The following is a 52,671-nucleotide window of genomic DNA, read 5'->3' on the forward strand; positions in this document are numbered from 1 at the left end:
CGCTGCGGCTCTTCGCCGGCCAGGATCCCTCCGACCGCGCCCTCATGGCCCTCGTCGGCGAACTCGCCACCCATAGCCCCGAGTTCCGCACCTGGTGGGCAGGGCACACCGTGAGAGTCCACGCCGCCGGAACGAAGGCGATCCGCCACCCCGTCGTCGGCGAACTCACAGTCGCCTACGAGACCCTGACTCTGGGCTCGGCCCCCGACGTTCGGATCGTCACCTACCTGGCCGACCCAGACACCCCATCGGCTGACGCCCTCGACCTGCTGCGCAGTTGGTCCGCTACCACAATCGCATCCGCTGAACCCGAGCACTCCGCACCGAGCTCGCCCGCACGAGGACAGACCGCACCAGGCGCCGCCCCACCCCGCGATCCCTAGCCAGCGAAATCGAAGGATGGAGGGCAGTGGCGCGCCGCCGATTCAGGGCTGGGCCCGGTGGTAGTCGGCGTCGGTCACGTGTTCACCCCAGGTCGTCTCCGGTACGTCGGGGTCGCCGGTGCCGTCCCAGATGGCCAGGTGGGTCATGAAGCACTCCGCGGTCGCGCCGTGCCAGTGCCACTCCCCGGGCGGGGTGTGCACGGTGTCGCCGGGTCGCATCACGATCACCTGCCCTTCGCGGGTCCCGACCAGGCCGACGCCCTCAGTGACGTGCAGGGTCTGGCCCATCGTGTGCGTGTGCCAGGCGGTGTGGGCGCCAGGGGCGAAGTGGACCGCGTTCACCCGGGCGCGCGAGGGCTCCTCGCCGCGGTAGATCTGGTCGAACCAAACCTCGCCGGCGAAGTTCTCGGCCGGCCCCTTGCCGGTGGCGGATTTCGTCAGTTTCTGCATGAGATCTCTTTCTCGAGGTGTGACAGGTCAGGTGCATGGCCGTCCGTGGCGGCAGTGGCCGACACCGTCACCCCGACCGAGGAGGCAGCTGCTGGGGACGGTCGGTGCCGCGCGGAAGGCACGACGAGGGACAGCACGGCGATCAGGCACAGGACGAGCAGGAGACTGCCGGTGAGCAGTGCGGTGTCCACCCGCGCCGTGAGCACGGCTGCGGCCGACGGCAAGCCTGCGCCGGAGTGCGCGGAAGCCGCGACAAGGACGCCGAGCCCGAGTGCCATTCCCAGTTGGTGGAAGGTGTTCACCAGGCCGGAGGCTGCTCCGGCGTCTTCGGCCGGGACGTCGACGATACCTGCCGACGTCATCGGCGCGAACGCCAGCCCCTGGCCGGCGCCGATCAACACCATCGGCAGCGCGACCGCCTCCCAGTAGGAGCTGGCCACCTGAACGCGACTCAGCCACACCATGCCGAGCAGCGTCAGGAGTACCCCGGTCGCGAGCGGCAGCGCCTGGCTGAAGCGGGCGGCCAGCCGCGGGATGGTCAAGGCGACGGCGAAATTGACCACCGTCATCGGGAAGAACGCGATCCCGGCCTGAAACGCGCTGAAGCCGAGCACACCCTGCATGAACTGGGTGGAGAAGTAGAAGAACCCGATCATCGCGCCGAGGTACAGAGGCGTGCCACGTAGGCGCCGCCCCTCCGCCGGCTGTCGAACAATCGCAGCGGCATGATCGGCTGCGGCGCCCGGCGCTCACCCGCGATCAGCACCACCACCATCACCGCGCCGGCGACCAGAATCGTGATGGTCAGCGGCGAGGTCCACCCTGCCTCGGCCGAGTGGATGATCGCGAAGACGACCGCGCCGACCCCCAGCGTCGCGCTGATCGCCCCGGTCAGGTCGAACCGACCGGGGCTGCGGCTGGTCTCCGGCAGGAACCGCGGAGCCAGCATGATCATCGCGGCTCCGATCGGCAGGTTGATGAAGAACCCGGCGCGCCATGAGACCCAGTCCGCCAACGCTCCGCCGATCACCATCCCGAGGCTGGCCCCGATTCCGGCGGTGGCGCCGTACAGGGCAACCGCCTTGGCGCGCTCTCGCCCTTCGGGAAAACTTGCTGTCAGCAACGACAACGCCGAAGGTGCCACGATCGCCGCGCCGATGCCCTGCAAGGCCCTCGCGGCGATCAGCCACCAACCCGTCTGCGCCGCGCCGACCAGCACCGACGCGACCGCGAAGACGGCCAGCCCGAACACGAACACCTGGCGCCGTCCGAGCAGGTCGCCGGCGCGAGCGCCCAGCAGCAGCAACCCGCCGAACACCAGCGTGTAGGCGTCCTGCACCCACGACAGGCCGGTCGTCGAGTACTCCATCGCGGTGTGGATGGTCGGCAATGCGGTGAAGATGATCGAGTTGTCCAGCAGGATCATGAAGTAGCTGACCAAAATGATCGCCAAGATCACCGAGCTGGCCGGTCGGGTAGCGGTCTGGGGTGCGGTGTTCACGGATGCCAGTCAACGGCCTCACGCGCCTCCGCGGGAGTCACTGTCGTTCCAGGTAACGTCAGTACCTCCCTCGGCCAACTGCCGCTGGTTTCAGCCTCTGTCGGCAGGGACGCGGTCAGCTGAGGCCCTTGAGGAGTTGGCGGGCCATGACGATGCGCTGGACCTGGTTGGTGCCTTCGTAGATCTGGGTGAGTGCTCCGCGGTCCGGTGTGCGCCAAGACGCCCTTGAGTAACCGCCGACGACCGATCGTTCCGCGTCCACCTTCCGTAACAGCCAAGGCCCCGGCTGGCCGGGGCCCGAGTTCACCTGGCAGGAGCGGGAGTTGAGGAGCCGGAGTAGCAGCCCGCAATGCGGCTGGAAGTCATTCCGATCGGGACAGCGTTCCTGGTTGGCGGGCGGGAGCCGGTGGCCTGCGCGATGCTGCCAAGCGGGAGCGCCGTCCTCACCCGGTTCAGGCACCGGCCTCTAGGTCGGCGAGATCTCGCACCGCATAACGGTGATGCTCGGCCTCTTCCTTGAGCACCACCTTGAGGCAGCGGCGCACGACGTATTCCTGGTCGGGATAGGAGTCCGCCGGCTTGCGACCGCAGACCCGATCGAGCTCGGTTTCGGTGAGCCCGTCGACGACACGTCGCATCGTGGCCATCCGGGCGAGCCGCGGCGCCAGCACCTCGTCGAGCGTCGGGGTGGCTTCGAGGGTGAGGCCGAGCTTCGCCGACGCCTCGGGCGGCATCCCGCCGGTGGGGAAGCCCAACGGGTGATACGGCGCTTCCTCCTCGAGCACGGCATTGCCGAGCCAGGCATCGCCGCCGTGCAGCAGGTGCCGTTGGGTCTCGACGTACGACCACTCGCCGTTGACCTGCTCGTGCAACTTTGCCTCGGGCAACAGCCGGGCGCGGTCGAGCGTCGCCTGCCACATCCTCTCGATGGCATCCCAAACAGCCCGGTAGTCGTCGGGGGACACGGCGTCACGCGCGAGTGCCCGCGTGGGGTGCTGCCGGTCGAGCTCGGCCTCGACGTAGGCGGTCACGTCGACGTCGTTGACGACAACACGCTCGAAGTCGCCGCCGAGGGAGACGTCGCTCCCGTAGCAATCGACGATCTTCAGACCGCTGACCTCGCAATCGCGGATCTCGAGCCCGGCGAGCTCACTCGACCGGATGCGGGCACCACGGAACTGGTCACTCTCGGCGTACTCAGCAGACATCGAAGCAGTCTTTCGCACCTGCCCCACCCGCGCCAAGTGGCAACAAAGTGTCAGCGCTCTGCATCAGATGCAACCCCTGTGGGTTGGCTGGCGGTCGCGGGTGTGATGAGCCGGGCCTAGACCGGAGAGGCTGGCGTTGTGGCGTGCCGGTTGGCGACGTACTGGCTGTAGGTGGTTGCTGATGCGCTGGCGTGTTGTTCGATCGTCTTGGTGGCGTAGCCGAGTGCCTCCGCGATGATCGCAATCGGAGTCAGCTTGGTGAGCTCGTGCAGGGTGCCGAGCCGGGCGGCTTGGGGGCCGACGACGAACTGCAACTGCTCACACAGGCTCGAGGCCGGATGTGGCGGCCGGGAGTCAGGCCAGGGAACATCCAGTTCGTGGTCGGGTGGGCTGCAGTGCTACTGCTTCTGGTGGTGGCCAGTTGCCGGAACGGCTGATCGAGTGGTTCCGGCAACCCGATGCTGGTTTGGCCGATTCGGACCGTGATGATCTCGTCGGTGATCTCTGCGTCATCCCAGGTCAGTTTGCTGATCTTCTCGACCCGTTGGGCGAACACGAGCACGAGGATTGCTGCGGTTCGGTTCCGGGCGGTGAGCTCTGTGGTGTACACGACTCGCTGGATCGCCTTGTCCTGCGCCTCAGCTGAAAGCCGGGGAGCAGGCCCCACCCGACGGATGGGCACGGTGGTGTTCCACTCGAAACAGATCTGTGACGGCACGTCGCCGAAGGTGCGCTCGCAGAACTCGCCCCAGCCATAGCCCTGGTGAGTCAGATAAGCGCAGAACATCGCCACACTGTTGCTGTAGGCCCTCAAAGTCGTCAGACTGATCGGCTGGTCCCTCGAGCGCAGATCAGCCAGGAAGTCTCCGCGCTGACCTGCACAAACACCGAATCCTTGGCGCGCCGGGAGTAGCCGCATCTACTGCTACTCCCGTCGTTCGGCCTGTGATAACGGCTGTCACAACAGGGGTGCCGTACTCAGATGCCCCGGGCGGCGGCGTCCTCAGCAGACAAGCGTCCGAGTTGTCGGCGCAGCCGCTTGATCTGGTAGACCGCCTTCATGGCGCACTGATCGAGTGAGACCGAAGACACGACCGTGGCCGACCTGGCCGTTGCCGCCGGCTGCGACCAGATCAAAGCTGGATCCGCGTCACGGTCGGACCGTCAGGCGAAATGGCACCGTCTCATCTTGATAGCGGAGGAGCTGGGCTCCGCGGCCGGTTATGCCGGCCCCTTCGACGGCCTGATTGCACCGACGATGGTACCGTGATACGCGGTTATCGCCTGATGATCGAAAACACCTCGAAGACGCATGGTTGCTGATGGCAAAGATGCGGAGGTGCTACACCTGAACACCACGAGCGAGGGCAGGTAGACGAACTCATGCAACTGGCTACCGACACGATCCGAGCCGCCGTCCACACCGCACTGTCGGAGGACCACGCAGCAGACGATGTGACCACTCGATGGAGCGTCCCTGAGCAAATGGACGTCGAGGCAGTGATGATCGCGAAGCAGCCGGGACGAGTAGCGGGCCTACCACTGACAGAAAGCGTGTACGACGCGATCGACCCTTCCGTCGCGGTGCGACCGGCCGTTGCCGACGGCGACCCGGTTCGCGCCGGGCAGCCGCTCGCGTGGATCAGTGGACCGGCGCGCTCGATCATCACCGGCGAGCGGGCGGCGTTGAACTTCGTCCAGCGGATGTCGGGCATCGCCACGCTGACCTCCGCGTTCGTGGCCGCCATCGGGCAGCACGAGGTGAAGCTTCTCGACACCCGCAAGACAGCGCCCGGCCTCCGGGCTCTGGACAAGTACGCGGTGACCTGCGGCGGCGGAACCAACCACAGACTCGACCTCGCCGCAATGGTGCTTCTGAAGGAGAACCACCTGGCTGCCGCAGGTGGCGTCCGCTCAGCCGTCCGAAGGGTCCGCGACGGCATGGCTGCGACCCGCCGGCACCTGGCCGTCGAGGTCGAAGTCACCACCCTGGCCGAGGCCTACGAGGCATTGGACTGCCAGGTCGAGTGGATCATGCTCGACAACATGTCCACCGACGTCATCAGGTCAGTGGTCGAGCAGCGTGACGCATCCGGATCCGGATGCCGGCTCGAGGCCTCCGGCACCATCAGTCTCGAGACTGTCGCCGACATCGCCGCCAGCGGAGTCGACGCCTTGTCCGTCGGCGCGCTGACGCACTCGGCACCGGCGCTCGACACCAGCCTGCTGATCAGTCCGTTCGAGCCTCAGGAGCAGACTGTGCGGCCGTGAGCCGGATCATCGAGGTGGGCGCAGTACGGCGAACGGGTCGGTCACCGTCAACTCGCGGGCCACGAACTTGTAGACCGCGGCAGGGCGCCCGCCGGACTGTCCGGGCCGGGCGGTCCGCTCGGTCGGGCCGATGACCTGTCGCCGGGTCAGAACTCGGGTCAGATTGGTCGCGCCGAGCTCATAGCCCAAGGCGGCACTGAACAGGTCGCGTAGCTCGGCGATGGTGAACTCAGCCGGAGCCAGAGCGAACCCGATGTTCGTGTACGAGAGCTTCGCCCGTAGCCGCCCCACGGCCGCGTCGATGAAGTAGTGGTGGTCGAACGCCGTACGCGGCAACTCGTCCACCCGGTGCCAGGCCGTGTCGGCCGGCAAATTCGGTTGTACGTCGGACGGAACGAGCCCGAGGTACGCGGTCGCGAGGACCCGTGCCCGCGGATCTCGATCGATCGCACTGTGGGTGGCCAACTGCTCCAGATGGGCGACATCACGCACATCGACCTTCGCCGCGAGATGACCGGTGATCGCCTCCCTGAGCCGTTCCGTGGGCTGCACGCCACCCCCGGGCAGCGCCCAGCGATACCTGAACGGGCTCTGCCCGCGCCGCCACAGCAGGACGCACAGATTGCCGTCACGGACGGAAAGCACCACGGCCAGCACCTCGTGCGGATAGCTGGGGATGTTGACCGGATCACTTTTCTTGGCGACGGGCATGTCGCCGATGGTACCGTCACCCTAGTTATCGCCTAACGGGCGAAAACCACCCAAGGGAAGGGAACAGGCAATGTCCGTTGCCCAGAGCACTGCGACGACCTGGTCGGGAGAGGTGCGACGCCTGGCCCGCGAGCGGGACGCGGTCGTCCTTGCCCACAACTATCAGGACCCCGCGATCCAGGATGTGGCCGATCACGTCGGCGACTCGCTCGAACTGTCGCGGCTCGCCGCCAGCACCGACGCATCGACCATCGTCTTCTGCGGCGTGCACTTCATGGCCGAGACCGCGAAGCTCCTCAGCCCGAACAAGACCGTGCTGATCCCCACGGCCCAGGCCGGGTGTTCGCTGGCCGACACGATCGACGCCGATCAGCTGCGGAGCTGGAAGGCCGAGCATCCCGGGGCTGCGGTGGTTGCCTATGTCAACACGAGCGCCGCGGTCAAGGCGGAAGCCGACGTGTGCTGCACGTCGTCGAATGCTGTGGACGTGGTGGAGTCGATCCCGGCGGACCAGCCGATCCTGTTCCTGCCCGACCAGTTCCTCGGCAACCACGTGCGACGGCAGACGGGGCGCGACAACATCCACGTGTGGATGGGTGAATGCCACGTCCACGCCGGGATCAGTGCGGCCGATCTGCGGGCTCAGGTGGCGGCCGATCCGACGGCGGAGGTTCTGGTGCATCCGGAGTGCGGCTGCGCTTCCTCGGCGATCTGGCTCGCCGGCGTCGGTGATCTGCCCGCGGACCGGACCCGGATTCTCTCCACCTCCGGGATGCTCGGCGCCGCTCGCGACATGACGGCGAAGACGGCGCTGATCGCGACGGAGATCGGCATGCTCCATCAGTTGCGCAAGGTCAACCAGCGTACGACTTTCCGGCCGGTGAACCCGAAGGCCTCGTGCCGCTTCATGAAGATGATCACGCCCGAACTGCTGCTGCGGTGCCTCCGCGAGGGCCGCGACGAGGTGGAGGTGCCATTCGAGGTGGCCGAGCGTGCCCGGCAGTCGGTTGAGCGGATGGTTGCCATCGGCAGACCCGGTGGTGCTCGGTGAGACGATCCGCCGACATCGTCGTCATCGGCAGCGGTGCGGCCGGCCTGTCGGCCGCGCTGGGCCTCGCGGCGACCCGGAACATACTCCTTGTCAGTGCCGGTTCCGGGAGTACACCGTGGGCACAGGGCGGGATCGCCGCCGCGTACGGCGACGACGACCCGTTCGACCACGCCCACGACACCGAGATCGCCGGCGCAGGATTCTGCGACCCGCGCAATGTCCGCGCACTCGTCGAGGAAGGTCCACAGCGCCTGGCCGAACTGATCGCCCTGGGCGCTCGTTTCGACCGCGACAGCGACGGTTCACTGTCGAGAACCCTCGAAGGTGGCCACGACCGCCACCGGGTTGTCCATGCCGGCGGCGATGCCAGCGGCGCCGAAGTTCATCGCGCGCTCCACCAGGCAGTGCAGCTCGCCGGCGTCCGGACGGTGACAGGACGGGCCGTCGGCCTGATCAAGTCGGGCTCCGGACACATCGCCGGCGTACTCGTCGAGGAGGACGCGGACGTCAGCCAGATCGACGCTCGCGCCGTCGTGCTGGCCACCGGCGGGATCGGCAACGCCTACCTGGCCAGCACGAATCCGTCGACCGTCCGCGGCGACGGCATCGCCTTGGCGCTGCAGGCCGGGGCGTCGCTGGTCGACATGGAGTTCGTACAGTTCCATCCGACCGCACTCTTCACCGGCGACAGCACAGGTCAGCTCCCCTTGGTCACCGAGGCCGTCCGCGGTGAAGGCGCCGTACTCCGTGACTTGCGCGGCCGCAGGATCATGACCGACGTGCACCCGCGTGCCGACCTCGCTCCGCGGGACATCGTTGCCCGGGCCATCGAGTCGACGATGCGGCGCGACGGGTGCGAGCACGTGTGGCTGGACGCCCGGTCGATCCCGGAGGACACCATCCGCCGGCGGTTCCCGACCGTCCTGGCGTCCTGCCGGCGAATCGGCGTCGACATGCTGAGCGAGCCGATCCCGGTAGCCCCGGCCGAACACTTCCTGTGCGGCGGAATCCGGACGAACCGCGACGGCGCAACCGATGTGCCGGGTCTCTACGCCGTCGGCGAGGCCGCGGGCGGTGGCGTCCACGGAGCCAACAGACTGGCATCCAACAGCCTGCTCGAAGGCCTGGTCTTCGGGCGGCGCGTCGCCACGGCTCTGACCCTCGACCTGCCCGCGGAGTCGTACGGGCAGCCCAGTTGGCTGACCTTGGGCGAGGACCGCGAACCGGACAGGATCCGGGCGATCCTGACTGAACACGCCGGTATCCGCCGCGACGGCGCCGGATTGCAGACCGCCCTCGACGAGCTCGAGTCGGCGGGAGACGGCCCCCTGGCGACGGTGGCGCGAACGGTCGTCGCAGCAGCGATCACCCGGGAGGACAGCCGCGGGTGTCACTGGCGCTCCGACCACCCCCGTACCGACGAACGGTGGAACCGGCATCTTGTCATCCGTCTCGACGAGGAGGGTCGCCCAGCTGTGCGTCAGCTTCTTCACTCAGCCGCAACCTGAGCTCCGCGTCGGGTACTCCCTGGGCAGCGCCATCGGCGGCCTGATCCTCGCCGCGGGCACCGGCCCCGGCCACCTCTTCCCCGACGACAGCGCCTACACCACCGCGGCGCTGGTCGGCATCGGCGCCATGGCGATCACGACGCTGACAAGCCTCGCTCTCGCCCGCCGACGCTCGTCCGAGACCAACCCGTAAGTCAGATGCACTCATCCCAACACTGGAGGTTCCATGCCCAAGGGCTACTGGGTCAGCGTCTACCGCACCATTTCAGACCCTGAGAAGCTGGCTGCTTACAACAAGCTGGCCGGTCCGGCCGTGAAGGCCGGGGGCGGGCGGGTCCTCGCCCGTGGCGGTCGGGTCGTGGCGCATGACGCCGGAATCGCCGAGCGCACCGTCCTGATCGAGTTCGACAACTTCGAGCAGGCCGTCGCGGCGCGCGAGAGTGCGGCCTACCAGGAGGCGCTGGTCGCCCTCTCCGACGGCGTCGAGCGCGACTTCCGCATCGTCGAAGGCATCGACTGACCGAGATCCAGTCGGATCTTCACTGAAGATCCACCATCTTGGTTTTCGCTGGTGCGGCTCCTGGTGTGGCGGGGTTCGTGGGTGCTCGTGCTGGTCGTGGGCGGCTGTCCAGCCCCCGAGCGAGCATCTGCGTACGCCAGCCGTCGACCATCGCCTCGAAAACCCGATCGTCAGCGCGGAACAGCGTGACGCCAGGGTCGCGCAACAACCGAGGGACGAAGCCCGGAACACCATCCACCGACCACTCCTGAACGTGGAAGCCTGCATTAAACGCAGGAAACCTACGCCCACCTGGCCACTTGCCCGGAGCAACGACACGCACACCATCCCGCGGCGCGCCACCGATGTGGGCCCTGACCTGCAACGATGCCGAAATCGCGACCAGACGGGAGTCTCTGCATTAGATGCAACTCCCGTGCTTCTCCCGGTGATAACTGCCCATATCGCAGGGAACCGCGCGTCGACCGCCCGAAGCCGGAGGACATCGCGAGTGCCCTGGGTTCTCACGCCGAGGTCGCGTTCGCCTCGACGACCACCGGAACCACCGGCGTCCTGGCGATCCTCGAACTCGCCGACACCACCGATCTGCACCGGTACCTCACCGACCGCATCAGCGCCCTCCCCGGCGTGCACCGCGTCCAGTACAGAGATCGTCGCGCGCTGGATCAAGCGAGCCGGCCCGCTGCTCATCCCGCGTCCCTGACGCACACGGCACGCTCGTCCAGCGGCGGCGCGGCCTGGCGGATCCCTGTTCCGCTTGCATTCGAGCGCACTCGAATCCATAGCGTCAGGGTCATGAACACCACAGGCGAGACAAGGACATGGATCATCACCGGCGCGAGTTCGGGCCTCGGTCTGGCGCTGGCCGAGGCGGCGCTGCGGGCCGGGGAGCGGGTGGTCGGGACGGCGCGGCAAGTCGGCCGGTTCGATGCCTTAAGAGCCCGGTACGGGGAACGGCTGCTGGCGGTCGGTCACGACGTCCGGGACACCTCTGCGGCTGCCGAAGTCGTGCAGCGCACGGTGGACGTGTTCGGGCGGGTCGACGTGCTGGTCAACAACGCCGGCGCCGGGCAGGTTGGGGCTGCCGAGGAGGTGACCGACGGCGAGTTGCGGGACATGCTCGAACAGCACTTGTTCGGGCCGGCGGCCTACGTGCGGGCGGTTCTGCCGCACATGCGGGAGAGCGGCTCGGGTGCGATCGTGCAGATGAGCAGCCAGGGCGGGCGGATGTCGTTCCCTGCGGTCGGCAGTTACTCGGCCGGCAAGTTCGCGCTGGAAGGCTGGTCCGAGGCCCTCGCGGGCGAGGTCGCGCCGTTCGGCATCCGGGTGCTGATCGTGGAACCCAGCCGTTTCCGGACCGAGTTCAACGCGACCGGCGTGCTCCGCGCCGCGGAACAGGACACGGCCTACGACGGGGTGATCGGTGCGGTGCGTGCGAACATGGCCGAGGCCGACGGCATTCAGGAAGGCGACCCGGACAGCGCGGCCACCGCGATCCGCGATGTGCTCGAGGCCGCGGACGCGCCACTGCGGTTGCCGCTCGGGGCCGAAGCGGTCCGCAACCTGGCCCGCGTCTATCAGCGTGCGCTGGACGACGTCCGGAGGTGGGCCGTCGTCAGTGAGTCGGCGGACTTCCCGGGCATGCCCCCCGCCATGCGTGCGTTCTGAGCCTCCTACCCTGTAGTCATGGCAACCGACGCGCTGGTCGAACGCATCCTCGCCATTGGCGACGACCCGTCCACGCCCGTGGTCGATGTGCTGCACGGGTTGGTGGACGACTCCACCATCGAGGCCTCGGCGGCGCCGAAGAGTATCGCCGAGGCCGCCGACCTCGTCGGCCTGTCCGCGCACACTCTCCGCTACTACGAGCAGCAGGGCCTGGTGCGGCCCGCCCGCAACTCCTCCGGGTACCGCGAGTACTCCGCGTCCGATTTGCGCCGCCTTGTCTTCCTGATGCGGATGCGGGTGTCCGGCATGACCATGCAGGACCTCAAGCTGTACATCGCGCTCGTCGAGCAAGGCGCGAGCACCATCCCCGAACGGAGGCGGATCATGCTCGATCAGCGCGACCGCATCAGGCGGAAACTTCGCGAACTCGCCCTCGCGCTGGAGACCACCGACTACAAGATCAGCGCCTACGACGGCCACCCAGAAGGCTGACGACCACCACCCCGGACGGGCTCGAGCAAGGGCGGCGCCGGCGCGACAAGGCCTTGAATGGCGGTGACGATACGCGAGGCAGCGTCGTAGCCATACCACCGCGCTGTTCCGGGGCTCGGCTCGGAGAGAGCACGACACGGCGGCGACGTTCGACGTCGGGGTGTTGAGAATCGATGGTCTCGACACCGCTGCCAGGCAGCTCCGGAGACTCGCGACGAAAGGCCCAAGTGCGTCGAGAATCGTGTCGCGGAGACGGAAACGTCCGGAACTGCCCGCCTCCCCTTCTCAGCTCCGAGGAACTCGCTGGCCTGCGGCCATGGCCCGGCCGGGTCTTTGGTCGCGGTGAGCGTGAGCAGTCGTCGACAACGGTCCTAGCCATCGGATCGCAGCCGACCTTCCGGCTGTGTCTCCATCGGTCGCCACGATCACGATGTCGGACGACGCGTTGTGGCTCAGCAAGTTGCTCTGCTCAACCGATAGTCGGGTGCCGGCAACGGCGACACCCGCCCCATCCTGCACCGGGTAAGACGGCTCAACCGATCAACCGCCAAAGCATCGCTCGGCCCCTGGACCAGCACGGGAATGCCGCCTCTTGCGAGGAGCTTCTTCTGCTCCCCCAGGCCAACGAGTGTCCTCGACTTCTCGTCGATCGGTGTGATCGCAGTGTTCAAGTACACGAAGGAATCGACGAGCTTGGCGGCACCCCCCTGGCCCCGTTCCACCAGGCCGTCGACGGTGGGCTGGTCCATGCTGAGGTTCAACCCGCCCTCGGCCTTGTTGTGGTAGACGGGCTGATCACCCCGCCCTGGGGAGTTCCCTCCTCGATCGGGGCGAACCGACCTCGATCCACGACCCCAGCCTTCGGCCACAGCCGGACCAGTCCCCGGGCGGGGAAGGTGCCGAGAGCGGCCATCAGCCGGGCGTGGTCGATGCGGTCGAACGCCGCCGTCAGGTCCGCGTCGAGCACCCACACACGCTGCGGGTTCTTCCCGTTCAGCTTGGTGTAGGTGGCTCCGATCGCGTCGTGACAGCCGCGGCCGGGCCGGAAGCGGTACGACTTCGGCTCGAACCGCGCTTCCCACTCGGATTCCAGTGCGCCCAGTGCCACAGCCTGAAGGCACCGGTCGACAATCACGGGAATGCCGCGCGCTTCTTCGTCGTCCCCGGTTTGGGATAAACACCCGCTTGACGGGCTTGGGAGTCCGGGGTCGGGCTTGGTGCTGGACCCAGTGGGCCAGCGCGGCCTTAGACAGCGGCAGCAGTACCACCTTCCCGTCGACTCCCGGCGTCGCGCGTCTTGCGTTGATCTCCGTGACCCGCCGCACGCTCAGCAGCGTGTTCGAACGGGACCGGAGCATCAACTTCTGCAGATTGCGGACCTTCTTGAAGTCCCCCGCCTGCGATGCCGTGAAGATTCTCTGCCGCAGACGCCGTACGTCCTCCTCGACCTGCCGCCAGTCGATCGACGCCCAATCCAGGTTCGCGCCCTCGGGTCCGTTCACCGTCGCGGCGGCGGTCGGGACAGCCGAGACCGCTCCGCCAGTTGCCGTCGTGGTGTCCAACTTGTCCGTTGGGCGCCTGCTCGACATCAAAGACGGCGCGACCAGCAGGCCGCGGCAAGACTGGCCAGGCCAGACGGTACGACGGCAGCTCGATCGCGGCGATCATCGCGCACCGCGTCCAGAAAGGCAGCGCTGACGATCTGCTCGGGGCGGTAGGACTTGCTGGAGACCGTCGGCGGAACCTGCGCACGCAACTCGTCGATCAGACCCGCATCGATGACCCCGACAGCTACGCGCGCATCGGGCTGTCCTGGCACGTCAGGGAGCTAGAAGGTCTGCTGTTCCCGGAGCGCTTGCACCTGTGATCGATCGCGCCCGTTGCTAGCTGACGGTGCTGACCGACAGCGTCGGAGTCAGATCATGTCGCCGCGTCCTCACCATCGATCGGGGTGCCGCGAAGGTAATGGGAGAACGAGGAGTCACGTTTGGGGTGCCGGTGATAGCGCGTCGGAACGAGGCGACCTTCGAGGTCGTCCGTCGTGGTATCGGCGATGCGCCAGAGCCGGCGTGCGAGGTTGCCGATGACTCCCATGTGGGGCGACGATGGATGGCTACGAGTTGGTGACTTGTCCTGCTTCAGGAGGAGCTCTTCGGCCAGGGACTTGATGATGCCCTGATCGAACTCGTCCTGGATCCGAGCCGTCACGCGATTCTCGAGTTCCTCGTGCTCTGACAGCAGCCGGATCACGACCTCCCAGACTTCGCCAAATCGAAGATGGAGGTATCGGCTGTCACCGTACTGGCGTCCTTTGAGCACGCGGAGAGATTTTTCGAGCTGTTTGATGTTGCCCAGGTAGGCGGATACGTCGTCGGCCGGCCAACTACCGGCGTGTCTGAGGAGGAGTTCCGTCGCCGCGGCCAAATGCTGTGCCGCGTAGGCCGAGAACAAGTCGGCGTCGTGCCTCCGGTGTGAGAGCGGAGTCTCGCCAGCCCGAGACTCGTCGACCAAATCGCGCAGCCTCGCATGTTCCGAGCGCATCGCGGCGTCTAACGCGGATTCAGCTGGACCTGCCTTGTGCAGCGTCCGGCTGTCTGTCATCCCTGGCCTTGCGGGGTCGACCACCACGTTGTACTCCGAGTGCGTCCGGAGGAATCGGTCGACCGCGGGGCAGTAGTTGCTGATCTGGATGCCTTGCCTCAGCAGGTCGTCAAGAACAACGTGGATCAACGTCGTGGCCAGACCGCGGCCACGAAGGTCAGGGCGAATCTCGGTCAACCCAAGGACTCTGCGACCCTCGATGTCTCGGAAGTCCAGCGTGCCGGCTACCGCGCCCTCGAGCCGAAGCTCGTAATAGGCCAGGTCAGAGTTCTCGACGACGAGAACTTGGCCGTCTTGGTCGTCCATCAGGATAGTCATTTGGCAGAGCTCCTTGCACGCCCAGGGTGACCGTACTGTGGTTCAGTGCCGTCAGCCGGGGAGGTTCTTACCTCGGTCCATCCAAGCGCCTGTCGCCGAAACTCAGTCCTCCAGGTCAAGTCCCTCGTGGTTGTGAGGAAGTTGGGTCGCTGTCCGGGAACCTCAGGGCACCTCAGTTGGATCCTGAGATCGCTGCCTGAACGAGTAGCCGGAGCGCTGGAATCACCTCTACCTGAAACCATGGATTCCTGGACTGCCATCGGAAGTTCAGGGGCGAGGGGTGAACCAGTGAAATCCGCTCGGGCAAATAGTCATGGTAGGCGCGTACCGTCTCGGTCAAGGTCTGCTTGGCAGCGACCTCGAGGTAGTGCTTCTGCGCGTAGCTTCCGATGAGGATCGTCAGGCGCAGTTCTGTGAGTTGTTTCAGGATGCGCGGGTGCCACGTAGTTGCGAAGTCAGGTCGCGGGGGAAGGTCGCCATGGGCACCTTTGCCCGGGTAGTAGAAGTCCATCGGCATTAGCGCGAGCATGTCCGGGTCGTAGAACTGCTCCTCAGTGACACCGAGCCACTGCCGTAGCTTGGTTCCGCTTGGATCATTCCAAGGGATCTGGCTATCCTGCGCGCGCTTGCCGGGTGCTTGGCCAATGATCACGATCCTGGATCGTGGCGACGGCTGACTGATCGAGCTGGCCCGCGCCGTCTTCCGCCTCGTGGAATCGATGATCGACTCGTACTCGGGGTGCTTGCGTGGAGTGGGATTGCCGACAGCGGCCCGAGGCGCTGAGCGTCTGTTGCGCCACAACAGACGGTGGCCGATCGCGCGCCTGGTCTTGCCGACGCATGCCCGAGACAGAGAAGAGGACGATATAGATCAGTACAGACTCAGGGGCATCGTGAGATAACGAAGCGATATGTTGTGCCACACATTACGTTGTGCCACAGGTTCAGTCGATTGGACCCGACCAGTTATGGACGATATCGTCCACGTAGACTGCTTCACCGGGTCGACACGGAGGTGCCAGGCCCCTGGTCACTGTCATCGGGAGAGCGATGACTTCAGCGCAATTGATCGCGGGGAGATCCTGTGGACGGCGATGCTTTCGAGCCCTGCTCGCAGGTGCGAGTCTCCACGGAGGTGGCGGTAGAGAATCGTGCCTGGGTTCACGAATTGAGTGTCGGTGGCGCTCGTGGCGAAGCAGCAAGTCGTAGGCTGCATGAAATTCTGCTCCGAGCGGCGAGGGTGGAGGTGGCGCGGCGGGCCTCACGCTTGCGACTGGCTGGCCCAGAGTTGGATGACATCGCGCACCAGGCCGCTGCCGACGCACTGCTGACGATCTGTCGCAAGGTTCAGACGTTCCGCGGGGACTGCAAGTTCACGACGTGGGCGTATAAGTTCGTCGTCTTCGACGTTACCGCGAAGGTCGGTCGTCACTTCTGGCAGCGCGGCGGCGCCAGCATCGCGTTCGAGGAGGAAGACTGGGATCGTCTGCCGGCAGCAGGTGGTCTCGAGCCCGAGACCCACGCCGAGGGACGAGATCTGATGGATGCAGTGCACCGTGCGGTCGACGAAAAGCTGACGGAGAAGCAACGGTTCGTCTTCGTTGCTCTGCTGAATGGGATGCCGACGGACGTCGTGGCAGACCGGATGGGCGCAACACATAACGCGATCTATAAGGTGATGTTCGACGCACGCCGGAAGTTGCGAACTACGCTGACCGACGCCGGCTACCTTCCGGGACAGAAGATCGACTGAATTAGGACCTTCTTCAGCACGGATCTACTCGATCGCGCTTGCGGTTCGGTGGTGGGACCGACGCGTATGTCTCCAGCGCGGCTACGCACGTAGCGTATACGTTGCCACCAGGTATCGAAGCCAAGTTGCCGAAGACGCCGGAGATAGTGGTAATCCGTCCCCAGCCGCGCCGGCCCATCGCCGGGATCACGGCACCCGACAGTGTCATCACGCTGTCCACATTGATGGTGAGAGCACGGAGCACCGCCTCCTGGCGCACCCCGGTCACCGGGCCTAGCGGCATGACTGTCGCGGCATTGTTCACCAGGACGTCAACCTCGCCGAGCTCGCGCTCGATTCCGTGGATGAGAGGCGGCACCGAACCGAGGTCATACAGGTCAGCACTGAACTGTACGGCGCGGCCACCAGCCGTCCGAATAGCATTCACCGTGGCGCCGGCGCCAGCCTCCGGCCTCACGACAACGGCGACCGCTGCACCAGCTGCCCCCAGTTCCTCGGCAATCGCCCGCCCGATCCCACCCCCGGCGCCTGTCACCAGGGCAACTCGGCCCGCGAGAGGCTTCGGGAGATTCAAGAGAGCGAGCATATTTGTTGGAGTCAGCACGATGGCCGTCTCTTACTCGAGCGAACGGTCAATCTGGGGGGAGATATCAGGGTTGATCATGGCATGGGGTCGGGACAATGTTGGGTGAGACCGGAGCGACGGACGGCGGGGGCTTCGAGTTGGAGGGCAGCCTCACACTGACAGAGCGAGGGGAGCGCGCTGGCAGCCTCCATACCGATCCGGTAGCGCTCGATGCTAGACCCCTCGTTGTCGTCTCTCCCGTCTCACGCCGAGGTGGCCTGTGCCTGGACTGAAGCCATTGCCAGCTCGAGCGCGATCTCCATTGGACCCGGATCGCGGGCCGCCTGAGCGAGGACATAGCCGCCTTGGAGTGCAGCCATGATGCCCGTTGCCAGTGCCTGCGTGTCTGCCTCTGGTCGGAGGGTACCGTTGGCCCGCATTCGCTCCAGGGCGTCGGCCAGCAACGAAATCCAGGCGGTCAGATGAGCGTCGAGATCGATCCGGGCGTCTTCGTCCCGATCGGACAGCTCAGTCGACAGCGACCCGAGCTCGCACCCGAGTGCGCCTCGGCGCACCGTGACCCGCTGGATGACGGCTCGGCGCCATCTGTCCAGGCCGCGGAGCGAGTCGACGCGGCGGAGATACTGCTCCTCTCGCTCCATGACGCGACTGCCGCGGAGCGCGATGACCGCCTGCACCAACGCGCTCTTGTCACTGAAATGGCGGTAGAACTGGGACTTGCTCGTCCCGCTCCCTGCGGTCACCTCGTCGAGGGTGGTGGCCGCGGCACCCTTGAGGGACATCAACTCGTCGGCGGCTGCGACAATCCGGGCTCGGGTGGCCACGCCGCGGGCAGTCAGGCGGCGGTCGAGCTCGTTCTGTGTCTCGGGCACGGGGAGAGCTTATCGGTGCGCCCCACAGTTGGCGGTTGATCAGGTTCCAGCCACGCAGTACGACTCTCCCCGATGCCGACACTAATCAGCCAAAGCCACATCGAGCCCGTGCCCTATCTCATGCCAGCGCCACAGTTGATCGAATGCGGCAACTGACCTGAGGTTCTGCATGCGGCGCGTCCTGAACTGTTGCCCAACACAAGCACACGCCGATACGGCCAGGCCTGAGAGGCACGAAGTCGCGCAACGGCGACGTCCCGCTGTCGAACGGCCGGAAGGACACCCTCCTTCTAGCCCGGATGACTCCGGGAGCCGGCGATGTGATCGCCGGTCAGCTCATGCGGGTCAGGCACCTGGGCGGGAAAGTGTGCTGGTGCGCCCGCTGCCACGGGCTCGGTGGGCTCGCCGGCCTCCCTCCGCTGACGGGCGCCGAGGCTGGCGGCGATGAACTCGGCCCGCGGGTGCTGCACCGACAGCAGCGACACGATGTCGCGCCCGTAGAACAGTGCAGCCGCCCAGACGAGTGCCACCCGCACCTTGCGCTCCCACGTCGGGATCGCCAGCACATGGTAACCGCGGTGCATGAGCCAGGCGAGCGGGCCCTTGATGACGATCCGGCGGTACTGGAAGATCCCCTTGCCGAGGCCGAGTGTGGCGACGGTGCCGAGACTGTGGTGCCTGTACGGCTTCACCTTCCGGCCTCGTAGGTCGGCGACGATGTTCTTGGCCAGCCGCTTGCCCTGCCGGACCGCGTGCTGGGCGTTGGGGACGGTGAACGAGCCGCCGGGGCTGTCTGAGGCGAGATCGGGGACAGCAGCGTTGTCGCCGGCCGCCCAGGCATCCGGGATGGCAGCGTCTGGGGTGCCGATGCGCAGGTCTGTGCGGACCCGGAACAGGCCGGCACGGTCGACCGGCAGGTCGGTGTGCCGGGCGACGACGGGGTTGCTCTGGTTGCCGGCGACCCAGACGAGCACGTGGTTGTCGTACTCGGTGCCGTCCGACAGCAAGATGTGATCGTTCTTGGCGGATACCAGGCTAGCGCCGAGGTGGACCCGGGCCCCGCGCTTCTCCAGGTGCCGGACCACCCATCGCGCGGGCTCGGCGGCGACCTCGGGCAGGATCCGGTCGCGCAGCTCGACCAGATGGAAGTCGAGTTCGTCCACGCTCAGCTCGGCGTAGTGCTTGAGCAGGGCCGTGGCCAGCGAGAGCATCTCGCCGAAGACCTCGACGCCGGTGAAACCGCCGCCGACGACGGTCACCGTCAGCAGCTTGCGCCGCTCCGGGCCGGGCGGGAGCGTGGCCGCCCGCTCGAACGCCGTCAGCAGCCGGTCGCGGGTCGCCACGGCCTCTTCGACGTACTTGATCCCGATGGCATCGTCGGCGACACCCGGGATGGGAAAGGTTCGGGTCACTGCTCCGGCGGTTATGACGATGGTGTCGTATGGCAGCTCCTGCTCAGGGCCGTCGGCGGGCCGGACGTTGGCCAGCCGGTGCGCGTGGTCGATGTGGACGACGCTGCCGACGATCAGGTGCGTCCGCGGCAGGTGCCGGCGCAACGAGACTGCGACGTGCCGGGCTTCGATGGAGCCGGCCGTCACCTCGGGCAGGAACGGTTGGTAGGTCATGTATGGCCGCGGATCGACGAGCGTCACCGACGCCTCGTCGGTCCGCAGCTTCTTCTCCAACTTCCAAGCGGTGTAGAAGCCGGCATAGCCGCCGCCCACGACCAGGACCTTTCGCATCACTGCCTCCTCGAGCACGACTGCGTACGGGTCGGCCGAGTCACGGTCTCGCCGACATTGCCGGTAGTTCCCCCGCGGGCGCGGTGCCCATCCAGGTAGCGGACCAGTCCGATGACGTCTGCCGGTATGAGTCGCCCGACCTGGCCACGCGGCTGACGCCGATCCACAAGGAGGGCAGGACCGCCCGCTGTCCCCGAGTTCTCACGGACGAACGCGGATGACCGTCTTCCCCTGGATCCGCTCGGTCGGATTGAAGGCCTCGACGGCGTCGTCGAGGGTCGCGACTTGGCCGATGTTCGCCCTCAGTCGTCCGTCCCGCACCCGCCGGGCGATCTCACCCAGTTGGGCACGATCCGACACGACAACGAAGTCGATCGCCAGGCCATCAGCGGGCCGCGCCTCGGGCGGGCCGGCGACGGTCACCAACGTTCCGCCAGCCCGAACCAGACCCGCGGACCGCCTCCCGATGTCGCCACCGAAGACGTCGAACACCAGATCGACTCCGCCGACGTCTTCCAGGGCGTCGTTCTCGAGGTCGACGAACTCCTGCGCCCCGAAGCCGAGCGCCGGCTGCCGGTGAGCAGCGCGCCCGGTGCCGATGACGTAGGCGCCGGCCTCCCGCGCGAGCTGCGTCACCATCGAACCGACTGCGCCTGCCGCGCCGTGCACGAGGACGCTCCGCCCCGCCCGGAGGCGACCGTGCTCGAACAGCCCCTGCCACGCGGTCAGACCCGTCATCGCGACGCCCGCGCCCACCGTGAAATCAACGTCGCCCGGCAGCGGCGCAAGGTTACGCGCCTCGACGGCTGCGTACTCCGCGAGCGTGCCGTCGCGAGTCCAGTCCGTGAGGCCGAACACCCGCTGCCCCACCGACAGCCCCGTCGCTCCATAGCTGAGCGCAGTGACCACTCCGGCCAGCTCATGTCCGGGGATCGACGGCGTCCGGTCACGGCCGAGGCGATCGGTCCAGGTCGAGGGCCACTCCAGCTCATTCCCGGTAAATCCCGACGCATGAACTTCCACGACGACGTCGCCGTAGTTCGCGCCCTCAAGGCTGGCGAGCCTCGCCGCATCCGGCTCAGGCCGCTCCACCAGCGTCATCCCGGCCGTCCCCGCGGCCTGATCCGTCACCACAATCGCCTTCATCCGGCACCTCCCTGTATCCAATCCTCGCCTGCACAGCATTTTCCGTTCACAGCATGGTTTCCCCGCGGGCGGGGGTCTGCGGACGCGTACGGTCACGTCCGCAGCCCCGCCGGCGCGATTCCGGCGTTACGTTTCGAGGGTCAGTTGCGGCCCGCCATGATGCCGCCGTCGACGTCGACGATGGCGCCGGTCATCCAGCTCGACTTGTCCGACAGCAGGAACGACACCGCATTCGCGATGTCTTCCGGGCTGCCGACCCGGCCCAGCGGGTGGAAGCTGTCGAAGCTGTCGACGGTTTCATCGAACTTGTTCGCTGGGACGAAGCCCAGGTACAAGGGTGTCTTCACGACCGCGGGCGCGACCGCGTTGACCCGGATACCGTGCGGCGCCAGCTCGATCGCGAGCGCCTTGGTGAACGAGTGGATGCCGCCCTTCTGCACGGAATAGCCGGAGTGCGGCGTCGCCGCAATGCCCTGGTGCGCCCACATCGAGCCGATGTTGACGATGGCGCCACCCTGGCCCCCGGCGACCATACTCGCGACGACGGTCTGCGTGATGAAGAACAGCGCGCGGTTCAGTTCGTTGTACGAGTCGTAGAAGGATTCGTCGTACTCGCTGAACGCCTTCGGGATGAAGAAACCCGCGGCGTTGACGAGCAGAGTCGCGTCAGCGTGCTCGGCGGCGAGCTGCTTTCGGACCTCGGGGACCTGGTCACGGTCGGTCAGCTCCGCGGTGATGCCCCACGCCTTTCCGTTCTGCGACAACGTTTCGACCGCGGCCCGGACCTTGTCCTGGTCTCGGCCCGTGATCACGGCGGTGCCGCCCGCGGCGACCACCTGCTGGGCTGTGGCGAGACCCATGCCGCTGCTGCCGCCGACGACCACCACCTTGCGGCCCTCGAAGCTCTCACTCATGACAGTTGTTCCTTCCCACCGAATGGCGATTTGTGTTGCCAGAAGCCGGTTCCCCGGGACTGGCTCGACGTCCGTGGAACTCGGCGCCCGCTGGTCCAAGTCGGACAGTTCGTCGCCAGCGGACGCATCCCGGTCAGACGCCCCGAACCTAGTCGCGGCAGAACTGGTCGGTCAAGTCCACTTTCTGAATGAGACGGATCCCATCTCGGCGGCGATACGCCAATAATTCTGGCGCAAGGACGGCACCCAGGGAGCGCGTCAAGACACATTATTCGGACGCTATGGTCCATAAGAGGCAGGGTTCACGAGAATACAACCGGCCCCGTACGGTGTCCGTACAGTTGCGTGTCCAGGTGCGTTTCACCTGGTTCCCCAGCTTCACGCCGAAAGGCCGGGAAGGGGGAGAGGTGATCGCGACCATGGATCTGCGAGACGACCTGCCCTCGATCAGCATCCCGACTCTGGCCATCGCAGGCGCCGATGACCCCGCGACGCCGGTCCCCCACCTTCAGGCGATTGCCGAATCAGTGCAGAACGGTCAGCTCCTCGTCGTACCGCAGTCTGCTCATCTCGCCAACGACGAACAGCCCGAGATCATCACCGAGGCCCTCCTCGCCCACCTGCGAGTCGGCCAAGCTATTCACGGACGGCTGAACAGTTGTCTCTCGACGTGCCCGGAGTCTGAGCCACACCGTGCGGCGACACCAGGCCGCGCCTAGCCCCACCGACCCGGATGCCCGCTCTCGTGGCGTACGGGGAGAGATGATCTTAGGAGTGGCGGACGGGCCCGGCGGGGATGGCAACCTGGACCAGCTGTCAACGACGTTGGCCTTGGATCACCACAGCTACTGATCAGCGTGGGTAAGACGCCGAGATCTGGTGCCACAAACACTGGGGAACCGAAAGGTCATACAGGCGAGAATTGGATACAGGGAGGTGCCGGATGAAGGCGATTGTGGTGACGGATCAGGCCGCGGGAATGGCCGGGATGACGCTGGTGGAGCGGCCCGAGCCGGAGGCGGCGGGGAACGATGTCCTCGTTGAGGTTCATGCGTCGGGATTCACCCCGGGTGAGCTGTCATGGCCCTCCAACTGGACCGATCGCCTCGGCCGTGACCGGACGCCGTCGATCCCCGGGCACGAGCTGGCCGGGGTGGTCAGCGCCCTCGGGTATGGCACGACGGGGCTGTCTGTGGGGCAGCGGGTGTTCGGCATCACGGACTGGACTCGCGACGGCACTTTGGCGGAGTACGTGGCCGTCGAGGCGCGTAACCTTGCGCCGCTGCCGGGCGACGTTGATTTCACGGTGGGCGCGAGCCTGCCGATCTCGGGTCTGACCGCGTGGCAGGGACTGTTCGAGCACGGCCGCCTCCGGGCGGGGCAGAGCGTCCTCGTGCACGGCGCGGCCGGCGCAGTCGGGTCGATGGTGACGCAGCTCGCGCGGGAGGCCGGCGCCTACGTCATCGGCACCGGGCGCGCTGCTCACCGGCAGCCGGCGCTCAGCTTCGGGACGCAGGAGTTCGTCGACCTCGACAACGACGCCCTGGAAGACGTCGGCGGAGTCGATCTGGTGTTCGACGTCTTCGGTGGCGACATCGGGCAGCGGTCCGCGGGTCTGGTTCGGGCCGGCGGAACGCTGGTGACCATCGCCGGCCCGCCCGAGGCGCGGCCCGCTGATGGACTAGCGATCGACTTCGTTGTCGAATCTGATCGCCGCCAACTGGGTGAGATCGCCCGGCGCGTGCGGGACGGACGACTGAAGGCGAACATCGGCCAAGTCGCGACCCTCGACGACGCCGTCGCCGCCTTCAACCCGACCGAGCGAGTCAAGGGGAAGACGGTCATCCGCGTTCGTCCGTGACGACTTAGGGCCGGCGACCTGTCCTTCCGTGCTCGTAGATCATCGTCAACCGCGTGGCGAGGTGAGGCGACCCGCCGCGACGCCGACACGACATCCGCGGTCGCGGGTCCCGTACGGACTGTCGTTTACGGATAGGAAGACCCCTCTGGTGGCGAGCAACCTCGTCGCAAATACGAGGTTGACATTCTCCGAGCACCCGGGTGAGATCAGGGTCTTCACCACTGTCGGGAAGTGTGTCGACGTCGTCCGACGCAGGCCGGCGACCACCACTTCCGGGAGTGCGCGTTACGCCGCGCACCCAGCACAGAAGCGGGTCGCTGTCACACGAGCAGCGCCTCGAGCTCCGGAAGTCGGCCGAACATGTCGGGTAGGCCGCGCACGCCGTTGTGCACGGACTCGTGCGACAGCGCGAGGTCAGGGCCTGTGCTCGCCTCGACACCGGCGAGGCAGCGGAGGATGTTCCACCTTGTGTGCCCCAGCCAGCCGCCGATCATGAACACGAACCAGCTTGGACCCGACGGCGGCAGCGCTCCGCCCTCTGCGACATAGCCGTCGAGGACCGAGCGGAAGATGGTGGGCTCGATGTCGTCGAAGCCAGGTCCCTTCGCGAGGCTCAGCGCGGTCGAGCCGAGCTCACTGGCCAGGTCGAGCATCCCCGAGAGCTCCCAGTCGAGCACCACCGGCCGACCGTCTCGAGCGAGCAGGTTCCACGGTTGGATGTCCCTGTGGGTCAGCACGACGGGGCCTGGCCGTTCGCAGGTGTCGACGAAGTGGGCGATCGCGAGGAACGTCTCGACGTGGGAGGCGAGCTCGTCGGCCCACGGCTGTCCGGTCGCCGCCGCCCGCTCGGCGAGCTCGGGCCAGTCCCGTGACGTCGGGTCCTCGATCGACACGTGGGTCCACTCGACGTCGAGCGCGTGGATGCGCGCGAGGATCTCACCGATCTCGAACGCGTACGCCGCCGACACCGGCGCTTCGGGGACCTTCTCTCCCTCGACCCACCGGTGGACGAGCGTGTGGTGGCTGGCCGAGATCGGCTCTGGCATCGGAATACCGGCAGCGAAGGCCGCCCGCTCGAACCTGAACACGTCCTCGACGTGGTAGGTCCAGCGGCGGTCGACGAGGTTCAACTCCTTCACCGCGAACGACCCCTGGTCGGTGTCGAGCCGGTACATCCGGTTGGCGAACCCGCCGTGGACGCGGATCATCGGCCCGATCGGCGCGCCGAGATGCGAAAGGTTAGAGGGCACCTCGTCGTCCGCGGTCACCCCACGCAATCTAGGGCTCGCAGTTCATCGATGCACCGGAATTTCCCTGGGACCACCGAGGCCGCCAAGGTCACCATGGACGAGAAGCTGATCGACGTGTGCGGCACCGTGGAGTCGATCCTGGACATCCTGCGTGAAGCCGAGCGCTGGCACCACCAGGTCTCGAAGGTCGTGCTCGACAGCGAAGACGAGGGCCGGGTGGAGCTCGTCGCGATCCGGATCGAGAGATCCAGAAGATTCTGGCCTGGCTCTTGCCCCAGCCTCGGCGACCGCTACAGCGGCGAGGACATTCCAATGACCGGTCTCGATACCAGGAATGGCCGGCCACTTCGGCGCAGCGGCGATGACCTGTTCTCCCGCTCCGGTAAGCACGTGGGCCGCATCCATGGTCTCCTCGACTTGTTCAGTGAAGGAATCCGTCCCACTTCAGCTCGTGTCTCGATCCGCCCGGCATGCCGTGCGGCCCCGGCAGATGTTCGACTGCCTTGGCGAGTTCGAGCTCGACCGGCCCTGCGAGTTCGGGCGCATTGTTGCCCATGGCATCAGTGTGCACCCTGTTTGCGGCATCGCAAACCCTGCTCGACGGGCAGCGCCGGATCAGCGACGTTGGTGTCGATCCAGGTGAGGGCTGCGGTTTGGATGGCGTCGTAGGGCGAGCCGAGAGGTGGGGTGTAGGACAGGTCGAGGTCGGGGATGTCGTCGACGGTGCCGCCGTAGAGATGGTGGTGGCGAGGATGTCGATGCGCTTGAAGATCTGGGCTCGCAGGTGGCCGACGAGTTGGACGCCGAGGGTTTGCGAGTGACGGTGTCGCCGGTGATGCGCTGGGCGATGGGTGTGGCGCCTGGGTAGTAGTTCTTGTGGGCGGTGGTGCCGAGTGGGACATAGTCGGGTGGTCGAGGAGCCGGTGGTGGGTGTGGACGCAGTCCCCGGCGGCGTACACGTCGGGCAGGTTGGTGCGCATTTCCGCATCGACGGCGAGCGCCTCACCGAAGCCGGTCTTGGCGTTAGCGTCTACAGCCAGCTGAAGTGTCCGGACGGACACCGGTGATGACCAGAGCGCAGGGCTGATCGACTCCCAAACGCTGAAGGGTGCCGACACCGTCGGGCGCGGGTCCCGCGGTCAGAATGTGGCGATCGGGTTGACCGGGCTGCCGGACGTACCGGCGAAGCGGACCGGCGCGACTGCGAGGTGGAAGTCCCACTGGCCGAGCTCGGCAGCCGTCGTCGCGCACACCTCCAGGTCGCAGTTGTCGAGCAGCCACAGACCCATCGCAACGAGGCTCACGGCGTGAACCGGCATCAACACGTCTTCGTACCCCGACGGCTGAACGTCCTGGGGGGTGTCAGCGCCGATCAGCGCGACCTCCCGTTCATGCAGCCACGGCAGGCAGGACGCGTGCCAGCCGGCATGCGTGAAGCCGCTGGCCGCACCGGCCTCGTGCCGAGCGCGGCCATAGCCGGTCCGCAGGAGTACCGCATCGCCGGATCGCACCCGCACACCCTGGCGACGCTCGGCCTCCTCGAGATCGTCGGGAAACACACCCTGCCCCGGTTCCAACCACGGCACATCGCGGACCCTCGCAATGTCCAGCAGGACACCACGCGTGATGATCCCGTTCGCCGCCGCCGTGACGGCCGCCCACGCCGATCCCGTTGCGGCGTCGACCAGCGAGTGCGACCGCCCGTTGTACATCGTGCCGTCCCAGAAGATGTGGCACGGCGAGTCGACGTGGGTGATCGTGTTGCCGTGGAACGTGATGCCGAGCCGCTCGTTCGAAAAGCCCCAGCGCCGGTCGTTGCGGAATGCGGCCACCGGCATGTTCTCGGCACCCGCCATGTCGGCGGCGCACGGGCACGTCGTCGTCGACCGCTCCATTTCTTCCGGTACGGCGACCTCCCGTGCGCACGACACGCTCCTGCCGTGGCGCACAGCCCGCGCCGCCGCCAGCCGGACGTCGTCGGTGATGTGGTTCAGAGTGCCGAGCTCGTCGTCGTCGCCCCACCGTCCCCAGTTCGACAGCGTGTTGAAGTACCCGAGCACGTCGTCCTGTGGGGGCATTGGTCGCCCTGCCGTCATCCCAGCATCGACTCCTCCGGTCACGCGGTTCGAGGCACCGCACGCAGGGTATCCCGCCCTCCCCGTTGACATGCCAAGGCCCGCTGAACTGGCATGACACTAGATCAGTGGGCCAGCAGTCGGCCGGTCAGGAGGTAGGTACGGCACACCTGTGGTGCTGTGGCATCGGTAGCCGTTGATATTGCGTGCGAGGTACTGCTGGTGCAGTTACAGAGTGACAAAGCTTTGGATCAGCCGGGTCAGCGCGGCGACGAGCAACACAACACACAAGAACGCCGCGCCGCCGACATCGGCCAACCGCTCGCTTCTTAGACGATCTCGTCCCTATTTCCAGCTCTTCCGTTTCCGTCCGGCTCAGCGGACGGGCCGATAGTGGCCTACGAACTCGGCTCCCCCGCTGAGCTCCACGAATCGCAGGCCGGTGATCGCGCCATTCTCGACCGTCCACCGCAGCTCGTAGGAAGCCCGGTAGCTGGGCGGCCAGAAGGAACAGAAGTGGCCGTCGTCGTCGACGGACCACTCACCGCGGGTCGGTCGACCGGCCTCGACATATGTCGTGTTTCCGTTCGACTCGAACACCTGAGAGGCGCCGTCGTTGTACTCCAAGCGGCCCGCGGTCACTGCCACGGAGATCTGGTCACGGGCGACTCGATCGCCGTCGTCGGCATGGATGTCAGCCAGGGCTGGGATCACCATCGCCATCGCCTCCACTGTCGACCAGCCATTGGCATCATGGGTCTGCATTCCTCCGGCTTGACTTGACACAAGTGGACGGTATCGTCCGATTATTGACTGTGTTGGCAGCAGAGAGCAAGGCGACCCGCCCGGGGGCCAGGACCCCACATCCACGGCCGGAGGAGTACAGATGAAGGCGTCGGTCGATGGAATGCTGGTAGCGGAGGCACCTGACGACCGCATCATCGTGGTTGAAGGCACCGCTACTTTCCGCCTGACGCGTTTGATCATCGGCGTCTTGCAGGCAAGTCCGACGCCGTACACCTGCCCGTGGAAGGGTCAGGCCCGCTATTACGACGTGCTGAGCACCACAGGGAAGTGTCCCGATGCCGCCTGGTGCTACCCCGCACCCAAGCACTCGGCCATCGACGCGGTCGGCCACGACTTCACTAGCTACGTCGCCTTCGATGCACAGCAGATCACGGTCGCGTAAGCAGTCATCGGCGCACTTCGGTCCCCGCCCGATACTGCGCGAGGTGCGGAACGTCGAACGGGACAGATGATCATCGAGAGTGGCGTATATCGAGATGGGCGCAGGCGTGAGGTGCCGATCAGTCTCGCGGCGACCGCCCAGGCACTCCAACAGGATCCGGATGTCTTCGCCTGGTGGACCTGTACGAACCGGATCCCAACGAGATGGCTAGCGTTCGGCGTCTCGTCGGGTTCCATGTGCTGGCGGTAGAGGATGCCGCGGTACCACACCAACCTCCCAAGATTGAGCGGTACGACGACTCGCTGTTCGTCGTACTTCGGACACTCTGGTACGTCGACGCGCCCCGTTACCGGATGGGCAAAACCATGCGAGACCGCTGGAGCCTCGCACCGGCCGCGGCCAGGATCCTGACCTCTAGGTGGTCCTCGATGTGGCGAGCGCCGCGTGTACGCCGGACGACCCCGAGCAGGCGGCCGCGGAGAGACGTTGGCCACGGTGTGGCGTTTACGGCGTTCGATGAACCGGGCCCAGCGCTGGTGCAGTCTGCGGTTGCCCTCGTCTCCGCGGACTTCGCCTGCCGCAGAGGTTGAGTTCGGGCGCGTAGGAGGGAGCCAACGACGCCGCCCAGCAGCGCGAGTGCCGCCGGGTCATTCTTCCTATCGAGGGCTTGTTGCCTCGTCGGCTCACCATCCCTTAGCTGCACCGCTTCTCGACGTCGTACCACGCTGACCAGCGCGGGTTACGGCGGGAGGGCGTCGAGGCGCGAACGAGATTGCGACGTTGTCGGTAAGACGGCGCGACGGATCGACACAAACAAGACGGGACAACCTCGCACGCCGGCACCGCGTACACGGCACCGAAACGACAGCTCACCGGCAGCGAACGCCGAACCACAGAGAAGGAACACGAAATTAACGACACCAAGCAGTCCACCGAAGATCTGGCGATCCTCGAGCAGCTCAACTATGACTACGTCCGCTCCGACCAGCTTAGCGATGCCAAGCGCTTCAGCGAGTTTCTCGCCGAAGACTTCATCGTGCAGACTCCGGGCGTCACCCGCAACCGTGCCGAGTTCCTCGACTACATCGCTAAGCCGCGCCCCTTCAAGGATCTCGCTGTGCACGACGTCAACATCCGCATCCTCAGTGACGTTGCTCTGATTCACGGCCGCGCCACATACACCATGCTCGCCGATGGAGTGGGCCAAGAAGCTCTGTACACGGACACGTACCAGAAGCGTGAGGGTACCTGGGTCTGCGTCTCAGCCTGCGCGATCGCTCCGGGTACCTAATCCGCCCGCGAGGCTGCTGACCCCGCTCTTGGGTAGGGACCACACCCAAGAGCAAGTCCCGACACGGCAACAAGCCGAGACCGGCTGGCGGCCTCACCCCGGACAAGAAATGCCACGAACAAGATCAGCGGAACCGACACTGGTGTGGCCACCCACAGTGGCGGCTACACCAGTGTCGTCCGCATTCCAGCAGACTGCGACCTCGTGATCCGCTCTGGCACTCCCGGCCTCAGGCCGACGGAACACCTCCCGAGGCCTTCGCTGAGGAAGCGCGCAGCAGGCGTGGCGTAACGCCCAGGACGCGCTCGAGCAGGCCGGAGCGTCCATGACCGAGATCGTCTCAGCGCGGACCTGGCTCACCGACACCTCCACGGTGCGCAGCTACGTCGACGTGCGCAACCCCGAAACCTCCAGAAACTTCGGGGTGGTTCATGACAAGAGAAAGGCACGGCTCGATGCACAACGTGGCACCGGTGATCAACCTGGCTCGGCGGAGCACAACGCTCCGGCTGGCGTTCGTATCTGCGGTGGTCTCTCTGGCGGCCGCGTTTGCCGCGAACGCCGCGCCGGTCCCGCTGTACAACATCTATCGGGCTGAGGACGGGTTCACCAACGCCGGTATCTCGCTGGCGGTCGTCGCCTACTCCGTCGGCACTATCGCCGCATTGTTGGTGCTGGGACGCGTGTCCAATCATCTGGGTCGCCGGCGCACGGCGATCGCCAGCCTCGGTCTGCTCCTGCTGGGCTGTCTGCTGCTGCTGAACGTGCACGCCATCGGCATCCTGCTGTCCGGTCGGGTCCTGATGGGCCTCGGTGCCGGGCTCGCCAGCAGCAGCCTCACCGCCTACATCGTCGACACCGCACCCACCAGGCCGGCCTGGCTGGCCTCCGTCGCCTCCAGCCAGGGACCCATGCTCGGCCTAACCGTCGGCGCCATCGGCTCCGGCGCTCTGGTCCAATTCGGGCCCTGGCCGCGCGACCTCATCTACCTGGTTTGCGCCGGCCTCCTGCTGCTGTCCGCCGCACTCGTCGCGATCAGCCCTGAAACCGTAACTAGGACGCCGGGCGCTTGGCGATCACTGCTACCCCGGGTTCGCGTTCCAGCGCGGGTCAGACATCTGCTCCCCGTCGCGGCCGCGGTGTTCCTGTCCACCTGGGCGACCGGGGCCTTCTACCAAGCCTTCGTGCCCGCGCTGGTCGAAGACCAACTCCACACCCACAACCCCCTCGTCCCCGGACTGGTGTTCGCCGCCTACATGGCCCCCAGCGTTCTCGGCGCTCCCCTCGGCGGCCGGTTCACACCAGCGGCAGCCCAACGCATCGGCATGATCGCCTTCCTGGCCGGAATGATCGGCATCATCACAGCAATCGTCACCGGCACCCTGGCGTTGTTCATCACCTCAACCATCGTCGCCGGCGCCGGTCAAGGCATCGCCATCAGCGCCGCCACCCGCGGCCTGCTGCATGGCAGCACCCTGGCCGACCGGGCACCGACCTTCACCGCGATCTACCTCATCTCCTACAGCGGCGCCGCCTTCCCCAGCCTCATCTCCGGCCAACTGTCCAACACCTTCTCGCTTCCACAGATCACCCTCGGATACGGCGGACTTGCCCTCGTCGCCACCCTGTTCACCGCCATCGCTGCACGCAACCCGCACACCGACACGACCGGAAACAGCCAGCACGGTGAGTAATCATGGCGGCCCCTGCCACCCCGTAGGCATCTGTATCCATGCGCGAACCGTAACGGCCAATGGACCTCGTCGTGCATGAGATTTGTCGTTGGCGTCGCCACCTTCCGCCGCGAATGGTCACGCGATTGGCGCATGAAGTGGACTCTATAGTCCTGACACGTGGCAGGATGCGTGAGCGGCGCCAGCTGGCACAGGTAACAGCAACGGCAACGACGTCGACCCCCACAAGACCGCGGTTCTGATCCTCGCCGCGCTTCATGGCGGCAGCACCCTGAGCCAGATTGCGCAAGACCCTTGGCCCCTCAACGCCGCGCTCGACATCGCGCTCGCGCCCTTTGGGGCGCCAGAGGACGCCAACAGCGGTGACACCACAACGGAACGAGCCAGTCAGTAACATGAGGCCGTGATGACGACCGCTGACTCGCACAATGGCAGACGCCTGACGGCGCGCGGTACAAAGACGCGGGGCAGAATCGTCGGCGCAGCAGCCGACCTCATGTACATCCAAGGAGTCGGAGCTACCACGCTTGATGACGTGCTCGCGGCGAGTGGTGCGAGCAAGTCACAGCTCTACCACCACTTCGACGGTAAAGAGGCACTCGTGCGCGCCGTCGTCGACCATGTGGGCCAACGCGTCATCGAGCGCGAGCGCGACGCACTCGGCCACGTATCGACGTTCCGGGGCCTGCGACGCTGGCGGGACGCGTTGGTCCAGAACAACGCGCTCCGGCATGGCGCCTACGGGTGCGCGCTCGGCTCACTGGCCTCTGAGGTTTCCGATCACGACGCTCTCGCACGCCAAGCCCTGGCCGGGTTGTTCAGCGAGTGGCAGGGACTCCTGGCAGGTGTGTTGCAGAGGCTTCAAGACGGTGGTGCCCTTCCGCCCGACGTCTCGATCGACCAGCTCGCAACCGGGCTCATGGCCGCCCTCCAGGGTGGCTACATGCTGTCTCAGACCGCGCGGAACGTCACCCCGATGGCAACCTCGATCGATATGGCGCTTGCGCACATCGAGAGCTTGTCTGAACGATCCAGCTGATTGAAAGCCAAGATCCCCACGCTGCGAGCCTCGCGACCTCGCTTCCCCGTGGTCAAACGAGGACGCAGGAAGGTCCCGGCGGGCGCCATCCGTCGAGTTCACCAGTCGTCCAGACCAGCTGGGTCATAGGAGTAGTCCATCGAGTTTCAAGGTCGGATCTTGTGGAGGTCGGGCCGGCCCATCCGCAGTACCAGTCGTACGCTGCCATGCGCCCAGTCGAAGACATCGACGGCTGTCACTCCTGGCAACGGCGATGCTTCCCGCGTTTCGTGCCGGCGCGGCGACGAAGACCTCATTGACGTCGATCGCGAGAACGCCTGCTGGGCCAGAGCATGCCCAACCTGGCCGGCCACAGCGCGACCCCGGGCCTCGGGCCGCGGATGCCATCTCATCGCGAGCTGGGGATCTTCGGCAGACCAGGACCGCAGGATGAGGGTCGAGGTGACGAGGCGCTCAGGCTCGATGGTGACGTGCAAGTCGTCCATAGCGTCAGCGCCCGCTGGTCGTGTCTCGGGCGGTGCGAGTGGCGATGAAAGACGAGCGGTTGATGTCGACGGCGTTGTTCCATTCGGGGTGGTCTTGGACGTAGTCAGCAACAAAGCCGCAGTAGATACCGGTCTTGGTCTGACTCTGGCTCAGGTCTTCTAGCGCGTAGCGCGTCAGGGCCGAAGCGACGCCTCGATGCCGTTGGTCTTGGTCCACGTAGGAGTGCGTGAGCGAGACCCGCCCGCCGGTAGTCTCGTAAGCCAGGTTACCGACGACCTGGCCATCGATCAGTGCCTCGTAGAGGCGGGTGGTCTCGTCCTTGCGCACCTCGACGGCGGCCGGTGATGGCTTCATGCTCTCTTCTCGCCTCGTTCGTCTCTAGTCGGTTGGTCTAGCCAGCACCCGCGAGGGCGCGTGCGGACTATCCAGTCCAAACTTACGGCACTTCAGTGATGCATCGCGAGCATCCCCACGCCATACTTGGACTGCAGAGTCCGAAGCGGGCACTGCCCGATCGCAAGCCGGAGATAAACGTTGAGGGAGTGGGCCGATGAGCAGTGAAGAACACGCAGCGGCTGCCGAAGACCTTATTGACAACACCAGCCAAGGCCGCTTCGAACTCTACCGAGACGGCGAGCTGGTCGGCTGGCTCTACTACACCCATCTGAGGCCCAACCGGTACGCCCTCCAGCACACCGAAGTCGAGTCAAGTCATCAACACCAGGGCGTGGCGGGCGCGATGGTGCGTCGAGTGCTCGATGAGATCCGCTCCCGCGAGGGCACGCTCACCGCAATCTGCCCCTTTGTGGTCGACTACCTCTCGCGAACGACCACGTATGCCGATCTGATCGACGCCCGACACCCGGGCTACTCCGATCGTGCTGCTGCCGAGTCGGCGGCGCGCGCGAAGGCTGGTGGCTGAGCCCACGCAGCCGCGCTCAGGAGATCCCCTCGGAGGATCTCACAGGAAGCTGGAGATGAACTCCAAACCGCCGCGCAACCATGTCGTGAGGCCGCGGCGGTTCGACGGAGCAGTCACGGAGCTGAGACAAAGCATCCCGCTTTGACCTGCGCAGATGCGGTCAGCTGAGGCCCTTGAGGAGTTGGCGGGCCATGACGATGCGCTGGACCTGGTTGGTGCCTTCGTAGATCTGGGTGATTTTGGCGTCGCGCATCATGCGTTCGACTGGGTAGTCGTGGGTGTAGCCGTAGCCGCCGAGGAGTTGTACTGCGTCGGTGGTGACGGCCATCGCCACGTCGGAGGCGAAGCACTTGGCGGCGGCGCCGAAGTAGGTGAGGTCGGAGTCGCCGCGTTCGGAGCGGGCCGCGGCGGCGTAGGTGAGCTGGCGGGCCGCCTCGATCTTCATGCCCATGTCGGCGAGCATGAACTGCAGGCCCTGGAACTCGGCGATCGCCTTGCCGAACTGCTTGCGCTCCTTGACGTACCCGAGGGCGTAGTCGAGCGCGCCCTGCGCGATGCCGAGCGCCTGGGCGGCGATCGTCACGCGGGTGTGGTCCAGCGTCGCCATCGCGGTGCTGAAGCCGGTGCCGGGGGCGCCGATCATCCGGGACGCGGGGATCCGGACGTTGTCGAAGTACACCTCGCGGGTCGGCGAGCCCTTGATGCCGAGCTTCTTCTCCGGGGCGCCGAAGGAGACGCCGTCGTCGGACTTCTCGACCACGAAGGCGCTGATCCCCTTCGACCGGGCATCCGGGTCCGTCACCGCGAAGACCGTGTAGAAGTCGCTGACGCCGGCGTTGGTGATCCAGCGCTTCACACCGTTCAGCACGTACTCCGAGCCGTCCGCCACCGCGCGGGTCTTCATCGAGACGGCGTCCGAGCCGGCCTCGGGCTCCGACAGGCAGTACGAGAACATCGAGTCACCCGCGGCCACCGGCGGCAGGTACTTCTCCTTGACCTCGTCCGACCCGGACAACAGCAACGGCAGCGTGCCGAGCTTGTTCACCGCCGGGATCAGCGAGGTGGACGCGCAGGCGCGGGCCACCTCCTCGATCACGATCACGGTGGCGAGCGCGTCCGCCCCGGCGCCGCCGTACTGCTCGGGGATGTGCGGGGCGTGGAAGTCCGACGCCTTGAGCGCGTCGTACGACGCCTTGGGGAACTCGGCGAGCTCGTCGACGTCGCCCGCGTTCGGGGCCACCTTCGCGTCGCAGACGTCGCGAACGGCCTCGCGGATCGCCTGGTGCTCCTCGGACAGCGCGTACAGGTCGAATGAGTTACTCACGAGTTGCAATGTACGACGAATCGCCCGTCACCGGGACCCGGCGTACCCGGAAAGTGACCAACAGCGCACCCTCGCGGCACCCGGTGGCCATGAGCCTGTCATCGGCTGCTCATCGGCATCGGTAGAGTCGCGGGCATGACTGAAGGCACGCCCACCAGCGAGCGACCGCTGCGGATCGCGGTGATCGGCACGAACTACCTCGGCGCCAACACCGCCGCCGGAATGGCCGAGTTCGGCTTCGACGTGATCGGCGTCGAGATCGACGAGCACCGGCTGAAGCTGCTCAACGACGGCAAGGCTCCGTTGTACGAACCGGGGCTGGATCCACTGCTGAAGAAACACGTGGACTCCGGCCGGCTGCGCTTCACCAAGGACTACGCCGAGATCGCCGACTGGGCCGACGTGCACTTCATCTGCGTGGGCACGCCGCAGACCGAGGGCAGCGATGCCGCCGACCTGTCCCAGGTGAACTCGGTGGTCGACATGCTCGCGCCGGGCCTGACCCGGCCGTGCCTGGTGGTCGGCCGCTCCACCGTCCCGGTCGGTACGTCGAACGTGGTGGAGCAGCGGTTTCACACGGAGGCTCCCGCCGGCGAGGGCATCGAGATCGCCTGGCAGCCGGAGTTCCTCCGCGAGGCGCACGGCGTCGAGGACACCCTGCACCCCGACCGCCTCGTCTTCGGCGTCCAGACTCCGGCGGCGGAGGCCAGGATGCGCGAGGTGTTCGCCCAGCCGATCGCCGAGGGCACCCCGGTGGTGGTCTGCAACCGGCCCACCGCGGAGCTGGTGAAGGGCGGCGCGAACGCCTTCCTGGCCACGAAGATCTCCTTCATCAACGCGCTCGCGGAGATGGCCGACGCGGCCGGCGCGGACGTCACCCAGCTGGCCGACGCGCTCGGCCACGACAAGCGGATCGGCCGCGGCATGCTGAACGCAGGCCCCGGGTACGGCGGGGGCTGTCTGCCCAAGGACCTGCGCGCGTTCATGGCCCGGGCGGGTGAGCTCGGCGTCGAGGAGGTGATCACCCTCCTCCGCGAGGTCGACGACATCAACCAGCGCCGCCGCGGCCGGATCGTCGACGTGGTGCACGAACTGCTCGGCGCCGAATGGGTCGGCAAGAAGGTCACCGTGCTCGGCGCCGCCTTCAAGGCCGGCACCGACGACGTCCGGGACTCGCCCGCGCTCGACGTGGCCGGCCGGATCCAGCTGCACGGTGCGACCGTCACCGTCTACGACCCGGAGGCGATGGAGAACGCGCGCCGGGTCCGCCCGACGCTGCGGTACGCCGCCTCCGCGGCCGAGGCGTGCGAGGGTGCACACCTGGTCCTGCACCTCACCGAGTGGCCCGAGTTCCGCGAGCTCGACCCGGCCGCGCTGCGGGGTGCGGTCGAGAACCCGGTGGTGGTCGACGCGAGGCTGTCCCTCGACTCGAAGAAGTGGCGCGACGCCGGCTGGACCTACAAGGCCCCCGGCAAGCCGTAGTACCGCGGGAGCTAGGGCTCACGATCCTGTGAGCCCCAGCTTTTGCGTTGAGCTAAGCCACGGTGGCGTTGCGGAGGACCGGGCGGGTCAGGGCGATCAGGCCGATCAGGATCGAGGCGACGGCGATGCCGAGGCACACGCCCGTGATGCCGACGCTGTCCACGTCCGCGAACGTGCCGAGCACCGGGTTCATCACCACCAGCGCGAGGCTCTGGCACAGCACCACGACAGACTGCAGGCGCGACTGGTACTCGCGCTCGACCGAGTTCATCAGCAGCGGCAGCACGTGGCCCGTGAACGTCCCGACACCGATGCCGCTGACCACGCCGGCCGCGATCGTCAGCGGCAGCGGATCCAGCACCGCCAACCCCAGCAGCCCGACGCCGGCCAACAGTAGTCCGAAGGCGGCGAACATACCGGGCCGCGGGAAGGCACCGCGGGTGAGGATGCGCAGCGCGATCACGCCGACGCCCAGGCTGCGGCTGGCCACCAGCAGACCAGCGGTCGACGCGTCCCAGCCGTGAGCCCTTGCCAGCAAGGGCAGCAGCAGGGCGTCCAACGGCATCAGCAGACCTGCCGCCGCCGTCATCGTGATCAGCAGCGCGCGGGTCAGCGGGCGGCCGAAGGCCATCCTGATGCCGACCGCGATCGAGCGGAACATGCCCGTCCGTGGACCCGTCTGCTCCGGCGCGGGCTCCCGCAGTACGAGCAGGACGACGATCATCACGCCGAAGGTCAGCGCGTCGAACCCGGACGCCGCCGTCAGCCCCAACCAGCCCACCAGCACACCGCCGACCGCCGTACCTGTGACGGCGAAGACGACGCCGGTCACCTGGAAGCTCGCCAGCGCCCGCGGCACCTGCTCCGCCGGCACCAGCAGCCGTGGCATCGACCGGGACGACGGCAGGAAGAACGCGTCGATCACGCCGACGACGAGCGCGGTCGCGAGCAGCAGCCAGACGGGCTCACCGACAGCCAGTGTGGCCGGCACCAACGCCAGCGTGAGCAGGAACATCGCCGTACAACTGGCTAGCAGCACCTTGGGCGCGCCGTACCGGTCGCCGACGGCACCACCGATCAGCAACAGGGCGGCGCGTGGCGCGGCGGCCAGGAGGAGCACCAGCCCGGCGGTCCGGCCACCGTGCTGGCTGGCGGACCATCCGATGGCGAACGTCATCGTCAGGTCGCCGAGGAGGGACACAGCGGCGCCGAACAGCCAGATCCAGTAGCGGACCGGGATGCGCTGTGTGTCCGGTTCTGCGGGCGGAGTCACGATCGACGACCTTAGACGACAATGGACGGGATCACACGGCTACCCTGCCCGAGGCTGTGGAAACTGGGAACGGTCAGGATTTACGCAACTGTTCCGCGCCATCACGGACGGTGCTTCCCTTCGCCCGCGCCAGCTCGGCCAGGCTCTCCTGGAAGGCGGTCATCCGGTCCAGCAGCTTCTCGTCATGCGCGGCCAGGATCCGTACCGCGAGCAGCCCCGCGTTGCGGGCGTTCCCGATCGACACGGTGGCCACTGGAACCCCGGCGGGCATCTGCACGATCGACAGCAGCGAGTCCATCCCGTCCAGATACTTCAGCGGCACCGGGACGCCGATCACCGGCAGCGGGGTCACCGCGGCGAGCATGCCGGGCAGATGCGCGGCCCCACCGGCCCCGGCGATCAGCACCTTCAGCCCGCGCCCGTGCGCCGCGCGGCCGTAGTCGATCATCTCCACCGGCATCCGGTGCGCGGAGATCACGTCGGCCTCGAAGGGCACGTCGAACTCGACACACACCTCCGCCGCCGCCTTCATCGTCGGCCAGTCCGAGTCGGACCCCATCACGATTCCCACGCTCATGCTGCCAGTCCTCCGTCGGTGGTGCCGGTCATTCGTCGATCGTGCCGGTCAGGTACGCCGCCGCGTGCCGCGCGCGCTCGCGCGTCTCCTCCAGGTCGTCCCCGTACGCCGTGACGTGGCCGATCTTGCGCCCCGGCTTCACGGACTTCCCGTAGAAGTGGACCTTCAGCCCGGGATCACGCGCCATGCAGTGCAGCAAGCCGTAGTGCATGTCCGCTGTGCTTTCGGAGTCACCACCGAGCACGTTCACCATCACCGTGTACGGCGCACGCGCCGCGGGTGACCCGAGCGGCAGGTCGAGCACCGCGCGCAGGTGGTTCTCGAACTGGCTGGTGACGGCGCCCTCGATCGACCAGTGGCCGGTGTTGTGCGGGCGCATCGCGAGTTCGTTCACCAGCAGTCGGCCGTCGCGGGCCTCGAACATCTCGACCGCGAGGATCCCGACCACGCCGAGCTCCTTGGCGATCAGCAGCGCGGTCTGCTGGGCCTGGGCGGCCCGGTCCGGCGCGAGACCTGGCGCGGGCGCGGTGACCTCGACGCAAATCCCGTCCTTCTGCACGGATTCCACCACCGGGTAAGCGACCGCCTGGCCGTGCGGCGACCGCGCGACCACCGCGGACAGCTCGCGGACGAAGTCGACCTTCTCCTCGGCGAGGATCGGCACCGTCGCCCGGAACGCCTCCTCGACGCTCGGGTCGTCGGCACTCTCAACCACCCAGACGCCCTTGCCGTCGTATCCGCCGCGGGTGGTCTTCAAGATGATCGGGAAGCCGCCGATGCGCTTGGCGAAGTCCTCCACATCCGCCTTGGACGCGACCACCTGGTGCGCCGGCGCGGGGGCGTCGAACGCGTCCAGCCGCTGCCGCATCACCGCCTTGTCCTGGGCGTGCACCAGCGCGTCCGGACCCGGCCGCACCTTGATCCCGTCCGCCTCGAGCTGACGGAGCAGGTCGGTCGGCACGTGCTCGTGGTCGAACGTGACCACGTCCGCCTCGGCGGCGAATCGGCGTACGGTCTCGGGGTCGCGATAGTCGCCCACGGGCGCGTCGGCGACGGCTTGGGCGGCGGACACCGCCGGCCCCTCCGCCAGCACCCGCAACTGGATCCCCAGCGCGACCGCCGCCTCCTGCGTCATCCGCGCCAGCTGACCACCCCCGACCATGCCGACCACGGGAGTTCCGACGGGTAGATCTTTCCGCTCGAACTTCACGGGTGGAGCCTAATGTGCTGACAACAGGCGGTACGCCGGGGGCTGGTTCGGCGCGCGGCGGATTTCGGGGTCGGACCGGTTGCCGGGTACCGTGGGAGACCGCCCTGACCAGTAGTCCGTGTTCACAGAGAGTTTCCTGGACCGTTGAAGATCGTCACAAGGCTGTACCGCCAGGTGGAGCACCTGGTGCAGGAAGTGGCCAAGTTCGGTCTGGTCGGACTGCTCGGCATGATCGTGGACCTGCCGATCTACAACTGGCTCGTCTTCGACAACCCTCTCGTGTTCGGTACGCCGGGCGACGGCATGCTGCACCACAAGCCGCTGACCGCGAAGGTGATCTCGGTCACGGTGGCCACCGTCGCGACGTACCTGGGCAACCGGCACTGGACCTGGAAGCACCGGGAGCGCACAGGGCTGCACCGCGAGTACGTGCTCTTCTTCGTACTGAACGGCATCGGCCTGCTCATCGCGGCCGCCTGCCTCGGCTTCTCCCGCTACGTCCTCGACCTGCACAACGCGCTGGCCGACAACATCGCCGCGAACGTCATCGGCCTGGGTCTGGGCACTCTGTTCCGCTTCTGGTCGTACCGCAAGTTCGTCTTCCGCGAGGAGATCGAACTGGACGAGGCGGAGCACCCCAAGGCGCCGGACAGCCCAGCTGCCCTGGACGCCGAGAGCACCGGCGACCTCCCGGTCATCCGCTGACTCCCACCTCACTGTTCGGCTCGGGCCTCGACGCAGATCAAGGTCTGCTGGCCCGCCGCCACGAGTGACCGCTGCGCGCCCTGGACGCCGAACACCTCCAGTTGGCACACGGTCAGCGTCCGTCCGGACCTGAGCACCTTCCCGACTGCCTCGAGGTGTTCACCTTCGGCCGGTGCGAGCAGGTTGACCTTGTACTCGACGGTAAGGACCGAGGCGTTCTCGGGGAACAGCGTGAAGGCCGCGTAGCCGCCCGCGCTGTCCGCGATCGCGCTGGTGGCACCGGCGTCCGGTCCTGCACCTCTGGGGCCGCCTGCTCCTGTCCCTTGTCTTCCACAACTCTCCTCGAGAGACGCCTGCCGGCTTCCCAGGCTCGGTCAGCGGCGATCGTTGTCGTCGGAGCTGAAGAGGGTTTCGGCGTCCGGCTCGGCGGGCTGCTGCTGGCGGGGACGGCGTTGCAGGTGCTCCGGCGGGGCCTCGTCGTCGAGGATGCCGTCGCCAGGCTTGCCCTCGGGGCCGCCGAAGAGCAGGTCCGACATCTGCAGGTGCATGTGCTCGACGTGCGGCACGTCCGGCAGGATCACCTGGCCGCGCTCACCGGCGGACTCGATGTGCAGCGTTCCGCAGCCGAGGATCCGGTCGATCAGGCCGTGCTCGTAGGACACATCGTTGATCCGCATCAGCGGGATGTCGCGGCCGGTCCGAGTGAGGATGCCGTGCCGGGTGATCAGCCGCCGGTTGGTCAGCGTGTAGGTCGAGAAGAACCACTTCAGGAACGGCTTGGCGCCGAACACGATCAGCACCACCAGGCCGACCACACCGATCGCGATCCGGCCCGGGGTCTGCAGGCTGCCCTGGGGCACGATCGCGGCCAGGAAGCCGCCGCCGGCCGCCACCACGAGCAGCAGGAAGACCGGGAAGATCAGCGCCTTCCAGTGCGTCCGGGTGCTGACGACGACGTACTCGTCCTCACCCAACAACTTCGCCGAGATTGCCATGTCTCCAGTCTCACAGTTCCCGGGGCCGCTGTCGCCGCCCGACACGTTCAGGCGGGGCAGCCCAACTGATGGTTGAACCTTAACTAATTTGATGCTTCACAAAATGGATACAGTCCGCAAAGATGCGCGAGGGGGTACCACGCGAGTACGCGGCGTCACCGTCGGGGGGCTGGACAACTGAGGAGAGCAGTGATGGGCATCTTGTCGATCCTCGATCGGGAGCACACCGTCGCGCCCCCGGGCTACAGCCGCTGGCTGATCCCGCCGGCCGCCCTGGCGGTCCACCTGTGCATCGGTCAGGCGTACGCGACCAGCGTCTACAAGACCTCGATGGTCAAGCACTTCGACGCCAGCCAGACCCAGATCGGGATCATCTTCAGTATCGCGATCGTGATGCTCGGCCTGTCCGCCGCGGTCGGCGGCACCTGGGTCGAGCGCAACGGCCCGCGCAAGGCGATGTTCGTGTCCGCCTGCTTCTGGGCCAGCGGCTTCCTGGTCGGCGCACTCGGCATCGGGACCAGCCAGCTCTGGCTGGTCTACCTGGGCTACGGCGTGATCGGCGGCATCGGGCTCGGGATCGGCTACATCTCGCCGGTGTCCACGCTGATCAAGTGGTTCCCCGACCGGCCGGGCCTGGCGACCGGCCTGGCGATCATGGGCTTCGGCGGCGGCGCGCTGGTGGCCAGCCCGCTGTCGCGGCAGCTGCTCAGCCTGTACGACGACGGCTACGACCCGGACAACTCCGCGTCGGTGGCCGGAGGTGGTGCGCTGGTCGCGCTGTTCCTCACCCTCGGCATCGGCTACTTCGTCGTGATGATGTTCGGCGTGTTCAACATCCGCGTTCCCGCCGAGGGCTGGAAGCCGGACGGGTTCGACCCGGCCAACGTGGACACGAAGGCCCTCGTCACGACCGCGAACGTGTCGGCCGCGAACGCGATCAAAACCCCGCAGTTCTGGCTCCTGTGGGTCGTCCTGGCCTGCAACGTCACCGCGGGCATCGGCATCCTCGAGCAGGCCAGCCCGATGATCCAGGACTTCTTCCGCGGTGACGACGGCAAGTCGTCGATCGCGGTGGCCGCGGCCGCGGGCTTCGTCGGGTTGCTGTCGATCTTCAACATGGGCGGACGGTTCGCCTGGTCGACGACCTCCGACGTCATCGGCCGCAAGCCGATCTACATGATGTACCTGGGCGTGGGCATGATCGCCTACTTCCTGCTGGCGACGGTCGGGCACAACAGCACGGCGATCTTCGTCCTGCTGGCGGCGGTGATCATTTCCTTCTACGGCGGCGGATTCGCCACCGTCCCGGCCTACCTGCGCGACCTGTTCGGCACCTACCAGGTCGGCGCCATCCACGGCCGGCTGCTGACCGCCTGGTCCGTGGCCGGCATCGCCGGGCCGCTCATCATCAACGGCTTCCTCGACCGGGAGGGCAAGCCGGGCACGCTGACGGCCGAGGCCTACCGACCGGCGTTGTTCACCATGATCGGCGTGCTCGCGATCGGCTTCATCGCAAACCTGCTGATCCGCCCGGTCGCGGCCCGGTTCCACGAGCAGAGCAAGGAAACAGCATCGGAGGCAGCTAAATGAACCAGACACCCCGTCTCGTCGTCTCCTGGGCGCTGGTCGCGGTACTACTCGGCTACGGCGTGATCCAGACGCTCGTCACCGCGGCCAAGCTCTTCACCCACTAGTACGCAAATGAGTCACATCGCCGGCGGCCAGCGGACGAGGGCCGTCGGCGGTGTCGACCACCAGGCGGCCGTCCGCGTCCATCTCCTTGGCCGTGCCCTCCAGGAATGTGCCGTCGGGTAGTTCCACCCGTACGGAGCGCCCGAAGGTGGCTGACAGCTCGGTGTACTCCGGCAGGATCACCGCGGGATCCCCGGCAGCCTCCACCCAGGTCTGGTACCGCGTCGCCAGCTCGCGCAGTACTGCGGCCATCACCGTCGCGCGATCCGTGGTCGCGGCGCCTTCCAGGGCGAGCGAGGTCGCCGCCGGGTGGGGGCGCTCGTCCTCGCGCAAGGTGACGTTCAGGCCGATGCCCACGACCGCGGCCGGGCCGTCCACCCGTTCCAGCAGGATTCCAGCCAGCTTGCGGTCCTCCACCAGTACGTCGTTGGGCCACTTCACCTGCGCCGGGATCTCCCCGACACGGCGAACGGCCGCAGCGACGGCCAGCGGGACCAACAGGCCCAACCACGGCCAGCGGACAGCCGCGACAGCCGTCGGGCGCAGCAGGGCCGACATGAGCAGGGCAGAGCGAGCCGGAGTGGTCCACGTACGGCCCAGCCGCCCACGGCCCGACGACTGGTACTCCGCCGCTACCACCAGCCCCTCGGCCGCTCCAGCGCGTGCTGCTGCCGCCACTACCGCGTTGGTCGACTCCGTCTCGACCAGTACGTCGATCTGGCTCCACAGGGAGCCGGGACGGACCAGCCGCCCCTGCAAGAACCGCGCGTCGAGCGGCGGCCTGTCCAGGTCCTCGAACATCAGCCGGTGTTCTGCAGGCCGGCGGCAACGCCTGACACGGTCAGCAGCAGCAACCGCCTGGTCCGGACGATCTGCTCCTCGTCCAGCGAGTCATCCGTCCGCAGCGTCCGCAGGGCTCGCAACTGGAGGTAGCTCAGCGCATCCACGTACGGGTTGCGCAGCTCGACCGCGCGGCCGAGCACCCGGCGGCCACTGAGCAGCCGATCCCCGTCGAGCACCTTCAGCACCCACTCGGTGGTCAGCTCGTGCTCGTCCAGCATCTGTTGGGTGAGGTCCTGGCGGTCGCCAAGCTCGAGGTAGCGCCCGAGGATGCGCCGGTCCGTCTTGGCCAGCGACATCTCGGCGTTCTCCAGCATCACCTGGAACAACGGCCAGTTCTTGTTCGCGTCCTGCAGTACTGCGACGTCCCCGACAGCGGCCAAGGCGGAACCGAGCCCGTACCAGCCCGGGGCGTTCACCCGGGCCTGCGACCAGGCGAAGACCCACGGGATCGCCCGCAGGTCCTCCAGGCTCGACACAGCCACTCCGCGTCGCGCCGGCCGGGATCCCAGCGGCAACTGCCCCAGCTCCTCCAGCGGGGTCACCCGGCCGAACCACTCCGCGAACCCCGGGGCCTTCACAAGCCGGTGGTACGTCGTACGGGAGGCCTCGTCCATGGTCTTCTCGACGACGGCGAACCGGTCGGCCGCAGCGGCGGCACGCTCCTCGATGGCAGGGGTGGAGGCCAGCAGGGTCGCGGCCGTCACCTGCTCGATGTGGCGTTGGGCGATCGCGGCGTTGCCGTAGCGGGCGGGGATCGCCTCGCCCTGCTCGGTGAGCTTGAACCGGCCCGCGACCGACCCCGGAGCCTGGGCGAGTACCGCGCGGTTCGCGGGACCGCCGCCACGGCCCAGGGCACCACCCCGGCCGTGGAACAGGGTCAGCCGGATCGCGTTGCGCTGCGCCCACGCGGTTATCCGCGCCTGCGCGTCGTACAGGGCCAGCGTGGCCGAGACCGGGCCGACGTCCTTGGCGGAGTCGGAGTAGCCCAGCATGACCTCGAAGCGCCGGTCGTTGGCCGTGAGGCGGTGCCGGACCCGGGTGAGCTGGATCGCGTTGTCCAGCACCTCCACCGAGTTCTGCAGGTCCTCACCGGTCTCGAACAGCGGTACTACGTCCAGCTCGATCGGGCGGCCGTCCATCGCGGCGTCGGCCAGCTCGTAGACGGCCGCGAGGTCCCCGGCGTTGCGGGTGAACGACACGACGTACCGGCGGCAGGCCTCGGGGCCGAAGCGCTGCTGGATCTGCCCGATCACCCGAAGAGTGGCCAGTACTTCCTCTGTCTGGTCGGAGAGCTCGCCGCCGCCGAGGACATCCTCCAGCGCCTTCGTGTGCACCGACGAGTGCTGCCGGACCTCGAGCTCGGCCAGGTGGAAGCCGAACGAGCTCACCTGCCAGATCAGCTGCTGCAGCTCGCCGTACGCCTGGCGTGGAGCTCCGGCGGACACCAGCGAGTCCTGCAGCACCTTGAGCTCGTGCAGGAAGTCAGTGGCGCGGGGGTAGCCGAAGTCGGCGTCCCGGGCGCGAGTGGCAGCCAGCCGGCGCGCTGCGAGCAGCAACAGCTGGCGGTGCGGCTCCGACGGCGACCGGGTCTCGATATCGGCGATCAGGTCGGGGTTGACCGCGCGGGCATCCTCCAGGATCCGCCGGACCGGCGCGGACGGCGGAGTGGTCGCCGCGTCCAGGGTGAGGGCGCGGCCGAGCTGGTCCGTGGCGCCCTCGAGGGCACGCAGTACATGGTCGGCCTGGATCTGCATCGCCTCGCGGGTGATCGCGGCTGTGACGTTCGGGTTGCCGTCCCGGTCGCCGCCGATCCACGAGCCGAGCCGGACGAACGGCGCCACCACCGGCTGCTTGGTGCCGGCGGCCTCCCCCGCCAGCGCGTCGTCGAGCCGCCGGTAGACGTTGCCCACGACATCGAACAGGGTCTCCTCGAACACCGCCATCGCCGAGCGGACCTCGTCCAGCGGGGTCGGCCGGCTGGTCCGCAGCTGCGAGGTGCGCCAGAGGATGTCGATCTGCTCGACCAGGCGGCGCTGGTTCTCGGCCAGCTCGCTGTCGCCGGTCCGCGGGTCGCTCCGCTCCTCCAGCAGCGTCGAGATCCGCCGGATGGTCGCCAGTACCGCGCGCCGCCGGGCCTCGGTGGGGTGGGCGGTCAGCACCGGGCGAAACTCGAGACCGTTGAGCAGAGCCCGGGCCTGCTGCTCCCCGGACTCCAGCGAGATCTTCTCGACCGCCTGGGCGAGCTCCGACACCGACGGCGCGTCACCAGCGCGGTCGCGCTCGCGCAGTACGCGGGCGCGGTGCAGCTCCTCGCTCAGGTTGGTGAGGTGGAAGTAGCAGGTGAAGGCGCGGGCGACGTCCTCGGCGCGCTCGTACGGCCAGGAGGCGACCAGCCGCTCTGCCCCTTCGCCGTCTCCGGCGATGGTCAGCTCGCGGAGTCTCTCGACGTCGTCCAGCAGCGGCTGGCCGGCGTACTCGACCAGGACGCGGCCGAGCAGCTCGCCGAGCAGGCGCACGTCGGCACGCAGTTCCTCGGGGACTTCGAAACGTGCGCGGGTACGGGTGCGGGCGTTCGCCTGACTGCCGGTCTCGGTCACGTTCGCCCACGATATCCGTGGCCGCACACTCTCGCCTCCCAGTCCGACCAGTGAGCGACAACCGTGACTTAGCGTGACGAAGAGTGGGGGTGACGCGACAGTAACGACCTGGACCGGGCGGCCGGGGCTAGACGTTGCCGAAGCCGCCGCCGACGACCTGGGAGACCACCTTGGCGAGCTGGGCCGGGGTCCGGTCGGTGCCGTCGACAACGAGCATCCGGGCGCAGGCCTCGGTCATCGAGGCGAGCATCTCGGCGAGCACCGGCAGGTTCGCGTCCGGCTCGGTGACCCCCGGCAACGATTGCACAAGGGTCAGCCGCAGACCCTCCACCAGGAAGGCGCGAGCGGCCCGGACCCGGTCGGCCACGGCGGGCGCCGCGCCGTACTGGGCGCCGAAGACGATCCGCCAGGACTGCGGCGACTTGGCCGCCGTCTCCAGGAACGCGGTCAGGCCTTCGAGCACGTGCTCCTCCGGCGTACCGACGGTCGGGTCGGCCGGCAACGCGGCCATGATCGAGAGGACCAGGTGCTGCTCCTCGCGGGCCAGCAGGGCGAGCAGCAGTTCGTCGCGGTTGGCGAAGGAGTCGTAGACGACCGGCTTGGTGACACCGGCGGCGTCGGCCACCGACTGCATCGTCGTACCGGCGAAGCCGCGCTCGGAGAAGACCTCGAGGGCGGCGTCCAGGATCAGGGGGCGCCTGCGCTCCGGACCCAGGTGCGCGGCGCGGCGGCGAGGTTCCGCAACCGGGTCTTCAGGGCTGACCACTTGACAAAGCTAGCAGAGCGTAGGAAATTCCTACGGTCTGGTAGGAACTGTCGTGGGAGGTCCTGGATGGCCGAACGTGGCAGCGCGCGGTGGCTGGAGTCGGATGACTTCACCGCCCTCGACATGGCCGAACTCGCCCGGCTGGTCGACCGGACCTCGGAGCGAGAACTCCGGCATCGGCTCATCGGGGGTGTGCGAGAGGTCGCGTTGCGCGAGATCTTTCGCCGGATGCCGGAGTACCTCCGCCCCGCGCGGGCGGCGGGATTCGACGCGGTCGTCGCCTGGCAGATCACCGGAGCCGGTGGCGGCGGCGTCGACGAGTACCGGATCCGGGTCAGCGACGGCTCCTGCCGGGTGCTGACCGACTACTCCGAACCACCCGCGATCTCGGTCCGGACCGACCCGGCCACGCTGCTCAAGATTGTCACCGGCAACGAGGACCCCGTGCTCGCAGTACTGAAACAGCGTCTCTCGGTCCGGGGCGACCTGGCGCTGGCCGCCCGCCTCACCAAGCTGTTCGTCGTCGGCCCGACCGCCTCCTGCTGACCGGCCCCATTACGCCCGGTGTGGCCATCGTCATCCGGCTGTGCCCGCCAAGTCGGTGCCGGGGAAGTTAGAGTGCCCGCTTATGGGAGAGACCGTGAATATCCACACCACCGCCGGGAAGATCGCGGACCTGGAGCACCGGCTGGACGAGGCCGTGCACGCCGGGTCCGAGCGCGCGGTGGAGAAGCAGCATGCCCGGGGCAAGAAGACCGCCCGGGAGCGGATCGCGATGCTGCTGGACGAGGGCTCCTTCTCCGAGCTGGACGAGTTCGCCCGGCACCGCTCGACCGCGTTCGGCCTGGACGCCAACCGCCCGTACGGCGATGGCGTGGTGACCGGGTTCGGCACCATCGACGGCCGCCAGGTGTGCGTGTTCGCGCAGGACTTCACCGTCTTCGGCGGCAGCCTGGGTGAAGTGTTCGGGGAGAAGATCGTCAAGGTGATGGATTTGGCGATGAAGATCGGCTGCCCGCTGATCGGCATCAACGACTCCGGCGGAGCCCGCATCCAGGAAGGCGTCGTCAGCCTCGGCCTGTACGGCGAGATCTTCCGCCGCAACGTCCGCGCCTCCGGCGTGATCCCGCAGATCTCCCTGATCATGGGCCCCTGCGCGGGCGGCGCCGTGTACTCCCCCGCGGTCACCGACTTCACCGTGATGGTGGACGAATCGTCGTACATGTTCATCACCGGCCCGGACGTGATCAAGACCGTCACCGGCGAGGACGTCACCCAGGAAGAACTCGGCGGCGCCCGCACGCACAACACCAAGTCCGGCAACGCGCACTACCTGGGCAGCGACGAGGAGGACGCGATCGACTGGGTGAAGGCACTGGTCTCGCACCTGCCGCAGAACAACCTCGAAGACCCGCCGGCCTTCGACGAGCGGGCCGACCTGGAGCCGAGCGAGACCGACCTGGCGTTGGACGCGCTGATCCCGGACTCGCCGAACCAGCCCTACGACATGCACACCGTGATCGAGGCGGTCGTCGACGACGCCGAGTTCCTCGAGGTCCAGGCACTGTTCGCGCCGAACCTGATCGTCGGGTTCGGCCGGGTCGAGGGCCGCCCGGTCGGCGTGGTCGCGAACCAGCCGATGCAGTTCGCCGGCACCCTCGACATCGACGCCTCCGAGAAGGCGGCCCGCTTCGTCCGGACCTGCGACGCGTTCAACGTGCCGATCCTGACCTTCGTCGACGTGCCGGGCTTCCTGCCCGGCACCGACCAGGAGTGGAACGGCATCATCCGCCGCGGCGCCAAACTGATCTACGCGTACGCCGAAGCCACCGTCCCGATGATCACCGTGATCACCCGCAAGGCCTACGGCGGCGCGTACGACGTGATGGGGTCCAAGCACCTCGGCGCCGACATGAACATCGCCTGGCCCACCGCGCAGATCGCGGTCATGGGCGCCCAGGGCGCGGTCAACATTCTGCACCGCCGCGAACTCGCCGCCGCAACGGAAGCCGGCGACGACACCGAGGCCACCCGCCAGCAGTTGATCACCGAGTACGAAGACACCCTGGCCAACCCCTACATCGCGGCCGAACGCGGCTACATCGACGCGGTGATCAAGCCCAGCGAGACCCGCGCGGAGATCATCCGCGCACTGCGCCTGCTCCGCACCAAGCGCGACACCCTCCCGCCCAAGAAGCACGGGAACATCCCGCTGTGATCACCCCGCACCCGACGGGAGGAACCCGATGACCGACTCGACCGAGACCCCAGCCGGCCAGCCACTGATCCAGGTCGTCAAGGGCAACCCGACTCCCGAGGAACTGGCCGCCCTGGTGGCCGTCATCTCCGCCCGAGCCGCCGCTGCCGCCGCGCCCACTCGGTTGCCGGACCACGCGAGCGACTGGGCGTCGTACTGGCGCAACGTACGCCGTCCCCTCCAACACGGTCCAGGTCGTTGGCGAGCCAGCGCTCATCCGTGACACTGGCGCTATGGCCAAGTACGAGGTCAACAAAGCGGCGGTGGAGGCTGCGCGGGGCATGATCGAGGCCCGGCAGTACGTGCTGGACAGCGACTGGGGCGAGGTGCAGCCCGATGCCGAGGCGCAGAACGCGTTCCTGGACAAGCACGGGTGGGAGCAGTACGCGCTGTGGCATCTGGGGTTGACCGTCGGGACCAATGACGAGACGAAGGCGCGGCATGCCTTTGTGTACGGGGATTTCCGGCGGGTGCACCGGAGCGGGCTGATCGCCTGCGTGTACCGCGCGGCCGAGTGGCGGCACAAGGACGTCGAGCTGGCCGCACATGACCTGCTGCAGCAACTCGACGCCAAGTCCGGCCTGGAGCCGTCCTCCTCCGACTAGCTAGTGCCTCGTCCGGAAAGGTTGGGGTCGTAACTCGAGTCGGGTTTGACCGGTTCGGCGGTGGGTGTGGAGGCTTGCTGGCGGAGGTGGTGATGGCTCAGGTGGCAGGCGACCAAGACCTGGAAGGCCAGCAAGGACCCGGACTTCACCCAGAAGATGGCTCGCATTCTCGATCACTACGACCATCCACAAGCCGCGATCGCCGGCTACGTCCGCTGGCGCAACAAACACGCCAAACCCAAACGACACTTCGCCGTCGACTCCAAGATCCACCGGCCTGATTACCCACCGAACGTTACTTGACGAGGCACTAGCCACTCGGCTTCGTCCGGCGGGCGCTAAACGCGCCACCAGATGCCGCCCATCGACTCCGTGCCCGCAGGCTGTGGCGCAACGTTTCTCTTGAGGGCTCCACCGAAACTTCCGGCGGGCAACCCCAATAGGGGTCTGGGCACAGACTCTCGCACGATCCCACGGATGCCTGACCGACCGCCGCCGGCGCCGCAGCATGACGGCCCTTCACAACGTGGGGTGTAGTTGGGGACCGAAATGCGCCGGAGCGCCCGTCAGGGATCGGCGCCGGCTCGATGCTGGCGGCGGCGCTTGATGCCGGATGGGCCGTCGGCAATGATGTCGGCGTGGAGTATGTGTCCAGGGTGCCCGGTCCGCCGCTGGACGGGCTGATCGACGACCTCTACTACCTGGAGGGCGCCCCGCCGTACTCCCGGTTGATGCTGCCGGCGGCGCCCGCGCCATTGCTCATCGTCAACCTCGGGGCGCCGTTTCTCATCCGCGCAGGCACCGACGTAGACGCCGTGGAGTACGCCGACGGCTGCGCGGTCACCACGCCCACGCGTGCGTGGGAGTTCAGCTACCCAACCCCGACCCGGTCCGTGGGCGTCCACTTCAGGCCGTGGGGCCTGGCACCGTTCCTTCCGATGCCCGCGGCCGAGTTGTGCGACCGACCTGCGACCGTGGAGCAGATCTGGGGCCAGCCCGCTATCGCTGAATTGCGACACCGACTGACTTTGGCGGACGCACCGCACGAGATGCTGATGTTGCTCGAGGAAGAACTGGTGCGACGGCTGCGGGTGATCGACGGTCTTGACCTGGTCCGCCAAATGAGCAGCGCCGTCGCGGCGACAGGCGGGACAGTGCCGATCAGCGACATCGGTGTGGCGGCCCGCGCCAGCAGCACGTATTTGGCGAAGCGGTTCAAGGCCGTAGTCGGTGTCACGCCAAAACGGCTGGCTCGCAGCTACCGCTTCAGCTCCACCGTGTTGGCGCTCGACGTCGCTGCACCGATCGACTGGGGAGACGTTGCCGCTGGCGCGGGCTACTTCGACCAGGCCCACTTCGTGCGCGAGTTCCGGGAGTTCACCGGGCTCACGCCGACCCGGTACGCCGAAGTCCGGCGGCGATTCCTGCGCGATCATCCCGACCACGTCCTGGACGGCTGGCCGCTCCCAGCCGATTGATTTCGTACAAGAGCGACAGCTCACGCCGCACAAGACTTGGGACTCCAAACAGAGGAGGAATCCATGGGGAAAGTGGTCATGAACGCGTCGGTTTCGGTGGATGGTTTCATCGCGGCTGAGAACGACGATCCCGGTCCGATCTTCGAGTGGCTGGTCAGCGGTGACGTGCCGTTGGACGACAGTGGCGTTCTGAAGGTGTCGCAGGCTTCGTTCGACTACGTCCGGCCGTACTGGGACGAGGTCGGTGTGACCATTGCCGGCCGTCACGCCTTCGACATCACCGACGGCTGGGATGGGACGCCTCCGAGTGGGATCGACCATGTGGTCGTGGTGAGTCACCGTGGTGCGCCCGAGGGCTGGGACCTCCAGGCGCCGTTCCACTTTGTCGACGGCATCGAGGCGGCCGTGGCCAAGGCGCGGGAGCTTGCGGGTGACCGCACTGTCGAGTTCGGTGCTGGCGACGTCGGCGGCCAGGCGCTCGCCGCAGGTTGGGTCGACGAGGTACGCATGGACGTCGCACCCGTCGTGCTCGGGTCCGGTAAGCGTTACTTCGGCTCCGTCGACGCGCAGCACCTGCTGGAAGGCCCAGACGTAGTTGTTCAGGGCAACCGGGTGCTTCACCTGCGCTATCGGGTGCGCCGTTGACCGATCTGAGTGGGTACGCGAAGAAGACCGCTGCGACGGTGACACGAGATCGGGCGTCCGGCTGCGTTTGTGCATCGCTGCCTCGGGACGGAAGTCGTGGTCTTCCAGATTGGCACACCTCGACTTGTCTGACGCTACCTTTGCCTGCCCTGACCTGACCAAGTTCTGCCGGCTCGATGAGCTCGGCTTGGCCGTCACCGGCCAACGACTCAGGCCCGACCGTGCGGTGCTGGCATGCCGGGTCGTCGAGCCGGACCAGTGGTGCCGTCGCTGTGGTTGCGAAGGCGTACCGCGCGACACCGTGACCCGGGAGCTGGCCCACGAGCCGCTGGGCTGGCGGCCGACGACGCTCGTGGTGACCGTGCGCCGCTACCGGTGTACCGCTTGCGGTCACGTGTGGCGCCAGGACACCAGCCTCGCGGCTGAGCCGCGAGCGAAGCTGTCGCGTCGCGGGCTGCGGTGGGCACTCGAGGCGATCGTGTGCCAGCACCTGACCGTGGCCCGGGTCGCCGAGGGACTCGGGGTCGCGTGGAACACTGCCAACGACGCTGTCCTGGCCGAAGGCAAGCGGGTGCTGATCAACGACGAGAACCGCTTCGACGGTGTCAACGCGATCGGGGTAGACGAGCACGTGGTGCGCCACGAGGCGCTGTTGTTTCGGATGGAGGTGAGAGACCTGCATCGCTCGGCCGTCGTAGCGGTCGGGTGGAAGCTGGCGGC

The 52,671-nt window shown here is 67.3% G+C and carries 59 protein-coding genes and 4 pseudogenes (1 of these 63 running past the window's edge); 31 read left to right on the forward strand and 32 right to left on the reverse strand.

The features are described 5' to 3' along the window. Nucleotides 1–383 carry the end of a helix-turn-helix transcriptional regulator gene (locus EV648_RS38035; RefSeq protein WP_132300605.1) on the forward strand. It extends 550 nt beyond the left edge of the window, so 383 of the gene's 933 nt are visible here — the last part of the coding sequence; its start codon lies off the left edge, out of view; its stop codon occupies nucleotides 381–383. 42 nt (nucleotides 384–425) lie between these two features. Here EV648_RS38035 and EV648_RS38040 read toward each other — a convergent pair whose 3' ends face one another. The 5 genes from EV648_RS38040 to EV648_RS38055 all read right to left on the reverse strand — a co-directional run bounded on the left by EV648_RS38040 (nucleotide 426) and on the right by EV648_RS38055 (nucleotide 3,856). After that, nucleotides 426–833: a cupin domain-containing protein gene (locus tag EV648_RS38040; RefSeq protein ID WP_132300607.1), complete on the reverse strand. Its 408-nt coding sequence runs from the start codon at nucleotides 831–833 to the stop codon at nucleotides 426–428. After that, nucleotides 821–1,489: an MFS transporter gene (locus EV648_RS43505; protein WP_199235044.1), complete on the reverse strand. Its 669-nt coding sequence runs from the start codon at nucleotides 1,487–1,489 to the stop codon at nucleotides 821–823. Before EV648_RS43505 ends, EV648_RS38040 begins: the two co-directional genes overlap by 13 nt. Next, on the reverse strand, nucleotides 1,486–2,334 hold the full coding sequence (locus EV648_RS43510) for an MFS transporter (protein ID WP_199235045.1): 849 nt from the start codon (nucleotides 2,332–2,334) through the stop codon (nucleotides 1,486–1,488). Before EV648_RS43510 ends, EV648_RS43505 begins: the two co-directional genes overlap by 4 nt. A 452-nt stretch (nucleotides 2,335–2,786) precedes the next feature. After that, nucleotides 2,787–3,542, reverse strand: coding sequence for a DinB family protein (locus EV648_RS38050; RefSeq protein WP_132300609.1), 756 nt, complete (start codon nucleotides 3,540–3,542; stop codon nucleotides 2,787–2,789). Nucleotides 3,543–3,658: 116 nt separating this feature from the next. Beyond that, nucleotides 3,659–3,856 (reverse strand): hypothetical protein, encoded by a 198-nt coding sequence (locus EV648_RS38055; protein WP_132300611.1) that lies wholly within the window; start codon nucleotides 3,854–3,856, stop codon nucleotides 3,659–3,661. A 107-nt stretch (nucleotides 3,857–3,963) separates the two neighbouring features. On the opposite strand from EV648_RS38055, the gene EV648_RS42885 reads away from it, so the two are divergent. From EV648_RS42885 to nadC, 3 genes and pseudogenes are all read left to right on the forward strand, one after another. Next, nucleotides 3,964–4,188 (forward strand): hypothetical protein, encoded by a 225-nt coding sequence (locus tag EV648_RS42885; protein WP_158294184.1) that lies wholly within the window; start codon nucleotides 3,964–3,966, stop codon nucleotides 4,186–4,188. Between the two features lie 438 nt (nucleotides 4,189–4,626). After that, nucleotides 4,627–4,812, forward strand: a pseudogene (locus EV648_RS38065) (hypothetical protein); the annotation flags it as partial. A gap of 113 nt (nucleotides 4,813–4,925) precedes the next feature. Then, a complete protein-coding gene (gene nadC, locus EV648_RS38070) occupies nucleotides 4,926–5,813 on the forward strand; it encodes a carboxylating nicotinate-nucleotide diphosphorylase (protein WP_132300613.1) in 888 nt (295 codons plus the stop codon). A 6-nt stretch (nucleotides 5,814–5,819) separates the two neighbouring features. On the opposite strand, the gene EV648_RS38075 is transcribed toward nadC, so the two are convergent. Further along, nucleotides 5,820–6,524 (reverse strand): NUDIX domain-containing protein, encoded by a 705-nt coding sequence (locus tag EV648_RS38075; RefSeq protein WP_132195477.1) that lies wholly within the window; start codon nucleotides 6,522–6,524, stop codon nucleotides 5,820–5,822. A gap of 70 nt (nucleotides 6,525–6,594) precedes the next feature. On the opposite strand from EV648_RS38075, the gene nadA reads away from it, so the two are divergent. From nadA to EV648_RS38110, 7 genes and pseudogenes are all read left to right on the forward strand, one after another. After that, a complete protein-coding gene (gene nadA, locus EV648_RS38080; RefSeq protein WP_132300615.1) occupies nucleotides 6,595–7,575 on the forward strand; it encodes a quinolinate synthase NadA in 981 nt (326 codons plus the stop codon). Further along, nucleotides 7,572–9,083 carry an L-aspartate oxidase gene (gene nadB / locus EV648_RS38085; RefSeq protein WP_132300617.1) on the forward strand — a complete coding sequence of 504 codons (1,512 nt, stop codon included), beginning with the start codon at nucleotides 7,572–7,574 and terminating at the stop codon, nucleotides 9,081–9,083. The genes nadA and nadB overlap by 4 nt, the downstream gene beginning before the upstream one ends. Beyond that, on the forward strand, nucleotides 9,016–9,276 hold the full coding sequence (locus EV648_RS38090; RefSeq protein ID WP_199235046.1) for a hypothetical protein: 261 nt from the start codon (nucleotides 9,016–9,018) through the stop codon (nucleotides 9,274–9,276). Before nadB ends, EV648_RS38090 begins: the two co-directional genes overlap by 68 nt. Nucleotides 9,277–9,309: 33 nt before the next feature. After that, the gene (locus EV648_RS38095) at nucleotides 9,310–9,603 is read left to right on the forward strand and encodes a DUF1330 domain-containing protein (RefSeq protein ID WP_132300619.1); all 294 of its coding nucleotides are present in this window, start codon (nucleotides 9,310–9,312) and stop codon (nucleotides 9,601–9,603) included. Between the two features lie 366 nt (nucleotides 9,604–9,969). After that, nucleotides 9,970–10,233: pseudogene (locus EV648_RS45400) on the forward strand (Lrp/AsnC ligand binding domain-containing protein); the annotation flags it as partial. Between the two features lie 165 nt (nucleotides 10,234–10,398). Next, a complete protein-coding gene (locus EV648_RS38105; protein ID WP_241996019.1) occupies nucleotides 10,399–11,271 on the forward strand; it encodes an SDR family NAD(P)-dependent oxidoreductase in 873 nt (290 codons plus the stop codon). An 18-nt stretch (nucleotides 11,272–11,289) separates the two neighbouring features. Next, nucleotides 11,290–11,763: a MerR family transcriptional regulator gene (locus tag EV648_RS38110; RefSeq protein WP_132300623.1), complete on the forward strand. Its 474-nt coding sequence runs from the start codon at nucleotides 11,290–11,292 to the stop codon at nucleotides 11,761–11,763. 285 nt (nucleotides 11,764–12,048) lie between these two features. Here the strand turns inward: EV648_RS38110 and EV648_RS45405 are convergent, their stop codons facing one another. From EV648_RS45405 to EV648_RS45410, 4 genes and pseudogenes are all read right to left on the reverse strand, one after another. Further along, nucleotides 12,049–12,282, reverse strand: a complete 234-nt coding sequence (locus EV648_RS45405; protein ID WP_132300625.1) for a toprim domain-containing protein — start codon at nucleotides 12,280–12,282, stop codon at nucleotides 12,049–12,051. Beyond that, the gene (locus tag EV648_RS43515) at nucleotides 12,216–12,512 is read right to left on the reverse strand and encodes a hypothetical protein (RefSeq protein WP_199235061.1); all 297 of its coding nucleotides are present in this window, start codon (nucleotides 12,510–12,512) and stop codon (nucleotides 12,216–12,218) included. The genes EV648_RS45405 and EV648_RS43515 overlap by 67 nt, the downstream gene beginning before the upstream one ends. Nucleotides 12,513–12,520: 8 nt before the next feature. After that, entirely contained in the window at nucleotides 12,521–12,898 is a 378-nt protein-coding gene (locus EV648_RS43520) for a reverse transcriptase/maturase family protein (RefSeq protein WP_255512888.1), read from the reverse strand. A gap of 109 nt (nucleotides 12,899–13,007) precedes the next feature. Beyond that, nucleotides 13,008–13,352: pseudogene (locus EV648_RS45410) on the reverse strand (reverse transcriptase N-terminal domain-containing protein); the annotation flags it as partial. Here EV648_RS45410 and EV648_RS43530 point away from each other — a divergent pair. Continuing rightward, a complete protein-coding gene (locus EV648_RS43530) occupies nucleotides 13,334–13,630 on the forward strand; it encodes a hypothetical protein (protein WP_199235048.1) in 297 nt (98 codons plus the stop codon). The pseudogene EV648_RS45410 and the gene EV648_RS43530 overlap by 19 nt on opposite strands. 53 nt (nucleotides 13,631–13,683) lie before the next feature. On the opposite strand, the gene EV648_RS38130 is transcribed toward EV648_RS43530, so the two are convergent. Continuing rightward, the gene (locus tag EV648_RS38130) at nucleotides 13,684–14,682 is read right to left on the reverse strand and encodes a GNAT family N-acetyltransferase (RefSeq protein ID WP_132300629.1); all 999 of its coding nucleotides are present in this window, start codon (nucleotides 14,680–14,682) and stop codon (nucleotides 13,684–13,686) included. A 172-nt stretch (nucleotides 14,683–14,854) separates the two neighbouring features. Beyond that, nucleotides 14,855–15,484 carry a uracil-DNA glycosylase family protein gene (locus EV648_RS38135; protein WP_255512889.1) on the reverse strand — a complete coding sequence of 210 codons (630 nt, stop codon included), beginning with the start codon at nucleotides 15,482–15,484 and terminating at the stop codon, nucleotides 14,855–14,857. A gap of 282 nt (nucleotides 15,485–15,766) precedes the next feature. Here EV648_RS38135 and EV648_RS38140 point away from each other — a divergent pair, with 282 nt between their 5' ends. Next, the gene (locus EV648_RS38140; protein WP_199235049.1) at nucleotides 15,767–16,435 is read left to right on the forward strand and encodes a sigma-70 family RNA polymerase sigma factor; all 669 of its coding nucleotides are present in this window, start codon (nucleotides 15,767–15,769) and stop codon (nucleotides 16,433–16,435) included. A gap of 13 nt (nucleotides 16,436–16,448) precedes the next feature. Here EV648_RS38140 and EV648_RS38145 read toward each other — a convergent pair whose 3' ends face one another. From EV648_RS38145 to EV648_RS38165, 5 genes are all read right to left on the reverse strand, one after another. Beyond that, the gene (locus EV648_RS38145) at nucleotides 16,449–17,009 is read right to left on the reverse strand and encodes an SDR family NAD(P)-dependent oxidoreductase (RefSeq protein ID WP_158294185.1); all 561 of its coding nucleotides are present in this window, start codon (nucleotides 17,007–17,009) and stop codon (nucleotides 16,449–16,451) included. A gap of 254 nt (nucleotides 17,010–17,263) precedes the next feature. Next, a complete protein-coding gene (locus EV648_RS38150) occupies nucleotides 17,264–17,893 on the reverse strand; it encodes a TetR/AcrR family transcriptional regulator (protein ID WP_199235050.1) in 630 nt (209 codons plus the stop codon). A 290-nt stretch (nucleotides 17,894–18,183) separates the two neighbouring features. Continuing rightward, a complete protein-coding gene (locus tag EV648_RS38155) occupies nucleotides 18,184–19,635 on the reverse strand; it encodes an NAD(P)/FAD-dependent oxidoreductase (RefSeq protein WP_132300635.1) in 1,452 nt (483 codons plus the stop codon). 201 nt (nucleotides 19,636–19,836) lie between these two features. Beyond that, the gene (locus EV648_RS38160) at nucleotides 19,837–20,781 is read right to left on the reverse strand and encodes an NADP-dependent oxidoreductase (RefSeq protein WP_132300637.1); all 945 of its coding nucleotides are present in this window, start codon (nucleotides 20,779–20,781) and stop codon (nucleotides 19,837–19,839) included. Between the two features lie 140 nt (nucleotides 20,782–20,921). After that, nucleotides 20,922–21,695, reverse strand: coding sequence for an SDR family NAD(P)-dependent oxidoreductase (locus EV648_RS38165; RefSeq protein ID WP_132300639.1), 774 nt, complete (start codon nucleotides 21,693–21,695; stop codon nucleotides 20,922–20,924). Nucleotides 21,696–22,114: 419 nt separating this feature from the next. On the opposite strand from EV648_RS38165, the gene EV648_RS45415 reads away from it, so the two are divergent. Both EV648_RS45415 and EV648_RS38175 read left to right on the forward strand, forming a co-directional pair. Then, nucleotides 22,115–22,414: an alpha/beta fold hydrolase gene (locus tag EV648_RS45415; protein ID WP_370452763.1), complete on the forward strand. Its 300-nt coding sequence runs from the start codon at nucleotides 22,115–22,117 to the stop codon at nucleotides 22,412–22,414. Between the two features lie 224 nt (nucleotides 22,415–22,638). Next, nucleotides 22,639–23,556, forward strand: coding sequence for an NADP-dependent oxidoreductase (locus EV648_RS38175; protein WP_132300641.1), 918 nt, complete (start codon nucleotides 22,639–22,641; stop codon nucleotides 23,554–23,556). 320 nt (nucleotides 23,557–23,876) lie between these two features. Here the strand turns inward: EV648_RS38175 and EV648_RS38180 are convergent, their stop codons facing one another. The 5 genes from EV648_RS38180 to EV648_RS38200 all read right to left on the reverse strand — a co-directional run bounded on the left by EV648_RS38180 (nucleotide 23,877) and on the right by EV648_RS38200 (nucleotide 27,604). Next, nucleotides 23,877–24,824, reverse strand: a complete 948-nt coding sequence (locus tag EV648_RS38180) for a phosphotransferase family protein (RefSeq protein WP_199235051.1) — start codon at nucleotides 24,822–24,824, stop codon at nucleotides 23,877–23,879. A gap of 24 nt (nucleotides 24,825–24,848) precedes the next feature. After that, complete coding sequence (locus EV648_RS38185) at nucleotides 24,849–25,211, reverse strand: hypothetical protein (protein ID WP_132300643.1); 363 nt, start codon at nucleotides 25,209–25,211, stop codon at nucleotides 24,849–24,851. A gap of 16 nt (nucleotides 25,212–25,227) precedes the next feature. After that, nucleotides 25,228–25,362 (reverse strand): hypothetical protein, encoded by a 135-nt coding sequence (locus tag EV648_RS44855; protein ID WP_255512890.1) that lies wholly within the window; start codon nucleotides 25,360–25,362, stop codon nucleotides 25,228–25,230. Between the two features lie 583 nt (nucleotides 25,363–25,945). Beyond that, the gene (locus tag EV648_RS38195) at nucleotides 25,946–26,884 is read right to left on the reverse strand and encodes a cyclase family protein (RefSeq protein WP_132300695.1); all 939 of its coding nucleotides are present in this window, start codon (nucleotides 26,882–26,884) and stop codon (nucleotides 25,946–25,948) included. Nucleotides 26,885–27,256: 372 nt separating this feature from the next. After that, complete coding sequence (locus tag EV648_RS38200) at nucleotides 27,257–27,604, reverse strand: hypothetical protein (RefSeq protein ID WP_199235053.1); 348 nt, start codon at nucleotides 27,602–27,604, stop codon at nucleotides 27,257–27,259. A 163-nt stretch (nucleotides 27,605–27,767) separates the two neighbouring features. Here EV648_RS38200 and EV648_RS38205 point away from each other — a divergent pair, with 163 nt between their 5' ends. The 5 genes from EV648_RS38205 to EV648_RS38230 all read left to right on the forward strand — a co-directional run bounded on the left by EV648_RS38205 (nucleotide 27,768) and on the right by EV648_RS38230 (nucleotide 32,094). Further along, nucleotides 27,768–28,070 carry a DUF427 domain-containing protein gene (locus tag EV648_RS38205; RefSeq protein ID WP_132300645.1) on the forward strand — a complete coding sequence of 101 codons (303 nt, stop codon included), beginning with the start codon at nucleotides 27,768–27,770 and terminating at the stop codon, nucleotides 28,068–28,070. 173 nt (nucleotides 28,071–28,243) lie between these two features. Next, nucleotides 28,244–28,660, forward strand: coding sequence for a hypothetical protein (locus tag EV648_RS45420; protein WP_370452764.1), 417 nt, complete (start codon nucleotides 28,244–28,246; stop codon nucleotides 28,658–28,660). Between the two features lie 356 nt (nucleotides 28,661–29,016). Further along, a complete protein-coding gene (locus tag EV648_RS45425; protein ID WP_370452765.1) occupies nucleotides 29,017–29,361 on the forward strand; it encodes a nuclear transport factor 2 family protein in 345 nt (114 codons plus the stop codon). Nucleotides 29,362–29,792: 431 nt separating this feature from the next. Further along, nucleotides 29,793–31,055: an MFS transporter gene (locus tag EV648_RS38225; RefSeq protein WP_199235054.1), complete on the forward strand. Its 1,263-nt coding sequence runs from the start codon at nucleotides 29,793–29,795 to the stop codon at nucleotides 31,053–31,055. Nucleotides 31,056–31,461: 406 nt separating this feature from the next. Next, nucleotides 31,462–32,094 (forward strand): TetR/AcrR family transcriptional regulator, encoded by a 633-nt coding sequence (locus EV648_RS38230; RefSeq protein ID WP_132300703.1) that lies wholly within the window; start codon nucleotides 31,462–31,464, stop codon nucleotides 32,092–32,094. Between the two features lie 489 nt (nucleotides 32,095–32,583). On the opposite strand, the gene EV648_RS38235 is transcribed toward EV648_RS38230, so the two are convergent. After that, nucleotides 32,584–32,934 carry a GNAT family N-acetyltransferase gene (locus tag EV648_RS38235; RefSeq protein WP_132300647.1) on the reverse strand — a complete coding sequence of 117 codons (351 nt, stop codon included), beginning with the start codon at nucleotides 32,932–32,934 and terminating at the stop codon, nucleotides 32,584–32,586. A 196-nt stretch (nucleotides 32,935–33,130) separates the two neighbouring features. Here EV648_RS38235 and EV648_RS38240 point away from each other — a divergent pair, with 196 nt between their 5' ends. Beyond that, entirely contained in the window at nucleotides 33,131–33,502 is a 372-nt protein-coding gene (locus EV648_RS38240; RefSeq protein ID WP_132300649.1) for a GNAT family N-acetyltransferase, read from the forward strand. A 160-nt stretch (nucleotides 33,503–33,662) separates the two neighbouring features. Here the strand turns inward: EV648_RS38240 and EV648_RS38245 are convergent, their stop codons facing one another. Then, entirely contained in the window at nucleotides 33,663–34,826 is a 1,164-nt protein-coding gene (locus tag EV648_RS38245; protein WP_132300651.1) for an acyl-CoA dehydrogenase family protein, read from the reverse strand. Between the two features lie 135 nt (nucleotides 34,827–34,961). Here EV648_RS38245 and EV648_RS38250 point away from each other — a divergent pair, with 135 nt between their 5' ends. Further along, nucleotides 34,962–36,308 carry a UDP-glucose/GDP-mannose dehydrogenase family protein gene (locus EV648_RS38250; RefSeq protein ID WP_132300653.1) on the forward strand — a complete coding sequence of 449 codons (1,347 nt, stop codon included), beginning with the start codon at nucleotides 34,962–34,964 and terminating at the stop codon, nucleotides 36,306–36,308. Nucleotides 36,309–36,360: 52 nt separating this feature from the next. On the opposite strand, the gene EV648_RS38255 is transcribed toward EV648_RS38250, so the two are convergent. The 3 genes from EV648_RS38255 to EV648_RS38265 all read right to left on the reverse strand — a co-directional run bounded on the left by EV648_RS38255 (nucleotide 36,361) and on the right by EV648_RS38265 (nucleotide 39,368). Next, complete coding sequence (locus EV648_RS38255) at nucleotides 36,361–37,581, reverse strand: MFS transporter (RefSeq protein ID WP_132300655.1); 1,221 nt, start codon at nucleotides 37,579–37,581, stop codon at nucleotides 36,361–36,363. Nucleotides 37,582–37,654: 73 nt separating this feature from the next. Then, nucleotides 37,655–38,158, reverse strand: coding sequence for a 5-(carboxyamino)imidazole ribonucleotide mutase (gene purE / locus EV648_RS38260; protein WP_132300657.1), 504 nt, complete (start codon nucleotides 38,156–38,158; stop codon nucleotides 37,655–37,657). Nucleotides 38,159–38,186: 28 nt separating this feature from the next. After that, on the reverse strand, nucleotides 38,187–39,368 hold the full coding sequence (locus EV648_RS38265) for a 5-(carboxyamino)imidazole ribonucleotide synthase (protein ID WP_132300659.1): 1,182 nt from the start codon (nucleotides 39,366–39,368) through the stop codon (nucleotides 38,187–38,189). Between the two features lie 144 nt (nucleotides 39,369–39,512). Between EV648_RS38265 and EV648_RS38270 the strand changes: the two genes are divergently transcribed. After that, on the forward strand, nucleotides 39,513–40,073 hold the full coding sequence (locus EV648_RS38270; protein ID WP_132300661.1) for a GtrA family protein: 561 nt from the start codon (nucleotides 39,513–39,515) through the stop codon (nucleotides 40,071–40,073). An 8-nt stretch (nucleotides 40,074–40,081) separates the two neighbouring features. On the opposite strand, the gene EV648_RS44860 is transcribed toward EV648_RS38270, so the two are convergent. Together EV648_RS44860 and EV648_RS38280 are read right to left on the reverse strand one after the other, a co-directional pair. Beyond that, nucleotides 40,082–40,441, reverse strand: a complete 360-nt coding sequence (locus tag EV648_RS44860) for a PaaI family thioesterase (RefSeq protein ID WP_132300663.1) — start codon at nucleotides 40,439–40,441, stop codon at nucleotides 40,082–40,084. Nucleotides 40,442–40,447: 6 nt separating this feature from the next. Continuing rightward, the gene (locus tag EV648_RS38280) at nucleotides 40,448–41,068 is read right to left on the reverse strand and encodes a PH domain-containing protein (RefSeq protein ID WP_132300665.1); all 621 of its coding nucleotides are present in this window, start codon (nucleotides 41,066–41,068) and stop codon (nucleotides 40,448–40,450) included. A gap of 192 nt (nucleotides 41,069–41,260) precedes the next feature. Here EV648_RS38280 and EV648_RS38285 point away from each other — a divergent pair, with 192 nt between their 5' ends. After that, the gene (locus EV648_RS38285; protein ID WP_199235056.1) at nucleotides 41,261–42,658 is read left to right on the forward strand and encodes an OFA family MFS transporter; all 1,398 of its coding nucleotides are present in this window, start codon (nucleotides 41,261–41,263) and stop codon (nucleotides 42,656–42,658) included. A 93-nt stretch (nucleotides 42,659–42,751) separates the two neighbouring features. On the opposite strand, the gene EV648_RS38290 is transcribed toward EV648_RS38285, so the two are convergent. From EV648_RS38290 to EV648_RS38300, 3 genes are all read right to left on the reverse strand, one after another. Continuing rightward, nucleotides 42,752–43,561 carry a biotin--[acetyl-CoA-carboxylase] ligase gene (locus EV648_RS38290; RefSeq protein ID WP_132300667.1) on the reverse strand — a complete coding sequence of 270 codons (810 nt, stop codon included), beginning with the start codon at nucleotides 43,559–43,561 and terminating at the stop codon, nucleotides 42,752–42,754. Further along, nucleotides 43,561–46,200, reverse strand: a complete 2,640-nt coding sequence (locus EV648_RS38295; RefSeq protein ID WP_132300669.1) for a phosphoenolpyruvate carboxylase — start codon at nucleotides 46,198–46,200, stop codon at nucleotides 43,561–43,563. The genes EV648_RS38290 and EV648_RS38295 overlap by 1 nt, the downstream gene beginning before the upstream one ends. Nucleotides 46,201–46,327: 127 nt before the next feature. Beyond that, entirely contained in the window at nucleotides 46,328–46,966 is a 639-nt protein-coding gene (locus EV648_RS38300; protein WP_132186985.1) for a TetR/AcrR family transcriptional regulator, read from the reverse strand. Between the two features lie 66 nt (nucleotides 46,967–47,032). On the opposite strand from EV648_RS38300, the gene EV648_RS38305 reads away from it, so the two are divergent. The 7 genes and pseudogenes from EV648_RS38305 to EV648_RS38345 form a co-directional block, all read left to right on the forward strand. Further along, nucleotides 47,033–47,512 carry an SCP2 sterol-binding domain-containing protein gene (locus tag EV648_RS38305; RefSeq protein WP_132300671.1) on the forward strand — a complete coding sequence of 160 codons (480 nt, stop codon included), beginning with the start codon at nucleotides 47,033–47,035 and terminating at the stop codon, nucleotides 47,510–47,512. 82 nt (nucleotides 47,513–47,594) lie between these two features. After that, nucleotides 47,595–49,184 carry an acyl-CoA carboxylase subunit beta gene (locus tag EV648_RS38310; RefSeq protein ID WP_132300673.1) on the forward strand — a complete coding sequence of 530 codons (1,590 nt, stop codon included), beginning with the start codon at nucleotides 47,595–47,597 and terminating at the stop codon, nucleotides 49,182–49,184. A gap of 28 nt (nucleotides 49,185–49,212) precedes the next feature. Then, on the forward strand, nucleotides 49,213–49,446 hold the full coding sequence (locus tag EV648_RS38315; protein WP_132300675.1) for an acyl-CoA carboxylase subunit epsilon: 234 nt from the start codon (nucleotides 49,213–49,215) through the stop codon (nucleotides 49,444–49,446). A gap of 10 nt (nucleotides 49,447–49,456) precedes the next feature. Next, the gene (locus tag EV648_RS38320; protein WP_132300677.1) at nucleotides 49,457–49,828 is read left to right on the forward strand and encodes a hypothetical protein; all 372 of its coding nucleotides are present in this window, start codon (nucleotides 49,457–49,459) and stop codon (nucleotides 49,826–49,828) included. Between the two features lie 638 nt (nucleotides 49,829–50,466). Further along, nucleotides 50,467–51,306 (forward strand): helix-turn-helix domain-containing protein, encoded by an 840-nt coding sequence (locus EV648_RS38335; protein ID WP_241996025.1) that lies wholly within the window; start codon nucleotides 50,467–50,469, stop codon nucleotides 51,304–51,306. A gap of 63 nt (nucleotides 51,307–51,369) precedes the next feature. Further along, on the forward strand, nucleotides 51,370–51,951 hold the full coding sequence (locus EV648_RS38340) for a dihydrofolate reductase family protein (protein ID WP_132300679.1): 582 nt from the start codon (nucleotides 51,370–51,372) through the stop codon (nucleotides 51,949–51,951). A gap of 124 nt (nucleotides 51,952–52,075) precedes the next feature. Continuing rightward, nucleotides 52,076–52,671: pseudogene (locus EV648_RS38345) on the forward strand (hypothetical protein); the annotation flags it as partial.

The sequence above is a fragment of the Kribbella sp. VKM Ac-2568 genome (assembly GCF_004345365.1).
Taxonomy (GTDB): domain Bacteria; phylum Actinomycetota; class Actinomycetes; order Propionibacteriales; family Kribbellaceae; genus Kribbella; species Kribbella orskensis.

Coding starts and splice junctions, on each gene's coding strand:
- EV648_RS38105 (WP_241996019.1), top strand. CDS start 10,399: ATGAACACCACAGGCGAGACAAGGACATGGATCATCACCGGCGCGAGT.
- EV648_RS38075 (WP_132195477.1), bottom strand. CDS start 6,524: ATGCCCGTCGCCAAGAAAAGTGATCCGGTCAACATCCCCAGCTATCCG.
- EV648_RS43515 (WP_199235061.1), bottom strand. CDS start 12,512: ATGGACCAGCCCACCGTCGACGGCCTGGTGGAACGGGGCCAGGGGGGT.
- EV648_RS38205 (WP_132300645.1), top strand. CDS start 27,768: ATGAAGGCGTCGGTCGATGGAATGCTGGTAGCGGAGGCACCTGACGAC.
- EV648_RS38310 (WP_132300673.1), top strand. CDS start 47,595: ATGGGAGAGACCGTGAATATCCACACCACCGCCGGGAAGATCGCGGAC.
- nadC (WP_132300613.1), top strand. CDS start 4,926: ATGCAACTGGCTACCGACACGATCCGAGCCGCCGTCCACACCGCACTG.
- EV648_RS38185 (WP_132300643.1), bottom strand. CDS start 25,211: ATGGATGCGGCCCACGTGCTTACCGGAGCGGGAGAACAGGTCATCGCC.
- nadA (WP_132300615.1), top strand. CDS start 6,595: ATGTCCGTTGCCCAGAGCACTGCGACGACCTGGTCGGGAGAGGTGCGA.
- purE (WP_132300657.1), bottom strand. CDS start 38,158: ATGAGCGTGGGAATCGTGATGGGGTCCGACTCGGACTGGCCGACGATG.
- EV648_RS38040 (WP_132300607.1), bottom strand. CDS start 833: ATGCAGAAACTGACGAAATCCGCCACCGGCAAGGGGCCGGCCGAGAAC.
- EV648_RS38110 (WP_132300623.1), top strand. CDS start 11,290: ATGGCAACCGACGCGCTGGTCGAACGCATCCTCGCCATTGGCGACGAC.
- EV648_RS38230 (WP_132300703.1), top strand. CDS start 31,462: ATGACGACCGCTGACTCGCACAATGGCAGACGCCTGACGGCGCGCGGT.
- EV648_RS38250 (WP_132300653.1), top strand. CDS start 34,962: ATGACTGAAGGCACGCCCACCAGCGAGCGACCGCTGCGGATCGCGGTG.
- EV648_RS38195 (WP_132300695.1), bottom strand. CDS start 26,884: ATGCCCCCACAGGACGACGTGCTCGGGTACTTCAACACGCTGTCGAAC.
- EV648_RS38315 (WP_132300675.1), top strand. CDS start 49,213: ATGACCGACTCGACCGAGACCCCAGCCGGCCAGCCACTGATCCAGGTC.
- EV648_RS43505 (WP_199235044.1), bottom strand. CDS start 1,489: ATGATCGGGTTCTTCTACTTCTCCACCCAGTTCATGCAGGGTGTGCTC.
- EV648_RS38175 (WP_132300641.1), top strand. CDS start 22,639: ATGAAGGCGATTGTGGTGACGGATCAGGCCGCGGGAATGGCCGGGATG.
- EV648_RS38165 (WP_132300639.1), bottom strand. CDS start 21,695: ATGAGTGAGAGCTTCGAGGGCCGCAAGGTGGTGGTCGTCGGCGGCAGC.
- EV648_RS38305 (WP_132300671.1), top strand. CDS start 47,033: ATGGCCGAACGTGGCAGCGCGCGGTGGCTGGAGTCGGATGACTTCACC.
- EV648_RS38320 (WP_132300677.1), top strand. CDS start 49,457: ATGGCCAAGTACGAGGTCAACAAAGCGGCGGTGGAGGCTGCGCGGGGC.
- EV648_RS38340 (WP_132300679.1), top strand. CDS start 51,370: ATGGGGAAAGTGGTCATGAACGCGTCGGTTTCGGTGGATGGTTTCATC.
- EV648_RS38095 (WP_132300619.1), top strand. CDS start 9,310: ATGCCCAAGGGCTACTGGGTCAGCGTCTACCGCACCATTTCAGACCCT.
- EV648_RS38235 (WP_132300647.1), bottom strand. CDS start 32,934: ATGAAGCCATCACCGGCCGCCGTCGAGGTGCGCAAGGACGAGACCACC.
- EV648_RS38155 (WP_132300635.1), bottom strand. CDS start 19,635: ATGCGAAAGGTCCTGGTCGTGGGCGGCGGCTATGCCGGCTTCTACACC.
- EV648_RS38290 (WP_132300667.1), bottom strand. CDS start 43,561: ATGTTCGAGGACCTGGACAGGCCGCCGCTCGACGCGCGGTTCTTGCAG.
- EV648_RS38160 (WP_132300637.1), bottom strand. CDS start 20,781: ATGAAGGCGATTGTGGTGACGGATCAGGCCGCGGGGACGGCCGGGATG.
- EV648_RS45415 (WP_370452763.1), top strand. CDS start 22,115: ATGGATCTGCGAGACGACCTGCCCTCGATCAGCATCCCGACTCTGGCC.
- EV648_RS38280 (WP_132300665.1), bottom strand. CDS start 41,068: ATGGCAATCTCGGCGAAGTTGTTGGGTGAGGACGAGTACGTCGTCGTC.
- EV648_RS38200 (WP_199235053.1), bottom strand. CDS start 27,604: ATGGCGATGGTGATCCCAGCCCTGGCTGACATCCATGCCGACGACGGC.
- EV648_RS38050 (WP_132300609.1), bottom strand. CDS start 3,542: ATGTCTGCTGAGTACGCCGAGAGTGACCAGTTCCGTGGTGCCCGCATC.
- EV648_RS38225 (WP_199235054.1), top strand. CDS start 29,793: ATGACAAGAGAAAGGCACGGCTCGATGCACAACGTGGCACCGGTGATC.
- EV648_RS38130 (WP_132300629.1), bottom strand. CDS start 14,682: ATGACTATCCTGATGGACGACCAAGACGGCCAAGTTCTCGTCGTCGAG.
- EV648_RS44855 (WP_255512890.1), bottom strand. CDS start 25,362: ATGGGCAACAATGCGCCCGAACTCGCAGGGCCGGTCGAGCTCGAACTC.
- EV648_RS38240 (WP_132300649.1), top strand. CDS start 33,131: ATGAGCAGTGAAGAACACGCAGCGGCTGCCGAAGACCTTATTGACAAC.
- EV648_RS38285 (WP_199235056.1), top strand. CDS start 41,261: ATGGGCATCTTGTCGATCCTCGATCGGGAGCACACCGTCGCGCCCCCG.